The following is a 56551-nucleotide window of genomic DNA, read 5'->3' on the forward strand; positions in this document are numbered from 1 at the left end:
GCAGCTCAGCCACAACAGCCGCCAGGACGAAGTGGGCGAGCTGGTCCGCGCTTTCGGCCGGATGAGCGAAGCGATTGCCCGGCATGACCGCGAAGTGCGGCACATGGCCTACACCGACGCCCTGACCGGGCTGACCAACCGGCTGGCGTTCCGCGAGGCGCTGGACCACCGGCTGATGGCCGCGCGTGCCTCCGGGCACCGCCTCGGCCTGCTGTTCGCGGACATGGACGACTTCAAGCGGGTCAACGACACGTTGGGCCACGAGGCCGGCGACGAAGCGCTGCTGCAGTTCGCGCAGCGGATCAGTGCTGCGGTGGCGCAGGCCGGGGGCGATGAAGCGCTGCTGGCGCGGTTCGGTGGCGACGAGTTCGTGATCCTGATCGGCGACGGCGACGTCGCCGCCGGGGCACGCCAGCTGGCCGAACTGCTGGTGCGCGAACTGAGCAAGCCGCTGGTGGTGCAGGGCAGGGAGCTGTTCCTGGGGACCTCGATCGGCGTGACCCTGTTCCCCGACGATGCCGCTGACGCCACCACCCTGCTGAAGAATGGCGACATCGCCATGTACCAGGCCAAGGTCGCCGGCAAGAACTGTTACCGCTACTACAGCCGGGCCATGGACCACGCGGTGGAGCGCCGCGTGCACATGGAGCAGGAGCTGCGCGGCGCGTGGGAGCGCGGCGAGCTGCGCCTGGTCTACCAGCCGATCTTCCGCACCCGCGACCGCCGCATGGTCGGGGTGGAAGTACTGCTGCGCTGGCAGCACCCGACCCTGGGCACCATTCCGCCGTCGGTGTTCATCGAAGTGGCCGAGCAGAGCGGGCTGATCGAAGTGATCGGGCCCAAGGTGCTGCGCGCAGCCTGCATGGAGGCGGTGCAGTGGCCGCATTCGGTCGACGGCGAAGGGATGTTCGTCTCGGTCAACGTGTCGCCGCGCCAGCTGCGCGGTGGCGAATTGCCCGCGCTGGTGGCCGACTGCCTGCGCGACACCGGCCTACCGGCCTCGCGGCTGCACCTGGAGCTGACCGAAACGGCGGTGATCGGCGATGAAATGCTGGCCGCAGCGCTGCTGGACAAGCTGCACCGCACCGGCGTGAAGGTCTGGCTGGACGACTTCGGCACCGGCTTCTCCGGCCTGAGCCACCTGCGCCAGGTGCCGGTGGACGGGGTCAAGATCGACAAGAGCTTCGTCGCCGACATGCAGCGCGACCCCGACGACCTGGCCCTGACCACGGCGATCATCGCCATGGCGCATGCATTGGGCATCACGGTCGTGGCCGAAGGCATCGAACAGGAAGTGCAGTTCGACCTGCTGAGCCAGCGCGGATGTGATTTGGCGCAGGGGTATTGGCTGAGCGTGCCGATCACCGCCACCGAGGTCGTGGAGATGATTGAATCCGGGCGGTAAACGCCCGTAATCGGTGTAACCGCCAACGGCGGTTACCTACGCAAACGCCCCGTCATACGGGGCGTTTGCTGGCATCCCCGGAAATCTCCCGCACCAATTTCGGCACCAGGTATCCCGACAACCGCACAGTCAATTGCGCATGCAGCGCCTTGGCGGTGTCATCGTCCACTTCGAAATGCGCCACGCCCTGTACCCGGTCCACCTGGTACAGGTAATACGGCAGCACGCCCGCCGCAAAACTGCGTTCGCTCAGGTCCTGCAGCGCCTGCAGCGAATCATTCACCCCGCGCAGCAGCACCGCTTGGTTGAGCAGGGTGGCGCCGGCACCGCGCAGGCGCGCCATCGCCGCGTCCACCGAACCATCAAATTCATTGGCGTGGTTGGCGTGGATCACGAACGCCACCGGCCACGGCAGCCCGGCGATCCACTGCGCCAGCTCGTCATCGACGCGCTCAGGCAGCACCACCGGCAGGCGGCTGTGGATGCGCAGCCGGCGCAGGTGCGGAATCTGCTTCAGCGCCTGGGTCAGCTCGACCAGCTTGTGGGTGGCCAGCGACAGCGGGTCGCCGCCGGACAGGATCACCTCGTCGATACCTGGGTCATGTGCGATGGCGTCCACCGCCTCGCGCCAGCCCTCGCGGGCCGCGTTCTCGGTGCCATAGTCGAAATGGCGGCGGAAGCAGTAGCGGCAGTTGATCGCGCAGCTGCCGGTGGTCACCAGCAGGGCCCGGCCGTGGTACTTCTGGATCACCCCGGTGGCCTTGCGCGCCAGCCCGTCGCCCACCGCGTCCAGGGTGAAGCCGGGCGCATGCTGCAGCTCGTCGGTCACCGGCAGCACCTGGCGCAGCAGCGGGTCATGGCGGTCGCCCTTGCGCATCCGGGAAATGAAGCCCTGCGGCACCCGCACCGCGAACTGTGCGGCAGCCTCGCCGGAGATCGGCAGCGCGTCCGGGTCCAGCCCCAACTGTTCCAGCAGGGCCCGCGGGTCGCGGACCGCCTCGCGCCACAGCTGCTGCCAGCGGACGGGGGTGGGCAGGGGCGTGGCGGAAAGCTGCATGGAATGGGGGCCTGCGGTTATCATAGGGAAAGCCTTTCCATTCTATCCGGCTCGCCGCGCCCGCGCGGCGTTTGCCCATTCAGGAGTTTCAGCATGGCCACTGTTGGCATGAACGACGTCAAGAACGGGATGAAGATCCTGGTCAACAATGAACCGGCGGTCATCACCGAGACCGAGTACGTCAAGCCGGGCAAGGGCCAAGCCTTCACCCGCATGAAGTACCGCTTCATCAAGTCGGGCCGCGTGGTCGAAATGACCATGAAGGCGACCGATGACGTGGAGAAGGCCGACGTTGTCGACACCAACATGAACTACATGTACACCGACGGCGAGTACTGGCACTTCATGGACCCGGAGTCCTTCGAGCAGGTCCAGGCCACCAAGGCCGGCATGGGCGGCGCCGACAAGTGGCTGAAGGGCGAAGAGTCCTGCATCGTCACCCTGTGGAACGGCGAGCCGATCTTCGTGCAGCCGCCGAACTTCGTGGAACTGAAGATCACCGAAACCGACCCGGGCGTCCGTGGCGACACCTCCGGCGGCGGCGGCAAGCCGGCCACCCTGGAAACCGGCGCCGTGGTCCGCGTGCCGCTGTTCGTCAACCAGGATGAAATCATCAAGGTCGACACCCGCTCGGGCGAATACTCCGCACGCGCTGCGAAGTAATTCGACCGACGGTCGAATTACGGGTAGCGCCGGCCGCTGGCCGGCCCACGGATCGCCTGGGCCGGCCAACGGCCGGCGCTACCCACCCCGAACAACCGCGGTGATTCGCATTGCCGGATCGCCGAGATCCCAAGCGAGCCCGCATGACCGACACCCCCCGCATTCCCGAACCCTGTGACCTGCTGATCGAAGCCGGCTACGTGGTCCCGATCGAACCGCATGCGGTGGTGCTGGAAGACCATGCCGTGGCCGTGCGCGGCAGCGAAATCGTCGCGATCCTGCCCCGTGCCGAGGCCCGTTCGCGCTTCGCCCCGAAGCAGACCGTCTCGCGCCCGGACGCGGCGCTGATGCCCGGCCTGGTCAACGCGCACACCCACAACCCGATGACCCTGCTGCGCGGCGTTGCCGACGACCTGCCGCTGATGGTGTGGCTGCAGCAGCATATCTGGCCGGTGGAAGCGGCGGTGATCGGCCCCGAATTCGTCGCCGACGGCACCACCCTGGCTATTGCCGAAATGCTGCGCGGTGGCACCACCTGCGCCAACGAAAACTACTTCTTCGCCGACGTCCAGGCCGCCGTGTACAAGCAGCACGGGTTCCGTGCGCTGGTCGGCGCGGTGATCATCGATTTCCCGACCGCCTGGGCCAAGAGCGACGACGAGTACTTCGCCAAGGCCGGCGAACTGCACGACCAGTGGCGCAACGACCCGCTGATCGGCACCTCGTTCGCCCCGCACGCGCCGTACACCGTCAACGACGCCAACTTCGAACGCGTGCGCATGCTGTCCGACCAGCTGGACATGCAGGTGCACCTGCACACGCATGAAACCGCGCAGGAGATCAGCGACTCGATCAAGCTGCACGGCCAGCGCCCGCTGGCGCGCCTGGACCGCCTGGGCCTGGTCAACGACCGCCTGATCGCGGTGCACATGACCCAGTTGACCGAAGCGGAAATCCACCTGTGCGCCGAGCGCGGCGTCAGCGTGGTGCATTGCCCCGAATCCAACCTGAAGCTGGCGTCGGGCTTCTGCCCGGCCTGCGCGTTGCAGCGCGCCGGGGTCAACCTGGCGATCGGCACCGACGGCTGCGCCAGCAACAACGACCTGGACATGTTCAGCGAGAACCGCACCGCGGCGATCCTGGCCAAGGCCGTGGCCAACGACGCCACCGCGCTGGACGCGGCGACCACGCTGCGCGCGGCCACCCTGGGTGGCGCCCGCGCGCTGGGCTTCGGCGACCGCATCGGCTCGATCGAAGTGGGCAAGCAGGCCGACCTGGTCTGCGTGGACCTCTCGGCGCTGGAAACCCAGCCGCTGCACCACGTGCTTTCGCAGCTGGTGTACGCCGCCGGCCGCCACCAGGTCAGCGACGTGTGGATCGCCGGGCAGCCCAAGCTGGTCCAGCGCGAGCTGGTCGGCATGGACACTGCCGCCCTCGTGGCCAACGCCCGCCAGTGGCGCGAGCGCATCCGCCACGTCCGCTAAACGTTTGAGGACCCCCATGAACGCTCCCCACGCTTCCACCAATTTCGACCAGGCCGAACTGGACAAGTTCGCCGCGCTCGCCAACCGCTGGTGGGACGCCGACGGCCCGCAGAAGCCGCTGCATGCGCTCAACCCGGTGCGCCTGAAGTACGTGGCCGACCGCGCACCGCTGCGCGGCGCGCGCGTGCTCGACATCGGCTGCGGTGGCGGCCTGCTCAGCGAGGCGCTGGCCCAGGCTGGTGCCGACGTGACCGCCATCGACCTGGCTCCCGAGCTGGTCAAGGTGGCGCGCCTGCACGGGCTGGAGTCGGGCGTGAGCGTGGACTACCGCGTGCAGGCTGCGGAAGACCTGGCCGCCGAACAGCCCGGCAGTTTCGACGTGGTCACCTGCATGGAAATGCTGGAGCACGTGCCGGACCCGGGCGCGATCATCGCCGCCTGCCACCGCCTGCTCAAGCCCGGCGGCCAGCTGTTCCTGTCCACCATCAACCGCACCCCGGCCGCGTTCGCGGTGGCCATCGTCGGCGCGGAGTACGTGGCGCGCCTGCTGCCCAAGGGCACGCACCATTACCAGGACTTCATCAAGCCGGCCGAGCTGGGCAGGTGGCTGCGCGAGGCCGACTTCAATCTGCGCGATGTCAGCGGCATGGCCTACGAGCCGTGGCGCAACCGCGCGCGCTTGAGCTCGCGGACCGACATCAACTACCTGGCCCATGCGGTCAAGCCGGAAGACCGCGCCGGTGTCTGAGATTGACCCGACCGCTGCGGCATTTCCTGCCGCCGTCCTGTTCGACCTCGACGGCACGCTGCTCGACAGTGCGCCGGACATGCTGGCCACCGCCAACGCCATGCTGGACGCGCGCGGTCGCGCGCCGATCACGCTGGACGCACTGCGCCCGGTGGTGTCCAAAGGCGCCCGGGCCATGGTCTCGGTCGCATTCCCCGAGCTGGAGCAGGCACCACGCGATGCGCTGATTCCCGAATTCCTGCAGCGCTATGAAGCATTGATCGGCCAGCACGCGGTGCTGTTCGAAGGCGTGGCCGGCATGCTGGACGCGCTGGAAGCCGCTGGCTGCGTGTGGGGCATCGTCACCAACAAGCCCGAATACCTGGCACGGCTGATCCTGCCGCAGCTGGGCTGGGAAACGCGCTGCGCGGTGCTGATCGGCGGCGACACCCTGGCCCAGCGCAAGCCGCACCCGCTGCCGCTGCTGGCCGCCGCCGAGCGCATGCAGATCGACCCGGCCACCTGCATCTACGTCGGCGACGACGAGCGCGACATCGTCGCCGCCAACGCCGCCGGCATGGCCTCGGTAGCCGCGCTGTGGGGCTACCGCCTCGACGAAGACAATCCGCTGGCCTGGGGCGCCGAGGTCATGGTCGAACAGCCTGCCGAGCTGCAGCACGCGCGCGCCTGGCCGGCGGCAAGGAACCCGCAATGACCACCTCCACCGCCCTCGACAGCTTCCTCGACAAATGGCGCACCCGCTGGCCGGAATGGCAGGTCGCCGAACCGTTCGTGCCCGAAGCCCAGCGCACGCTGGTGGTGGCCTGGTTCTCGCTGCTGCAGGAATTCGACGACATCCTCAACACCAGCGGCGACCCGATGCCGGCCGACGCCAAGCTGGCGTGGTGGGGCGAGGAACTGCGCAGCTGGTCCGCGCAGCGCTCGCGGCATCCGCTGGGGCGGATGCTCGAGCCGGTACGCGCACCGTGGGCGGAACTGGCGCAGGCATTGCCGGACCTGATCGAAGCCCGTGCGGTGCCGGTCGACCCGGCCCAGGCGCAACGCGCGCTGCAGGCCTATGGCGCGGCGGTGGCGGCGGTGGAAGCAGTGATGTTCGACACCCCCGCGCGTGGCGATGTCGCCACCCCGGTGGTGCTGCAGACCCTGGCCCAGCGCCTGCACGAAGCCGGCGTGGCCGCCGTGCCGCGTTCGCTGCTGGCCGACGACGACGGCAATGCCACCCATCGCTGGGGCCAGCAGCTGCTGCGGAACTGGCCGGCCCGCGTCGCCGGCCCGCGTCCGCGCCGCCTGTACGCCTCGCTCGCGCGCACCCGCCAGCAGGCGTGGTCGCAGGGGCAGGAGCTCAAAGCGACGCCCGTGAGGACGCTGCTGCGCACTTGGTGGGCAGCACGGGGGTAACGCGACATCCGTTCATGCGTGCAATCGCACGCATCGCCGGTAGGGTCGCATCCCGATCGACCGCCGATGCCTGTGCATCGTTCTGTTGGGGCATGACCTCTGATCGGAACGCGCCCTTCGGTTTGGGTCATGCGTTCGTCGCACCGATCACCGTTATCGGCGGCCGTTTGGGAACCGGCCCTACCGGCGACCCGTCGACGACGTATCGGATGGGGCGCGGCGTCACCGGTTGCGCTCCAGCACCAACAGCGGATCAATCCGCGTGTCGAACCAGTTCATGCCCCAATGCAGGTGCGGGCCGGTGGCACGGCCGGTGGCGCCGACGGCGGCGATCACCTGGCCCTGTTCGACCCGGTCGCCCACCTTCACGTCGATCCGCGACAGGTGCAGGAAGTTCGAGCTGATCCCGAACCCGTGGTCGAGCAGCAAGGTGCCGCCGGTCAGGTAAAGATCCGGGCCGGCAAACGTCACCACACCGGCAGCCGGCGCCTTCACCGGCGTACCGGTCGGCACCGCGATATCCATGCCCGAATGCCCCGAACCGGGCTGGCCGTTGTACACCCGCGCATTGCCGAAGCGACCGCTGATCCGTCCCTGCACCGGCCAGATGAAGGCCTGCGCGAAATCGGTGCGGTTGTCGTCGCGCGCACGCGCGGCGGTGACCTGTGCCTGTTCGCGCTTGATCCGTTCGGCAATGGCCGGCGGCGGGTTCACGGTCTTGGGCGGCACGCCGTTGACGCGCTCCACTGGCCAGTCGCGCGGGGTCACCGCGATGCTCACCGTTTCGCTGCCGCCATCGGGGCGCTGCACCTGCACCTGCAGCGGTCCCTGCGCGTCGCGGCCGATCCCGAACACCACGCTGCCATAGCCGCTCACCCGCAGCGTGCGCCCGTCATAGCGGACCACGCTGCCGGCCGGCACCTTGCCGATCACCATCGCACCCTGCGAAGCGCTGGCCGGGAACACCACGCGCGCATCGGCCTGGGCCTCGGCGGGCGAGGGCAGCAGGCCGAGCGTTGCGATCGGGGCCAGGGCCAGCAGGCCCAGGCCCAGTACGCGTGCCCGCATCAGCGGTCGTAGCTCATGCGCTGGCCGTTCGGCGCGCCCACCAGCTGGGTGCCGTCCCAGGCCAGCTGGCCGTTGACCCAGGTCGAGGCGATCCGCGAGCGGAAGGTCATGCCCTCGAACGGGGACCAGCCGCACTTGGAGAGCACGTCTTCGCGCTTCACGGTGAACGGCACGTCTTCCACCAGCACCAGGTCGGCCCAGTAGCCTTCGCGCAGGTAGCCGCGCTGGCTCACGTCGAACAGCTGGGCCGGGGCGTGCGCGAACTTCTGCACCACCTGGGTGATCTCCAGCTTGCCCTCATGCACCAGTTCCAGTGCCGCCACCAGCGCGTACTGCACCAGCGGCAGGCCCGACGGCGCCTGCGGGTACGGCTTCTGCTTCTCTTCCCAGGTGTGCGGGGCGTGGTCGGTGGCGAGCACGTCGATCACGTCCTCGGCCACCGCGCGGGTCAGCGCCTCGCGGTCGCTGGCTTCCTTGATCGCCGGGTTGCACTTGATCAGGTTGCCCAGCCGCGCGTAGTCGCTGCGGTCGAAGCGCAGGAAGTGGATGCAGGTTTCGGCGGTGATCTGCTTGCGGCTGCCGTCGGCGCGCACCAGCGGGCCCTTCTCGAACAGCGACAGCTCGTCGGCGGTGGAAATGTGCAGCACGTGCAGGCGGGTGCCGTGCTTCTTCGCCAGCGAAACGGCCAGCACCGACGACTTCAGGCAGGCCTCGCGCGAACGGATGTCCGGGTGCTGCTCCGCGCTCAGCGCATCGCCGTACTTCTCGGCGTACACCTTGGCGTTGGCGTCGATCATCGGCGTGTCTTCGCAGTGCGTGATGATCGGGGTCGGCGCGAACTTGAAGATCGCGTCCAGCGTCTCCGGGTTGTCGACCAGCATGTTGCCGGTGGAGGCGCCCATGAACACCTTGACGCCCGGCGTGGTCAGCGGGTCGATCAGTTTGACGTCTTCCAGGTTGTCGTTGCTGGCGCCCATGTAGAAGCCGTAGTTGGCGCGCGCACGGCCAGCCGCGGAGTCGTACTTGGCCTGCAGGGCCGCCGCGTTGAGGGTCGGCGGGTTGGTGTTGGGCATGTCCATGAAGCTGGTCAGGCCCCCGGCCACGGCCGCGGCCGACTCGGTGGCGATGTCGCCCTTGTGGGTCAGGCCCGGTTCGCGGAAGTGGACCTGGTCGTCGATCATCCCGGGCAGCAGCCAGCGCCCGGCCGCGTCGACCACCTGGTCGCCGCCCTGCGGCTGCAGGCCGGTGCCGATCTGCGCGATGCGGCCGTTTTCGATGCGCAGGTCGCCGTTGAAGACGCGGCCTTCGTTGACCATGCGGGCGTTGACGATGAGCGTGGAGGGCATTTCAGTGTTTTCCTGTGCAGCGGCAATCGGCGTGCGCGGTGCGCGGCGGCACCTCGTCCACGCCACCGGGATGGAAGGGATGGCAGCGCCCCAGCCGGCGCGCGGCCAGCCAGCTGCCGCGCGCGGGACCATGCGTGGCGATGGCCTGCATGGCGTATTCAGAACAACTGGGCACGAACCGGCAGCGCGGCCCGAGCAGGGGGCTGATGAAGCGCTTGTAGAAGCGCAACAGGGCGATGAGCAGGTGGGAGATCACCCCCCAATCTTAGAGCAGTTGGCATGAAGGCCGCATTTGTCGCAGGATGGGGTGTTGGACCCGTCCGCGCGCAGGCGCGGCGGGCCGCCCCGGCGCCATCGCCGGGTCAGGTTCCGAACTGCGCAGCTCGGGAACCCGCGCCATGCTCCAGGCCTGAACGGAGCGGGTGAAGAGGTTGCTGCTGCTGGTCGGGTAGGCTATAAAGGCCCGCTTTCCCGGGCCCCGGGGAAACCAAGGAAGAGCGTTTCGTGGCTGCTAAAAAAATTGCAAAGAAGGCCGTCAAGGCCGCCAAGAAAACCGCCAAGCCCGTTGTAAAGAAGTTGGCGGCCAAGCCTGTTGCCAAAAAACCGGCGGCCAAGCCGGCATCTGCGAAAAAGTCGGCCGCCAAGGCGCCGGCCAAGGCGGTGAAGAAGGCCGTTGCCAAGAAGCCGGTCGCCAAGGCGCCGGTCAAGAAGGCAGCGCCGAAGCCTGTTGCCAAGCCGGCAGCAAAAAAGGCCGTCGCCAAGACCACGGCAGCCAAAAAGCCGGTCGCAAAGACCCCGGTGAAAAAGGCCGCCGCACCCGCCAGCAAGACCACGGCCAAGAAAACGACCCCACCGGCGGCCAAGTCCGCGCCGGTGAAAAAGGCGGCTGCCAAGCCTGCACCGGCCAAGCCGGCCAGCAAGCCTGCCGCCACCAAGCCGGCTGCCAAGCCGGTTGCAGCACCCGTAGTGAAGTCCGCACCGAAGCCGGCATCGCCGGCCCCGGCCAAGTCTGTCCCGGCCAAGGCCGCGGCCAAGCCTGCTCCTGCCCCGGCCGCCGCGCCGAAGCCAGTAGCGGCCGCCCCCGCCCCGAAGGCCCCGCAAAACAAGAATCCCGTGCCCGTTTCGAAATCGCCTGCAAAAACTCCCGTGAAAACCGAATCCGCTCCCAAGCCCGTGTCGCGTCCGGTTGGCAAGGTCGCCGTGGCCGTCGCCGCCCGTTCGGCCGCACCGGCCCCGCGCACCAAGGTGAAAGTGGTGGAATACAAGACCGACGAGGCCACTGGCCGTCCGATCCTGCCGGCCGGCTACAAGCCGAGCGCGGAAGAGGAGTACATGAGCGCGCTGCAGCTGGAGTATTTCCGCCAGCGCCTGCAGAACTGGCGCAATGAACTGGTCGAGGAATCCAAGCAGACCATCGCCAACCTGCAGGAAGAAGTGCGTGACATCGGCGACGAAGCCGAGCGCGCCACCCGCGAGACCGAAAACTCGCTGGAACTGCGCACCCGCGACCGTTACCGCAAACTGATCGGCAAGATCAACAGCACGCTCAAGCGCCTGGAAGACGGCGACTACGGTTTCTGTGTCGACACCGGCGAAGAAATCGGCCTGGACCGCCTCGAAGCGCGTTTGACCGCCGAACGCACCATCGACGCCCAGGAACGTTGGGAACACCTGCAGAAGCAGCAGGGCGACTGATAGTTGCGCTGAGCTGATGCATACAGGAAACCCGGCCTTGGCCGGGTTTTTTGTTGTTCGCCAAGAGCAGCGTCTCAGTGCTACGTGCAGGGGCGGCCGCCGGGCAGCCCCGCTCCGGGACACGCCGTGAATACGTCCATGTAGGCTGCTAGAAAACATCCATGTTTTCTAGCGTCCCTCCGGGGGCTACCCGGCGGCCGCCCCCGTACATGGTCGCGAGGCGGTGAGAAAGAGCAGCCGGGCAGAGCCCGGCGCTACGCGTCTCCCTTGGCCTCCTACGCACTATCGCGGGGCCGGCGGGTGGGGGGTACGGGACCGTGAAGGCACATGGATGTGCCGCCCGAGCCTAACGGGAGATTTAAGGCGTGTCCCGTACCCCCCGCCCGCCGGCCCCACACCAGGGAACGTCTCAGCCGAGGGCTGTTCGCCTGAATCCAACAGCAGCCGGGCAGGGCCCGGCTCTACCGCGGATCGTTTGCAACCCGGTGCAAATGGGGCTCCAGCTGGCGTTACTGCAGGTCGCGCAGGTTCAACCGCCGCAGGGTCGGGTTCTTCCAGGCGGTAATGCCGGCCACGCTCAACACCGCGAAACCGCCCAGCACCACCGCCGGGACCAGGCCGAGAAGCTTGGCCATCGTGCCCGCGTAGAACGCGCCCAGTTCGTTCGACGAACTGATGAAGATGCCGTTGATCGACGACACCCGCCCGCGCATTTCTTCCGGCGTGGCCAGCTGCAGGATCGTCGAGCGGATCACCACCGACACCCCGTCGAACGCCCCGTAGAACAGCAGGATCACCGCCGACAGCCAGAAGCTGTGCGACAGCCCGAACCCGATCACGCACAGGCCGAACCCCGCCACCGCGAACAACAGCACACGCCCCGCATGGCGCTGCAGCGGCCGGCGCGCCAGCCACAGGCCCACGCACACCGAACCCAGCGCCGGCGCCGCGCGCAGGATGCCCAGCCCTTCCGGACCGTGGTGCAGGATCTCGTGCAGGAACGCCGGCAGCATCGCCACCACCCCGCCCAGCAGCACCGAAAACATGTCCAGCGCCATCGCCCCGACCATGATCCGGTTGCCCAGCACGAAGCGGCCGCCCTCCGCAATGCTCTTGAAGATCGGCGCCGCCGGCCCCGTGTGCACCGGCTCGGACACCCGCAGCGTCGCCAGGCAGCCCAGCGCCGCCAGCGCCGCCACCACCGCCACCCCGTACGACAGGCTCTTGCCGCCCCAGGCCACCAGCAGCCCGCCCAATGCCGGGCCCACCACCATGCCCGCCTGGAACACCACCGACCCCAGCCCTGCACCGCGCGCGAACTGGTGCCGTTCCAGCACCCGCGCAAACAACGCGTTGTAGATTGGCGACAGGAACGCCCGGACCATGCCCGTCATCGCCACCGCCGCATAGATCGGCCACACCCCGTTGAACGGCAGCCAGCCCTCCGCCACCGCCGTCAGCACCACCGCCGTCAGCACCAGCCCGCTGCACGCCACCATGCCCAGCTTCCGTCGCGGCAGGTGGTCCACCAGGTAGCCCGCGAACGGCGCCACGCAGAAGAACGGCAGCACCTCGGCCAGCCCGACCAGGCCCAGCGAGAATGGATTGCGGGTGACTTCGTAGATATGCCAGCCGACCGTCACCGCCACGATCTGGTACGACAGCATCGCCAGGATCCGGTACGCCAGCAGCAGCGAGAAACCTGGGCGGCGCAACAGGCCCAGCGCGCTCTCGGCGGGCTCGGACGGGGCAGGGGCACTCACGACGCCGACTGCGCCACTGCGGTCTCACGGATGAAGGCCAGCATCGCCGCCACCCCGTTGCTGCGGGTCGGCGACAGGTGTCGCGACAGCCCGATGTCCTGGATGTAGGTCGGCTCCGTGGCCAGGATCTCCGCCGCCGAACGCCCCGAGTACACCCGAAGCGCCAGGTAGATCAGGCCCGACACGATGGCCGAATCGCTGATCGCGTGGAACCGCAGCGCATCGGCGTTGCCCTCCGGCACGATCCACACCATCGACTGGCAGCCGAGCAGCCGGTGCTCCTCCGTCTTCCATTCGTCCGGGAAGGCGGGCAGCTTGCGGCCCAGGTCGATCAGGTACTGGTAACGCTCCGACCAGTCGCCGAAGAACGCGAATTCCTCGGCAATGGCGGCCTGCGCCTCGGCAGCAGTGGGTTCAATCGGGAACGGGGAGTCGATCACAGCAATCTCAACAAGATGGGGTGGCTTTCAACGTTTACGCGACCAGCGCACGCCCTGCGCGGTGTCTTCCAGCACGATGCCTTCCTCGTCCAGCTGCCGGCGCAGCGCGTCGGCCCGGGCGAAATCGCGCGCCGCCTTGGCCGCAGTGCGCTCGTCGATCAGCGCCTGGATGCGGGCGTCATCGTCGGCGTTGCCGCCACTGGTGCCGAACCACGCGGCCGGGTCCTGCTGCAGCAGCCCCAGCGCCTGCCCGGCGCCCAGCAGGGCCGACTTCAACGCGGCCTTGTCGGCGCCCTCGGCGCGGCGCGCCTCACCCGCCAGCCGGGCCAGTTCGGCCAGCGCCTGCGGCGTGTTCAGATCGTCGTCCAGCGCCGCCTCGACCTCGGCCGGAATGGCCGGGGTCGCGGCCACGTCGGCCAGGTCGCGCAGCGTGCCGTACAGCCGGTCGAGGGTGCGCACCGACTGCTCGATCAGCGCGTCCGACCAGTCCAGCGGCTGCCGATAATGCGCCGACAGCAGCGCATAGCGCAGCGCTTCCGGCGCATGCTGGCGGACCAGATCGTGGACCCGTTCGATATTGCCGATCGACTTGCTCATCTTGGCGCCGCCGAAGTTGAGCATGCCGTTGTGCAGCCAGAACCGGGCGAAGGTCTGCCCGCCGTGCGCGCACTCGCTCTGCGCGATCTCGTTCTCATGGTGCGGGAACTGCAGGTCCACCCCGCCGGCATGGATGTCGATGGTCGGGCCCAGGTGGGCCGCGGCCATCGCCGAGCACTCGATGTGCCAGCCCGGGCGGCCCCGGCCCCAGGGCGACTCCCAGCCCGGCAGGTCGTCGCTGGAGGGCTTCCACAGCACGAAATCGCCCGGGTCGCGCTTGTACGGCGCCACGTCCACCCGGGCCCCGGCCAGCATTTCCTCCGGGTCGCGGTTGGAGAGCTTGCCGTAGCCTTCGAACGAGGCCACCGCGAACAGCACGTGGCCCTCGGCCGCGTAGGCGTGGTCGGCCGCGATCAGCTGCTCGATCATCGCGATGATCTGCGGAATGTGCGCGGTGGCTTCCGGCTCGATGTCCGGCGGCACCACGCCCAGCGCGGCCATGTCTTCCCGGTAGGCGGCGGCAAAGCGGTCGGTGATCGTCGAGATCGGCACCGCCTGCTCGCGCGCGGCCGTGTTGATCTTGTCGTCCACGTCGGTGATGTTGCGGGCGTAGCGCAGCCCGCCGAAGCGGCGCCGCAGCAGGTCGGCCAGCACCCCGAACACCACCGGCCCGCGCGCGTTGCCGATGTGCACGTAGTTGTAGACCGTGGGGCCGCACACATACAGGGTCGGACAGGTCGGATCGAGCGGGGTGAACGGTTCGAGCTGGCGTGTCAGGGTGTTGTGCAGGCGCAGGGTCATGGGGGCGTAGGGCCGGGGGGAGTAGGGGGGCAAGCCTTCGATTTTAGATCACATCGACCGCCTGCGGCGCTCCAGCACCCGGCCCGGGTCGGAATCGGTCCCTCCGGGATGGGCAGATGCGTCGCGGACGGGTAATGTTCAGCCCCTTGTGCCTGTCACTGCCTACACTATCCCCCTTGTCCCCAATCCTGTTGCCAATGAAATCCGCTTCGTTGCTGACCCTGACCTGCCTGTTGGGTAGCGCCGCCTCCGTGGCGTGCGCCCAGGAAGCCGAGGTCCGTAACCGGGTGGTGATCGTGGAGAACGTCAAGTTCGACTACGCACAGGTGCTCAACGTGGAACCGGTGTTCCAGACCCTGCGGGCCACCCGCACTGAAGAACACTGCGAGCCGGTCTCGACCCGGACCCTGGCCCCGGTCAACGTCACCGGCGAAGAGCCGCAGGAAGAGAAGGGCCGCTTCGGCCGCTTCATGGACTCGGTCCGCTCGATCTTCAAGCGTGAAGACGGCAGCGTCGAGGAAGAGATGGCCCCCGTGGCCGAGGCCCCGGCCAGCAACAACGGCCCGCTGCTGACCCGCGACTGCCGGATCATCCCGGTCGGGCGCGAGTTCCGCCGGCCGATCGCCTATGACGTCGATTACGTCTACAAGGGCACCAAGTACCGCTCGCGGCTGCCCGAAGACCCGGGTAACCGGCTCAAGATCCGGGTCTCCATCACCCCCTGGGTCGGTCCCGAGCAGGCCAGCGCCGCCAATCCGTGACCCCGGGTCTTGCACCCACCCCCCACGCATGCAAAGATGGGCGGCCATGAAACTCACCGACTTCCAGCACGACACCAGCGCCGCCCGTATGGCTACGGGCATGACGTCGCGTGCCCGCCGACCGGAACCCCACATTTTCGCTGGGTAACCGGAGCTTCGTGCTGTCTGTTCGGAAAACCCAGCCTCCCGGCTGGGTTTTTTCGTTTCTACGTTCTGAAAAGTTTCATCTGTACGTTTCTTCCATCCCTTTCCTCTAAACGCCCGCCTCAAAGGATCACCCGATGTCCCTGAAGCACTTCCTGAACACCCAGGACTGGAGCCGCCCCGAACTCGATGCCCTGCTGACCCAGGCCGCATTGTTCAAGCGCAACAAGCTGGGCGATCAGCTCAAGGGCAAGTCCATTGCCCTGGTGTTCTTCAACCCGTCCATGCGCACCCGCACCAGCTTCGAGCTGGGCGCGTTCCAGCTGGGCGCACATGCGGTGGTGCTGCAGCCGGGCAAGGACGCGTGGCCGATCGAGTTCAACCTGGGCACCGTGATGGACGGCGACACCGAAGAGCACATCGCCGAAGTGGCCAAGGTGCTGGGCCGCTACTGCGACATCATCGCCGTGCGCGCGTTCCCCAAGTTCGTGGACTGGGCCTACGACCGCCAGGACATCGTGCTCAACAGCTTCGCGAAGTACTCGCCGGTGCCGGTGATCAACATGGAAACCATCACCCACCCGTGCCAGGAACTGGCCCACGTGATGGCGCTGCAGGAACACTTCGGTACCCAGGACCTGCGCGGCAAGAAGTACGTGCTGACCTGGACCTACCACCCCAAGCCGCTGAACACCGCCGTGGCCAACTCGGCGCTCACCATCGCCACCCGCATGGGCATGGACGTGACCCTGCTGTGCCCGACCGCCGACTACATCCTCGACGACCGCTACATGGGCTGGGCCGAGCAGAACGTCGCCGAGAACGGCGGTTCGCTGAAGATCAGCCATGACATCGCCAGCGCCTACAGCGGTGCCGACGTGGTCTACGCCAAGAGCTGGGGCGCGCTGCCGTTCTTCGGCAACTGGGAACCGGAAAAGCCCATCCGCGACCAGTACAAGCACTTCATCGTCGACGAAGAAAAGATGGCGCTGACCAACAACGGCGTGTTCAGCCACTGCCTGCCGCTGCGCCGCAACGTCAAGGCCACCGACGCGGTGATGGACTCGCCGCAGTGCATCGCGATCAACGAAGCCGAAAACCGCCTGCACGTCCAAAAGGCCATCATGGCCGCCGTAGCAGGCCGCTGATTTTTTACGGTTGCCGGGCAGAGCCCGGCACTACCGGTAGCGCCGGGCTCTGCCCGGCCCACGCAATCCCACATTCCATCCATTAGAGCCACACCCCCATGACCAACAAAGACATCGTCCTCGCCTTCTCCGGTGGCCTCGACACCAGCTTCTGCGTGCCCTACCTGCAGGAACGCGGCTACAACGTGCACACCGTGTTCGCCGACACCGGCGGCGTGGATGACGAAGAACGCGACTTCATCGAAAAGCGCGCCGCCGAACTGGGCGTGTCCAGCCACGTCACCGTCAACGGTGGCCCGGCCATCTGGGCCGGCTTCGTCAAGCCGTTCGTGTGGGCCGGCGAAGGCTACCAGGGCCAGTACCCGCTGCTGGTGTCCGACCGTTACCTGATCGTCGACGCCGCGCTGAAGCGCGCCGCCGAACTGGGCACCAACATCATTGCCCACGGCTGCACCGGCATGGGCAACGACCAGGTCCGCTTCGACCTCGCCGTGAAGGCGCTGGGCGACTACCAGATCGTCGCGCCGATCCGTGAAATCCAGAAGGAACATACCCAGACCCGCGCCTACGAGCAGAAGTACCTGGAAGAGCGCGGCTTCGGCGTGCGCGCCAAGCAGCAGGCCTACACCATCAACGAAAACCTGCTCGGCCTGACCATGTCCGGCGGCGAGATCGACCGTTGGGAAGCCCCGGGCGAAGGCGCGCGTGGCTGGTGCGCACCGCGCAGCGAGTGGCCGGAAGCGGCGCTGAACGTCACCCTGAAGTTCGTTGAAGGCGAAGCGGTTGAACTGAACGGCCAGGCGCTGCCGGGCGAGCAGATCCTGGCCCAGCTCAACAAGCTGTTCGCGCCGTACGGCGTGGGCCGTGGCGTGTACACCGGCGACACCGTGATCGGCCTGAAGGGCCGCATCGTGTTCGAAGCGCCGGGCCTGGTCTCGCTGCTGACCGCGCATCGCGCGCTGGAAGACGCGGTGCTGACCAAGCAGCAGAACCGCTTCAAGCCGGACGTGGCGCGCAAGTGGGTGGAGCTGGTGTACGAAGGCTTCTACCACGACCCGCTGAAGACCGACATCGAAGCGTTCCTGAAGTCCTCGCAGGCCAAAGTCAACGGCGAAGTGGTGCTGGAAACCCGTGGCGGTCGCGTCGACGCGGTGGCGGTGAAGTCGCCGCACCTGCTGAATACCAAGGGTGCCACCTACGCGCAGTCGGCCGACTGGGGCGTGGAAGAAGCCGAAGGCTTCATCAAGCTCTTTGGCATGAGCTCCACCCTTTACGCCCAGGTAAATCGTTGACGTAGTGCCGGCCGCTGGCCGGCTCCTCGTGCTGCCGGGTTTCGCCTGGAGCCGGCCGGCGGCCGGCACTACCACCTGATTCGTTTGGAACTTCTGACACATGCTTGAACAAACGCTCACCCACCTGCAGGCGCTGGTGTCCTTCGACACCCGCAACCCGCCGCGTGCGATCACCACCGGTGGCATCTTCGATTACCTGCGCGCGAACCTGCCCGGGTTCAACGTGGAGGTGATCGACCATGGCGATGGCGCGGTCAGCCTGTATGCGGTGCGCGGTATGCCCAGGTACCTGTTCAACGTGCACCTGGACACCGTGCCCGATTCCCCGCACTGGAGCGCCGACCCGCATGTCATGCGGCGCACCGATGACCGGGTGATCGGGTTGGGCGTGTGCGACATCAAGGGCGCGGCCGCTGCACTGGTGGCCGCGGCCAATGCCAGCGATGGCGATGCCGCGTTCCTGTTCTCCAGCGACGAAGAAGCCAACGACCCGCGCTGCATCGCCGCCTTCCTCGCCCGGGGCATCCCGTACGAGGCAGTGCTGGTGGCCGAACCGACCATGAGCGAAGCGGTACTCGCGCACCGGGGCATCAGCTCGGTGCTGATGCACTTCGCCGGGAGGGCAGGGCACGCGTCGGGCAGGCAGGACGCGGCCGCCAGCGCGTTGCACCAGGCCATGCGCTGGGGCAACCGCGCGCTGGACCATGTGGAATCGCTGGCCCATGCGCGCTTCGGCGGGCTGACCGGGCTGCGCTTCAACATCGGCCGGGTCGAAGGCGGCATCAAGGCCAACATGATCGCCCCGGCCGCCGAGCTGCGCTTCGGGTTCCGCCCGCTGCCGTCGATGGACATCGACGCGCTGCTGGCAACCTTTGCCGGGTTTGCCGAGCCGGCCGCAGCCAGCTTCACCGAAACCTTCCGTGGCCCCAGCCTGCCGGCCGGGGACATCGCCGAAGCCGAGAACCGCCGCCTCGCCGCGCGCGACGTGGCCGACGCGCTGGACCTGCCGATCGGCAATGCGGTGGACTTCTGGACCGAAGCCTCGCTGTTCTCGGCCGGCGGCTACACCACCCTGGTGTACGGCCCGGGCGACATCGCCCAGGCCCACACCGCCGACGAGTTCGTGACGCTGGAGCAGCTGCAGCGCTACACCGACGCCGTGCACCGCATCATCAGCGCCGGCGCCTGACCGAATGACGCCGTCGTGGCCCCCACTGACGGACCTTCCATCGCGGCTGCGGCCGCCTGTGACGAAACCGAAATGCCTTCTTCCCTCCAGCCCCACCGCCAGACCCGCCAGACCATCGTGCGCCTGCTTTCCAGCATGGCCAGCGCGAAGGAGATCAGCCAGTACCTCAAGCGCTTTTCGCAGGTGGACGCCAAGCGCTTCGCCGTGGTCAAGGTCGGCGGCGCCGTGCTGCGCGACGATCTCGAGGCACTGACCTCGTCGCTGTCGTTCCTGCAGGAAGTCGGGCTCACCCCGATCGTGCTGCACGGTGCGGGCCCGCAGCTGGACGCCGAGCTGTCGGCGGCAGGCATCGTCAAGCAGACCGTCAACGGCCTGCGCGTGACCTCGCCGGAAGGCCTGGCGATCGTGCGCCGGGTGTTCCAGGCCTCCAACCTGCAGCTGGTCGAAGCGCTGCAACAGAACGGTGCGCGCGCGACCTCGATCACCGGTGGCGTGTTCGAAGCCGAATACCTGGACCAGGCCACCTACGGGCTGGTCGGCGAAGTGAAGAAGGTCAACCTGGCCCCGATCGAAGCCAGCCTGCGCGCCGGTTCCATTCCGGTCATCACCAGCCTGGGCGAAACCCGTTGCGGGCAGATCCTCAACGTCAACGCAGACTTCGCCGCCAACGAACTGGTGCAGGAACTGCAGCCGTACAAGATCATCTTCCTCACCGGCACCGGCGGCCTGCTCGACGAAGAGGGCACGGTGATCGACTCGATCAACCTGTCCACCGAGTACGACCAGCTGATGCAGCAGCCGTGGATCCACGGCGGCATGCGGGTCAAGATCGAACAGATCAAGGACCTGCTGGACCGGCTGCCGCTGGAGTCGTCGGTGTCGATCACGCGCCCGGCCGACCTGGCCAAGGAACTGTTCACCCACAAGGGCTCGGGCACACTGGTGCGCAAGGGCGAGAAGGTGCTGCGCGCCACTGCGTGGAGCGAACTGGACCTGCCGCGCCTGAAGGGCCTGATCGAATCCAGCTTCGGCCGTGTCCTGGTGCCGGACTACTTCGACAAGACCAAGCTGCTGCGCGCCTACGTCAGCGAGAACTACCGCGCCGCGGTGCTCCTCACCGATGAGGCCGAAGGCGTGTACCTGGACAAGTTCGCCGTGCTCGACGATGCACAGGGCGAAGGCCTTGGCCGTGCCGTGTGGAACGTGATGCTGGAGGAAACCCCGCAGCTGTTCTGGCGCTCGCGCCACGGCAACCCGATCAACCATTTCTACTACGCCGAGTCCGACGGCTGCTACAAGCAGGACCACTGGAAGGTGTTCTGGTTCGGCGCCGACGGCTTCGAGCGCATCCGCAGCTACGTGGACCACTGCGCCGCGCGTAAACCGAGCCTGGAGGGCTGAGCGCATGAGCACCAAGACCTTCACTGTCGGCATCGTCGGCGCCCGTGGCCATACCGGCGCCGAGCTGGTCAAGCTGATCGCCGCGCACCCACGGCTGCAGCTGGGCTTCGTGTCCTCGCGTGAGCTGGCCGGGCAGCCGGTTGCCGCGCATTACCCTGAGATCACTGGCGACCTGCTGTTCGAAAACCTCGATGCGGACGCCGTTGCCGCCAAGGGCATGGACGCGGTGATCCTCGCGCTGCCCAACGACCTGTCCGCGCCGTTCGTCACTGCGCTGGACGCCGCGCGCCCGGACACGGTGATCGTCGACCTCTCGGCTGACCATCGTTTCGAAGGCAGCTGGTACTACGGCCTGCCCGAACTGACCCGGGGCGACTACACCGGCCAGAAGCACATCAGCAACCCGGGCTGCTACGCCACCGCCATGCAGCTGGCGATCAGCCCGCTGCTCGACCAGCTGGCCGGCCCGCCGCAGTGCTTCGGCGTGTCCGGCTACTCCGGCGCCGGCACCACCCCGTCGGACAAGAACAACCCCGAGCTGCTGCGCGACAACCTGATGCCGTATGCGCTCACCAACCACGTGCACGAGCGCGAAGTGAGCGCACACCTGCGCGTGCCGGTGGAGTTCATGCCGCACGTGGCGCCGCATTTCCGTGGCATCACCATGACCGTCAACCTGTGGCTGCAGCAGCAGATGACCCGCGAGCAGATCGTGGACGCCTACCGCCGCTTCTACGCCGACGAAGCGCTGGTCGAAGTGATCGACGAAGCGCCATGGGTCAGCCGCATTGCCGGCCGCCATGGCGTGCAGATCGGTGGCTTCACCGTGGCCCCGGGCGGCAAGCGCGTAGTGGTGGTGGCGACCCTGGACAACCTGCTCAAGGGCGCGGCCACCCAGGCCATGCAGAACCTCAACCTGGCCCTGGGCCTGGACGAACTGACCTCGATTCCGCATTGATTGGAGCACCCCATGGCTGACCTTCTGTGGCAGAAGCCCGGCGTCGCGGTAGACGCAAAGATCCAGACCTTCCTGGCCGGCGATGACGTCATCCTCGACCGCGAGTTCTTCCTGTACGACGTGCAGGCCAGCAAGGCGCATGCGCAGGGCCTGGAGAACATCGGCATCCTCGACGGCGCCGAGCGCGAAGCGCTGCAGCGCGAACTGGACGTGCTCGCCGAGGATTTCCGCAGCGGCGCGTTCGTGCTGGATGAGCGCTTCGAAGACTGCCATTCGGCGATCGAAGCGCGGCTCACCGAGCGCCTCGGCGACGCCGGCCGCAAGATCCACACCGGCCGCAGCCGCAACGACCAGATCCTGGTCGCCACCCGCCTGTGGCTGAAGGACAATCTGCTGCAGGTGTCCGCGCTGAGCCGCGAAGTGGCCAAGGTCGCGCTGGACCGTGCCGAGGCCGAACAGCACCTGCCGGTGCCGGGCTACACCCATATCCAGCGCGCCGTGGTGTCCTCCGCGGGCATGTGGTGGGCCGGCTGGGCCGAGGCCTTCATCGACAACGCGGTGCGTGCGCACGACACCTTCGCGCTGGTCGACGCCAACCCGCTCGGCACCGCCGCCGGTTATGGCGTGAACCTGCCGCTGGACCGCGCCCACACCACCCAGGCGCTGGGCTTTGCGCGCATGCAGATCTCGCCGATCTACGCGCAGCTCTCGCGCGGCAAGTTCGAACTGGCCGCACTGGAAGCACTGGGCGGGGCCACCCTCGACCTGCGCCGGCTGGCCTGGGACCTGTCGCTGTTCACCAGCGGCGAGTACAGCTTCGTCGCGTTGCCGGCGCAGTACACCACCGGCAGCTCGATCATGCCGAACAAGCGCAACCCGGACGTGATCGAGCTGATGCGCGCCACCCACGCCAGCGTGGCCGCCGCGCGTACCGAGATCGAGCAGCTGCTGTCGCTGCCGTCGGGCTACCACCGCGACCTGCAGGGCAGCAAGGGCGCCATCTTCCACGGCTTCGGTCGCGGCCTGGCCGCGCTGGAACTGCTGCCGGCGCTGCTGGCCAACCTGGAGTGGCGCGAAGACAAGCTGCGCGCCGCCATCGACTCGGGTATGTACGCCACCGACGTCGCGGTGGAAGCGGCCGTGGCCGGCGTGCCGTTCCGCGAGGCCTACAAGGCCGCAGCGGCGGCATCGGACACTGCCGGGCAGGGGCGCACCCCCGAAGGCAGCCTGTCCGCGCGCGTCTCGCCCGGCGCGGCCGCCGACCTGCGGCTGGACGAACTGCGCGCCCGCTGGGCGGCATTGGTGTAAACGGGAACGGCGGCCAATGGCCGCCGTTTTCGCATGTGTCGATCTCCCTGCACACGGACTCCCCATGAAGATCTGCTATCTCGTACTGGTCACCCGCACTCCCGGATTCACCGACCACGCGGCCACGGAACACGTGCGCTTCCTTGATGAGGTGCGCGTGCGTGACCAGCTGCTGATCACCGGTAGCTTCACCGACAAGACCGGCGGCGCCTACGTGCTGCACAACGTGGCCGACCGCACCGCGGCGCAGGCCATCGTCGATGCTGATCCGCTGCTGGTGCTGGGCAGCGCGACCGCCACCGTCCACGAATGGTCCACCCGCTGAGGCGAACCCCCCGATGACCCCCGCCCGCGTGCAGTCCGCGTTCCCCGAACAACCTGTACCGGCGTGGAAACGCGCCGTGCTCAAGGTCGGCAGCAGCCTGCTGGCGGCCGACGGCGGCGGGCTGTCGCCGCGCCACGCGCTCGGCCTCGCCCAGTTCGTCTCAGCGAATGTGCTGGCCGGGCGCGAGGTGGTGATCGTGTCCTCCGGTGCCGTCGCCGCCGGCCGCGCCATCGTGCCGCGCGCGATTGAAGCCGGCGCGGCAATGGCCGCACGCCAGGCGCTGGCCGCGCTCGGGCAGGCGCAGCTGATCGGCCTGTGGCAGCGGTTCTTCGAGCGCCCGGTGGCGCAGGTACTGCTGACCCACGACGACCTGCGCAACCGGCGCCGTTACCTCAACGCACGGGCCACGCTCAACGAGCTGCTGCGGCTGGGCGCGTTGCCGGTGGTGAACGAGAACGACACCGTGTCCGTGGATGAGCTCAAGCTTGGCGACAACGACAACCTGGCCGCCACCGTGGCCGCGCTGATCGACGCGGACATCCTGTTCATCGCCACCGATATCGACGGCCTGTACAGCGCCGATCCGCGCCGCGACCCGCAGGCCCGTCCGATCCACAACGTGCCCGAGCTCAGCCTCGAGGTGCTGGCCATGGCCGGGGGGGCCGGCAGTGGCGCCGGCACCGGCGGCATGCACACCAAGCTCGAAGCAGCGGCCAAGGCCGGGCGCGTGGGCATCGACACCTGCCTGTTCAACGGCCGCGATGGCGATGTGGTGCGCGCGCTCGCACAGGGCCGTCTGTTCGGCACCCGCATCCACGCCGGGCAGACCCGCGATGCGGCGCGCAAGTATTGGCTGCGGCATGCACCGCTGGAGGCGGGTGCGATCCTGGTGGACGACGGGGCGGCCGCTGCATTGCGCGACAAGGGCGCCTCGTTGCTGCCCGGTGGCGTCACCGGTGCCGAAGGCGAGTTCCGTCGCGGCGACATGGTGCAGGTGCGCGTGCGCGGTGCCAACGGCGAGGTCACGTTGGCGCGCGGCGTCAGCCAGTATTCCGCCAGCGACATCCGCCGCGTCGCCGGTCGTCATTCGCGCGACATCGAAAGCGTGCTGGGGTACAACTACGGTGGCAACGTGATCCACCGGGATGATCTGGTGCTGGTGTGATGTGTTCGGTTTCGTTCGGGCGGTGCGTGGGACACGCATGGCGTGTCGCTACCCCATGATCCACCGGACCCTGCATACCCGCGTAGCGACACGCCACGCGTGTCCCACGGATCGCTGATCGCCACGTAACACCCCTCAGGCAAGGAACCCAAACATGGACATCCGCGAACACGCCCAACACTGCCGCGCCGCCGCGCAGGTCCTCGCCCAACTTTCCCCCAAGGCCAAAACCGCGCTCCTGCTCGGCATGGCTGATGGCTTGGACGCAGACGCGGAACCCATCCTCGCCGCCAACGCCCGCGATCTTGCCGCCGCGCAGGAAAAAGGCACCGGCACCGCCATGCTCGACCGCCTCGCGCTCAACCCGGCCCGCCTGGCCGCGGTCAGCGCCGCGCTTCGCGAGGTCGCCACGCTTCCCGACCCGGTCGGCACCGTCACCCGCGACGACATCCGCCCCAACGGCATCCGCGTGCAGAAGGTCCGCGTGCCGCTCGGCGTGATCGCGATGATCTACGAAGCGCGCCCGAACGTGACTGCCGACGCCGCCGCACTCTGCATCAAGGCCGGCAACGCGGTGATCCTGCGCGGCGGGTCCGAAGCCTTCCACTCCAATACCGCCATCGCCCATGCGCTCAAGCGCGCGCTGCGCGATGCCGGCGTGCCCGATGCCGCGTTGACACTGGTCGAAGACCTGCGCCGCGAGACCATGCTGGCGCTGCTGCAGCTCAGCGACCTGGTCGACCTCGCCATTCCACGCGGTGGGGAAGGGCTGATCCGCTTCGTCGCCGAACACGCGCGAGTACCGGTCATCAAGCACTACAAAGGCGTGTGCCACCTGTACGTGGATCGCGCCGCCGATCTCAAGAAGGCTGTCGCCCTGCTGGTGGACGGCAAGACCAGCCGGCCCGCCGCCTGCAATTCGCTGGAAACGCTGCTGGTCCACGCCGACATCGCGGCCACGTTCCTGCCGCAGGCGGCAGCGGCGCTGCGCGAACGCGTGGTCGAACTACGCGCCGACGACCGCGCACGCCAGTGGCTGCCTGACGCCACTGCGGCAACAGACGACGACTACGCCGCCGAGTACCTGGACCTGATCCTCGCCGTGCGCGTGGTTGACGACCTGGAGCAGGCGCTGGCCCACATCCAGCAGTACAGTTCCGACCACACCGAAGTGATCGTCACCGAAGATGCCGGCGCCGCCGAACGCTTCGTGCAGGCGCTGCGCTCCGCAGTAGTGATGGTCAACGCCTCCTCGCGGTTCTCGGATGGTGGGGAGCTTGGCCTGGGTGCGGAAATCGGCATTTCCACCACGCGCCTGCACGCCTACGGCCCGATGGGGCTGGAAGCGCTGACGGTGGAACGATTCGTGGTGCGGGGGCAGGGGCAGGTGCGGCGCTGAGCCGCCACACCTGCCTGCCCGTTCAGTACACCGTGTAGACGGTCCGACGGTTGGCGGCGCGGCCTGCTTCGGTGCTGTTGTCGGCGACTGGATTGCTTTCGCCGTGTCCGGTGGCCTTGAGCTGCCCCGCCGACACTCCGTTGGCCACCAGCGCCGCCACCACCGCCTTGGCGCGGCGTTCGCTGAGTGCCAGGTTTGCGGCGTCCGGGCCGTTGCTGTCGGTGTACCCGCCAACATCGATCTTCATGCCCGACGGCGCAGCCTTGATCGCCTTGGCGGCCCCCGCAACAACCGCCAGGCTGCTGGTGGAGATGGCGTCCGAATTGTTGGTGAAGGTGATCGACGTCTGGTTCAGCGCCTTGGTCAGGTCATTTGCCCCAAAGCCAGGCTGGAGTTCACCCAACGCCTCCAGGCCGGGTTGATACAGACCCGCGATTTCCACGTTGCTGAAGCGATTCTGGAACAGCTCACTGACCTGGGTGCGCACGTCGGTTGGCAGTTTGGAGGTATCCAGATCGAGCTTGTCGCCGTTGAACTTGAACGCGAGGCCATCGGCTTTCACTGCCGGCGCGGAGACGACCGCCTTGAGTGAGTCCATCCACGTCGCTGGCGCGAGATCGGGATTGACGGCGACATTGGCGGTGACGTTCTTCTGCCCGAACACCCCGGCGAGGGCGCCGATGGCACCGGCCTTTTCCGCAGTGGTGCTCACCGCACCACTCAGATCGACCTTGCCGCCGGTGTTCTTGAACGACAGCGAGGGCACGGTCACGGCGGGTGCCAGGCTCGCAGTGGGCGTCGCCACCGGCGGTGGCGTGAGCATGTTGCGCTTCTGCCAGCCGCAATACGCGAGGGCGAGAAGGGCGAGCAGCGGCAGCAGCCAGCGCCATAGGTGGAACGACTTCTTCCGGCGTGGGGCCGCGTTGATCAAGCCGGCGAAGCTGGCCGGCATGGTCGCGGGCATGGCGCCGCCGGAGGTGAGGGAGCGTACCAGCAGCGGCAGCGCGGATGCTGCATAAGTGGCCACCAGTCCCTGTTTGACCCCGGACTTCTGTCCCATCTCCTCCAGTGCCTCGTTGCCGATGACACTGCGGATCTGGCTGGCATCAATCGATCGCAGGGTGCCGTTGCCCGCCGTCCAGGATTTGGCGATGTCCCCCAACCCCGCGTTGTCGAACTTCTGCAGCAACCCTGAAACGCCGCCGGACTGTTTGAAGATGTAACCGGCCAGTACCTTGATGAACTGCTGCGCCCCCTCACCAAGGCCAGTGGCTTTGGCGATCTGCTGGACCACCGTATCGAACGTCGACATGTCGTATCCCCTCACAAATGAATGTGCGGGATGTCTCCGAAGCGGAGCGTACGCCTCGGCGGGGTCAGCGATGTGAAGGGTATTTCACATCACCCCAGCCGCTGTTCCGTCAACCCGATCGGGCGTGCGTGATCGTCCATGTGCAGGGTTACCGACTTGCCGGCAGACAACTGCTGCGCCAGCGCCGGGGTCGCACCCAGGTTGTGCGCGATCTTTTCCAGCGACACGTCCTGGCGCGGGTTGCGCCGGTCCTTGCCGGCAAAGCGCATGCGGTTGTACTCGGCCCAGGTGATCAGCAGCAGCGAGCAGCACACCAGCATCACCGGCAGCGCGATGACGATGAAGGGATCGACCTTCTGCTTGTACTCATACAGCTGCAGGAACGCCAACCGACCGCCCAGCAACCACGACAGTGCGGTGATCAGTGGCGCCCACAGGTAGAAGTAGAAACCCCAGAAGGCAATGGTGACGAACCCCCACGCCGTGCGCTGCAACCTGGGCTGCTGGCGCGTCTTGCGGATCAGGCGGGAGTCGTAGCGGCGGTTCGGCTTGGCGGCGTTCATCGGATACCCCGGTCAGGACTGACCCAGATCGCCCGCTTGCCGCGACGCTTCAACAGCGTCTTGGGCAGGGCCACCAGGGTCGTGAACAGGCTGATGAGCCAGTACGCCATCGGGTACCAGATCACCCAGAAGTAGTTACGGCCAATATGCGTTTCATAACGACGGTCGATGATCAGGCTGCTGGCGAACTGCAGCAGGCAGACCAGCGCCAGGATCACGCCATGCCACTGCGGCAGCAGCGTGTCGATGTACAGCTCCTGCGGCAACGGCATGAACTTGCCGAGCGCCCACAGCACGATGATGGTCAGCATGGTGTAGGCCCACAGCACGCTGAACACATACTCCAGCAACACCCCCCACATCCGCCGCTTGCGCCAGTCGAACAGCGAGCGACCATGCCGCAGCAGCACTTCCACGCCGCCCTGGGCCCAGCGCAGGCGCTGCCGCCACAGCCCCTTGAGCGTTTCCGGCATCAGGATGAAGCACAGTGCATTGGGTTCGTAGCGGATGTCCCAATGGTCCAGCTGCAGCCGCCAGCTGATGTCGATGTCTTCGGTGATCATGTCATCGGACCAGTAGCCGATGCGGTGCAGCGCGGTGCGGCGGAAGCCGGCGATCACCCCGGAAATGGTGAAGATGCGGCCGTACACGCGCTGCGCGCGCTTGATCATGCCGATGATCGAGGAGAACTCGGCCACCTGCAGCCGACCCAGCAGGGTGGAGCGGTTGCGGATGCGCGGGTTGCCGGTCACCGCGCCCACGCGCGGGCCCGAGGTCAGGTGCCAGACCATCCAGTGCGTGGCGTGCTCTTCCAGCATCGCGTCGCCGTCGATGCAGATCAGGTACTCCGAACGGGCGGCGAGGGCGCCCATGCGCAGTGCATTGGCCTTGCCGAGGTTGCGGTCCAGGTGCACCACGCGCAGGCGCGGGTGCTGCGCGGCCATCGCGTCCAGCCGGGCGCCGGTGTCGTCGCGGCTGCCATCGTTGATGGCGATCACTTCGAAGTCCGGGTAGTTCTGCGCCAGCGCCGCGCCCAGCGTGTCGGCCAGGTTGTCCGCTTCGTTGTGGCACGGAATCAGGATCGAGGCGAACGGGTACTCCTGCATCGGCGGCGGGTCGTCGCGCAGGCGCGCCTTGCGCTCGCGCCGGAAGAAGTAATACAGCCCGCCGGACATCCAGAAGAACGCCATCACCATCGGGTAGAAGAAGGCGAACTGGAACAGTGCGTAAAGGAACGGATGCATGGCGGCCTCACTTTTCCTCGTACGGGAATGTGCGCGCCGACATCGCGGCGCGCGCGTCCTGGGTGGAAGGCCGGCCGGCAATGAAGTCGTCCGGGTACCAGGCGAAATGGCGCACGCCCTGCGCCTGCAGGCGACGGATCTGCGCACGCAGGCGGTCGCCGGGAATCGGCTTCTGCGTGCGCCAGTCCACCGTCTGCAGCTCGAACATCGTCTGCGACAGCTGCGGGTCGTGCGCGCGCACGGCCACCACCAGCCGGTCCAGCCACTTCTCCGGGTTGCGGCTGCCTTCCATCCACGGCATCGCCATCAGCGCGGTGTGGTCATAGGCCTTGTTGAACAGGTCCAGGCGCTGCGCGAACCAGCTCGCGCTCTGCGGCTGCAGCACCGGCTGCGCGTAGAGGTTGCGCACCGTGGCCAGCTTCGGGCGCCAGCGCTGCGCGGCGTTGCGCAGCTCCAGGGTGAAGTCGATCAGCGCCTGGGTGCGCGCGCCGTCGCTGCCTTCCTGCGGCAGGTTGGCCAGCTCGGTGTCGCGCAGGTAGGCGTCGTCGTGGAACAGCAGGCCCTCGAAGTACGAGTTGATCGCCAGGTCTTCGTAGATGTCGTCGATGATGTGACGCACCTTGGGGTTGGTGAAGTCCAGGCGGAAGATGCCGTCGCTTTCGGGGCTCTCGATCGCCAGCGCGCTGCGGATCTTCGGGTCCTTGAGCTCGAAGCCGAGCACCGGCAGCCAGGCAAACACCTTTACCCCGGCGCGGGTCTTGAGCTGCCAGGCCACGCGGTTGAACAGGTCCGCGCGCATCGGCAGGTGCCGGTTCGGGAAGTACAGCGCGTCGGCCGAGCCATTGCCGTCCGGGTCGGCGAAGGCCTGCAGGAACACATGGGTGGGGCCGATCTTCTTGACCCGGTCGATCAGCGCGTCCAGGTTTTTGGCCTGCTGTACTGGATCGGTGTCATACACCGCGTCCAGGTCGATCTGCAACGCGCGCATGCCGTCGCGTTCCACGTCGCGGCGCAGCTCATAGGCCAGCTGGGTCACCGCCGGGTTGCCGGTCACCAGCAGGCGGGCGAGCCCGTGCAGGTCGCGCGTCACCGGGGTGCTGCGGCCTTCCAGGTCGAACGACACCGGCATGCCCAGGTCTTCGGCAATGCGGTTGCTCATCGCGTTGTAGGCCGCGTACGGCCATACGATCGCCTTCGGGCTAACGCCGACGTTGTCCTGGATGCGCTTCACGCTCAGCGCCAGGTCCGCACGCAGGCGCGCCTGGTACTGCGCCTCGGTTTCGTACTGCTGCGTGGCCGGATCGTAGGCACGGGTGATCACCGCCGGGGTCGAATTGCCCTGCGGGTTGGACTGCACGCCGTGGTGCAGGTTGTCGGTGTGGCTGGCCAGTTCGACCAGCCCGCTGCGCTGCATTTCGCGGATCTGGTCCCAGGTCAGGAAGTCGTCGTGGGTGAACGGACGGTAGCCGTAGTCCACCTTGCGCTCGGCCGGCAGGTCCACGTAGTCGGTGATCACCGCCACCAGCGCCGGGTAGTTGTAGGCGCGCAGCAGCGGGAACACCTTGCTGTACACGCTGCGCAGGCCGTCATCGAAGGTCAGCAGCACCGGCTTGGGCGGCAGCGGCGCGCCGCCCTGCGAGGCGGCGATCAGCTGCGACAGCGACACCGGGTGGTAGCCGTGCGCCGAGAGCCAGTCCAGGTGCGCGGCAAAGTTCTGCGTGCTCACCGCATATGCATCCGGGTCGCCCTTGGTGGCCACGTCGTCGCGGATGTCGTGGTAGCTCAGCACCAGCAGGCCGTTGTCGGCCGCGTCCGGTTCCGGCGGTGCGACCGCCACGGCATTGCCGCACACGGCGAGCAGGGCCAGCAGCAGCCAGGTGGTGAAGCGCTTCAAATCCATGTGTCGCATCTCATTGTCCCCAGCGCAGGCCGGCATCAAGGCCGATATGGCGTTCGCGGTTGCCGTCGTAGACCGGTCGCGACCAGCTGATTCCGTATTCGAAGATCCGGCCATCGGCCAGCTGCCACTCGTGGCGGTATTCGGCCGAAGGCACCAGCGCACTGCCGAAGCCCTGCTGCCAGTAGTTGCCGAGCGACACCGTCAGGCGGTGGCGGAAGTGGCGTTCGTAGTGGCGCCACAGTTGCTGGTCCACGCGCAGGCCGATCTCCGCCGAACGGTCTTCGCTCGGGTTGAAGTAGGGCACGTCGTCGCGGCTGCCACGGCTGGCGTACAGGGTGCCCAGGCCGTCCAGCAGCAGGGTGGGGCGGGTCAGCAGGCGCTGCTCGATACCGGTGGTGAAGGTGTCGCGGCGGTTGCCGTCGTCGTAGCGGAACTGGCTGAGCCCGGCGCTCCAGTGGGTCAGCTCGTTGCGCCGGTAGTCCACCGCCAGCGCCACGCTGTCGGCGGTGATCCCCGACACGCGCGCCTGCAGCGAGGCATCGGCTGCATTGCGCGCGGCGGTGACCCCGGCATGCCAGGTGTCGCTGAACTGCCAGCCGAAGCCCGCGCTCAGCCCGGTCTCGCCGACATCGTCATTGGCGCGGTAAACGAACGCTTCGGCATCGGCACGGCCGAAGCGGTAGCGGGTACCCAGGCCCACCCACAGCGGGCGGATGGTCTGCTCCTGGAAGTCCACGCTGCGGCGGTCGGCAAAGCCGACCACGCGCCAGCGGTCGTCGATCACCGGCGACTGCACTTCCACGCCATAGCGGCCGTCGTCGTTGCCCAGCGGCGAGGTACCGCCGCCGCCTTCGCTGCGGCCGCCCTCGGCATAGGCATGCAGCTGCCAGCCACGGTGCGCGTTCCAGCTGCGGTCCATGCGCTGCACCGACGGCTGGTTCGGGTAGCGTTCCAGCAGGGTGTCGTGGATCGGCCGGGCCAAGTCGTCGCGCTGCAGTTGCACATAGGCGTCGTACTGGCCCAGGCGCGCCGAGACGTCGCGCGGGTCCAGCGTGTTGGCCATGCTGTAGCGCTCCAGCGCCTTCCGCGGCCAGCCACGCATCATGTAGATGTTGCCCAGCGAGGACTGGGTGCCGCCGTTGGCCGGGGCGATCGCCACCATGTGTTCCAGCTCGCGCTGCGCGGTGGGCAGGTCGCCGCTGTAGGCGCGGATCATCGCCAGGTTGAGGTCGGCCTCGTAACGCGGCCAGTTCGCATACGGTGCGCGGGCTCCGTTGGCCCAGCGCCATGCCGGTTCCTGCTTCTGCCACTGGGTCAGCACGCCAATGGCCGTATCGGCCTCCTCGCTTTCCAGGTGCGCGTAGGCCAGCTCCGAATGCACTTCGGAACGGCCGGGGTCGGCCTTGAGCGCGGCTTCCAGGACCGGGATCGCTTCATCCGGATGCTGGCTGGCCATCAGCGAATCGCCGACCGGGGCCATCAGGTAGGCCGGCACCTCGTGGCCTTCGGCCAGCAGTTGCCGGTACTCGGAGCGCACCTGCTCGTGCCGGCCCAGGCGGTTGAGCAGGATCAGGCGGTCGTAGCGGATGCGCAGCGGCGCGGTCTGCACGGTCTGGCCGTCGCGCTGCAGGATGCGTTCCATCTCCGCCAAGGCGTTCTCGGCTTCGTCCAGGCGGGTGTCTTCGCTGGCGCCATAGGCCAGGCTCCAGCCGACCCGCTTGGCCAGGTTGTTGGCTTCGAAGCGCTGCTTCTGGGCGTCGTCGAACAGCTCCGGGCGCGCCTGGTACAGCTGCCACGCACGGTGCGCGTTGCCGATGTCCGACAGGGTCAGCACCTGCAGGCGGTACAGCAGGTCGTCATTGGGCACGTCCACCTGGGCGCGTTCGATCGCGGCCAGCGCGTCCAGCCAGCGGGCCTGGTCGCGGTAGGTGCTGATTTCAGCCAGATGGTCCGCTCGCGAGGTGGCGGCAAAAGCGGCCGGAACCGTCAAGCAAAGCGTGGCGCATGCCAGGCTGACGCAGAGCGCCAGCGGCCTGTGGTTGTACATGGAACCCCCGGGAGCATCCCTTCAAAAATGTCTGTTTGTGCGCAAAACGTGACGCACATCACATGCCAATGGTGCCCGAAGGGCGGTTTGTTGACAAATTGTTAAGACGCACGATGGCCTCCGCAGCTGTGGAAACAGGCGCGATCAATACTTCAACTTATTGATTTCAAAGACCATCCGGCCGCCGCCACGGCGATGTTCCGGGGGTCTGTACACCCTGAAACGGTTCATGGAACCCAGGCGCGGGATGCGAGCGGGAACCACTTCCAACGACCCGATCTGGTTACAGGTCATTTTCCGACACGCTACGTCACAAGATGCGCACGGTGTGTGACGCAGGTGCGAAATTTGGTGCGTGGGGGCCGGCGAAAAGCAGCCACGCAGGGCGTGGCTCTACCGGGGAAGGTTGGTCGCCCGATATGTCGCATTCGGCCAGCGGTTCGGCGGTAGAGCCACGCCCTGCGTGGCTACGCGGTGCCTGTTACCACACATCCTCAAGCTTCTGCGGCTTGCAGGCCACCCAGGATGCGCTGATCAACACCAGCGCGCACACCAGCAGGAATCCGAACGGCAGGTACCACGCACCGCTGATCGCATGCAGCCAACCAAACAGGAACGGCCCCAGGCAGCTGAAGGCATACCCGACCCCCTGCATGAACCCCGAAAGCGCCGCCGACCCGGCCGGCGTACGGGTGCGCAGGTTGATCAGCGTCAGCGCCAGCGGGAACGTGGAAGGCCCAATCCCCAGGAGCACCGCCCACAACCACGGCGCCTTCATCGGCGCGAACAACAGCCCGGCGAACGCAATCAAAAACGCGCTGAAACCGACAACCACCAGCGGGAACGGATTACGCAGGCGCACTGCCAGCGCCGGCATCGTCAACGACGGCACCAGCCCCAGCGCGGCGAAGATCGCCACCATCACCCCGCCGAATGCCGGCGTGGCCCCGGCTTCCACCACGATGCGCGGCAGCCAGGTGAACATCGAATAGGTCATCAGCGAGGTCATGCCGAACATCAGCGCCATGCCCCAGGCCAGCGGCGTGCGCCACACCTTGCCGTGCGGCTGCGCGGCCGGGTCGGCGGCGGTGTCCAGCGGGTCCGGGTGCGGGCGGCGTCGCGCCAGCGCGATCCAGGGCAGGGCGGCGGCCACCGCCAGGATCGCCCAGATCCCCAGCGACACGCGCCAGCCGGCCTGTTCGGCCAGCGGCACCGCCAGCAGCGCCGGCACCATCGTGCCCAGCTGCAGCACTGTTATATAAAGCGTGCTTACCGTGCCCACGCGGTTGGCGAAGTAGCGCTTCACCAGCGGCGGCACCACCACGTTGCCGATGCCCATGCCGGCCAGCGCCACCACCGAACCGAACAGCAGGCTGCCCACGCCGCCGGCCATCGAACGCAGCAGCAGGCCCACCGCCGCCAGCACCATGGCCAGCAGCGCGGTGCGCTCCAGCCCGAGGCGGCGCGCCACCATCGGCGTGGTCACCCCGAACAGCGCGAACGACGCAGTCGGCAGCATGCCCAGCACGCCGGTCATGGTGGTACCGAAGCCGAAGGTCTGGCCCAGCTGGTCCAGCAGCGGCGTGACCGAGGTCACCGCCGTCCGCAGGTTGAGCGCGGCCAGCAGGATGGCGGAGAACGCCAGTACGCGGCCGCGAAGCAGGGAGGTGGAATCGGCAGAGCTGGGAGACATGGGGGCCTCTGGAATGAAAATACAAAAAAGCCCGGAGGACATGTGTCTTCCAGGCTTCAATGTGACCACTTGTATGGTCGGGGAGACAGGATTCGAACCTGCGACCTCTACGTCCCGAACGTAGCGCTCTACCAGACTGAGCTACACCCCGTAAGGAGCCGCCTATTGTATCGATCCCACCCTTCGGCGGCAAGGGGGACCGTTGTTCACCTTCGGGGACAAAAAAGCCTGGAAATGAAGATTCCAGGCTTCAATGCGACCACCGGAGTGGTCGGGGAGACAGGATTCGAACCTGCGACCTCTACGTCCCGAACGTAGCGCTCTACCAGACTGAGCTACACCCCGAAGGAGCCGACAAGGATACGGTGTGAAGAGAGTATCGGCAACCTTTTTTTAGTGTCCGGCGTTACGGTCTGCGAGCGTCTGTTCGCGCGCCTCGAACCACATGCCGTTGAGGATGGCCGCGGCAGAAGCCAGGCCGGTGCCGAGAATCCAGGCGAAATACCACATGGTTGTCTCCTATCAATATGCGTTGGGGTTGTCGGCCATGTCTTCCGACGTGGTCTTGCCGCGCATCACCCGGTACACCCAGCTGGTGTAGGCCAGGATGATCGGCAGGAAGATCACCGTCGCCACCAGCATGATGAACAGCGTGAGCTGGCTGGACGAGGCGTCCCACACGGTCAGGCTGCCGCTGGGCTGGCTGGAAGAGGGCAGCAGGAACGGGAAGATCGCAAAGCCCACGGTGAGGATGATGCCGGCGATCGACGCGCCCGAGGCGAGGAATGCCGCCATGCCACGTCGTGCCCGCAGCAGTACGAAGCTGGCCAGTGCACCGGCCAGGCCGACCAGCGGGAACACCAGCGTCAGCGGCATGCTGCTGTAGTTGCGCAGCCAGCCACCGGCAGCAGCACCCACCGCAGCGGTCTTCAGCAGCGGATTGGTCGGGCCGTCGGTGACCACCTGCGAGGTGATCTCATAGCCCGGCAGGCCGAACGCCACCCACGCACCACCGGCAGCAAACAGCACGAAGCTCACCAGCGCGGCAATGCTGCCGTAACGCGCCGAGCGCTCGGCCACCGGGCCGTCGGTCTTCAACACCAGCATCGCAGCACCGTGCGACACCATCATCGCCACGCCGACCAGGCCGGCCAGCAGTGCGAACGGGGTGAGCAGGCCGAAGAACGAGCCGGTGTAGAAGATGCGCATGCTGTCGTCGAAGTGGTACGGCACGCCCAGCAGCACGTTGCCCACCGCCACGCTGGCAATCAACGCCGGCAGCAGCCCACCCACGAACAGCACCCAGTCCCACGTATTCCGCCAGCGCGCACTCGGCATCTTGCTGCGGTACTTGAAACCGACCGGGCGCAGGATCAGCCCGAACAGCATTGCGAAGATCGCCAGGTAGAAGCCGGAGAAGCTCACCGCATACAGCGGCGGCCACGCGGCGAAGATCGCACCGCCACCCAGCACCAGCCACACCTGGTTGCCTTCCCACACCGGGCCCACGGTGTTGATCACCAACCGGCGTTCGTCATCGGTCTTCGCCACGAACGGGAGCAGGGTGCCCACGCCCAGGTCGAAACCGTCCATCACCGCCCAGCCGACCAGCAGGATGCCCAGCAGCAGCCACCAGATCACGCGCAGGGTGGTGTAATCGAGTCCAAGAATGTCCATGTGGTTTCTCCTGCCTTATGCCTGACCGGGAGCCGGGGCGGCAGTGTGGGGAAGCGGCTTTCGCGAGGGCTGCAGCGACGGAAGGATGTCGGCCGGCCCGGTGCGGATCGCCTTGAGCATCAGCTTGACCTCGATGATCAGCAGCACCGTGTACAGCGCGGTGAACACCGCCAGCGTGGTCAGGATTTCATGCAGGGCCAGGCCCGAGGCTGCGTAGAAGGTGGGCAGCACGCCGTCCACCGCCCACGGCTGGCGGCCGTACTCCGCGACGAACCAGCCGCATTCGATCGCGATCCACGGCGCCGGCATCGACCACACCGCCAGGCGCAGGAACCAGCGCTTGTCCTGGAAGTTGTTGCGGCAGGAGAAGTAGAAGGCCACCGCGAAGAACGCGATCAGGTAGAAGCCCAGCCCGGCCATGATCCGGAAGGTCCAGAACAGCGGCGCCACGCGCGGCACGGTATCCATCGCCGCCTGGGAAATTTCCTCGGGCGTGGCATTGAGGATGTCGTCGCGGTAGCGCTTCAGCAGCAGGCCGTGGCCCAGGTCCTGCCAGTGGCGGTCGAACATCTCGCGTGCTTCCACGTCGTTCTTGTCCTTGCGCACGCGTTCCAGCGCACCGTAGGCCAGCTGCCCACCTTTGATGCGGTGCTCGGCGCGATCCACCAGTTCCAGGATGCCCGGGATCGGCTGGTTGAACGAACGCGTGGCGATCAGGCCCATCAGGTACGGAATCCGGATCGCGAAGTCGTTCTGCTGGGTCTGCTGGTTCGGAATGCCGAACGCGGTGAAGTCGGCCGGCGCGCGCTCGGTTTCCCACATCGCTTCAATGGCGGCGAGCTTCATCTTCTGGTGCTCGCTGGCGGCATAGCCGCTCTCATCGCCCAGCACCACCACCGACAGCGACGACAGCAGGCCGAACGCAGCCGCCACCGCGAACGAACGCCGCGCCATGTCCTGGTGCTTGTTGCGCAGCAGGTAGAACGCGCTGATGCCCATCACGAAGATCGCGCCGGTCACGTAGCCCGCGCTAACCGTGTGCACGAACTTGGCCTGCGCCACCGGGTTGAACAGCACCGCGGCGAAGTCCACCACCTCCATGCGCATGGTGTCCGGGTTGAACACCGCACCGGTGGGGTTCTGCATCCAGCCGTTGGCGATCAGGATCCACACCGCCGACAGATTGGTGCCCAGCGCCATGAACCAGGTCACCGCCAGGTGCTTGACCGGGCTCAGCCGCTTCCAGCCGAAGAAGAACAGGCCGATCAGGGTGGCTTCCAGGAAGAACGCCATCAGCCCTTCAATGGCCAGCGGTGCACCGAAGATGTCGCCCACGTAGTGGCTGTAGTACGACCAGTTCATGCCGAACTGGAATTCCATCACCAGGCCGGTGGCCACGCCGATGGCGAAATTGATCCCGAACAGCGTGCCCCAGAACAAGGTCATCTGCCGCCAGACCTGTTTGCGGGTCATCACGTACACGCTTTCCATGATGGCCACCAGGAACGAGAGGCCAAGCGTGAGGGGGACGAAAAGGAAGTGGTACATCGCGGTCAAAGCGAACTGCAGCCGCGACAGTTCTACGACTGTCGAATCGATCATGGCCTGGCTACCTCGTGGGGTTCTGCCGTTTCAGGTGGCGGGAAGGGGGGTCTACGGGATGAATTCTGTGACCTGCAACTTCAAACAGCCTTGATTCAGATCAATGTAGGTGGCGGTGATGGGAGGCATCGTACGACCTCCCCCTGCGACCGTGCGCCGCACCGGAAGGGTACGTCGGCAGCCATTACAATGTCAGGCATCTCTTCTGTGGCGCCAGTGAATCCTCTTGAGCCAGCCCCCGGACGTGCCTGCCGTTGAAACCCCCGACCTGCGTCGCCAGCGCCTGCGCTGGCTGGACCGCCTCGCCGTTGGCGCACGTGGTCGCCAGCGCCTGGCCGCGCTGTCCATCTGCACGTCGGGCGCCCTGCTGATCGGGCAGGCGGCCGCCATTGCCTGGCTCATCCAGACCGTGCTGGTGGCCCGCCGCCCGCTGGCCGAGGCCACCGGGGTGCTGCTGGCACTCATGCTAATACTGATCGTGCGCGCGTTGCTCAGTAGTTTTACCCAAGCCGCCGCAGGCGATGTGGCCGACACCGCGCGGCTGGCCCTGCGCGAACGGGTCTACCGCCGCCTGCTCGGGCGGGGCCCGTTGTGGCTGCGCCAGCAGCGCAGCGGCGAACTCGGCGAACTGATGCTGGCCCATGCCGATGCGGTGGAGAGTTATTACGCCGGCTACCAGCCGGTGCGCATCGAAGTAGTGGTGGTGCCGCTACTGATCCTGGTGGCGGTGGCCTGGGTGGACTGGGTAGTGGCGCTGATCCTCCTGTTCACCGCGCCGCTGGTGCCGTTCTTCATGATGCTGGTTGGCTGGGGCGCGGAAGCGGCCGGCCGCGCCCAGCTCGGCGAACTGGCGCGCATGAGCGGGCATTTCGCCGACCGCATCAAGGGCCTGGGCCTGCTGCGCCTGTACGGGCGGGGCGAGGCCGAGCTGGAAGGCGTCGCGGCTGCGGCCGAAGGCGTGCGCGAGCGGACGATGAAGGTGCTGCGCATCGCCTTCCTGTCGTCCACAGTGCTGGAGTTCTTCGCTTCGGTCAGCGTGGCCATGGTCGCCCTGTACCTGGGCCTGAGCTATCTGGGGCTGATGTCGCTGCATGCGGCGGTGCCCACGCTGGGCGCCGGCATGTTCTGCCTGCTGCTGGCGCCGGAGTTCTATGCGCCGCTGCGCCGCCTGGCGGCGCATTACCACGACCGCGCCAATGCGCTTGCGGCGGCGGCCGAGGTGGAGCGCCTGCTGGGCGAGCTGCCGGAGCAGGGGGACGCGGCCGATGTGTTTTCCCAACCGGTACGCGCGCCCGAGCTGCTGGAACAGCATGCGCCGCCAGTGGTGGTGCGGGATCTGGTCCTGCGCCCGCTGGGCGCCGATCACGACGTGGTGCAGCAGCTCTCATTCCAGATTGAAGCGGGCCAGCGCCTGGCCCTCGTTGGCCCCAGTGGCAGCGGCAAGAGCACGCTGCTGGAAGCATTGGCCGGCTGGTTGCCGCCGCGTTCGGGCAGCATCGTGCTGCGGCCCGGGCTGGAGGTCGGCTACGCCGGACAGCGCCCGTATCTGTTCCACGGCAGCATCGCCGACAACCTGCGCCTGGCCGATCCCGGCGTAAGCGATGCGCGCCTGCGTGCGGTGGCCGAAGCGGCGCAGGTGATGCGCTTTGCCGCGCACCTGCCACAGGGCCTGGACACGGTGATCGGCGAGCGCGGGTTCGGACTGTCCGGGGGCGAAGCACGCCGTATCGGCCTGGCCCGCCTGCTGCTGCGCGACCCGCAGCTGTTGCTGCTGGACGAGCCGACCGCCTTCCTTGATCCGGACACCGAGGCGGCGCTGCTGCAGACCTTGGCCGCGTTCGCGCGCGACCGCGCAGTGGTGATCGCCACCCACAGCGAGACCGCGATGCGCTGGGCCGACACGCGGCTAGTGCTGACCGCCGCCGGCCGCGCACAGGTCACCGAGGAGCCGGCATGAACGACGTGCGCCACGATTCCCTGAAACAGGTGTTCACCCGCCATCGTGGTCGCCTGCTGCTGACCGTGCTGCTGCTGTGGACCACCATGCTGGCGGGCACCGCGCTGCTGGGCCTGTCCGGCGGCTTCCTCACTGCCGCCGCACTGGCCGGTGCGGCCGGGCTGGGCAGCGGTTTCAATTTCTTCTCGCCCTCGGCCGGCATCCGCGGCCTGACCATGGCGCGCATCGTCTCGCGCTACTTTGAAAAGCTGGTCGGCCACGACGTCACCCTGCGCATCGCGCGCGACCTGCGCGTGTGGTTCTTCCGTCGCGCGCTGCCGCTGGCGCCGGCGCGGTTGGCGGGGGTGCGCACGGGTGAGCTGCTGGCCCGGTTGATGTCGGACATCGGCGAGGTGGATGGCCTGCTGGTGCGCGCCATCGGGCCGCTGCTGGCGCTAGGCGGGGTGTCGCTGGTGGCGGTGCTCTCGTCGTGGGTGATCTACCCGCCCGCCGCGCTGCTGCTGGCTGTGCTCGCATTGGTGATCGGCCTGGGTGTGCCGTGGCTCACGGTGCGGGGCGCCGGTGCCCATGAGCGCGACCGCGCGCTGCACCGCGCGCAGCTGCGGGCGCAGTCGTTCGAAGGGCTGGAAGGCGCGGCGGACCTGACCGCGCTGCACGCCCGTGAAGACTGGAACCTGCGCGTGCTGGTGGCCGCCAAGCAGCTGCGCTCGCGCGACCGTCGCCGCCGGTGGCGGCTGGTGGCTGGCAATGCGCTGCATGGCGTATGCGCCGGAGTCGGCCTGGTCGGCATGCTGTGGGTGGCGCTGCATGGATTCGAACGTGGCGCGATCGATGCGGCGCTGGCGGCGGCGCTGGTGTTCCTCACTGTCGCCCTGATCGAACTGTGGGCCGGCATCGGGTTGGCGTGGCAGTCCTGGTTGTCCGGGCGCGTCGCCGCCGCACGGCTGGAGGCCATTGTCGACCAGCCTGCGGGCGTGGCCGACGCCGAGGTGCCGGTGGCGGTTCCAGCGCAGCCGGCAACGTTGACGTTCGAACGCGTCAGCTTCCGCTGGCCGGGGCAGGCGCGCGCGCTGCTGGATGGCGTGGAGCTGCGGCTCGAACCGGGCGAACGCATGGCCATTCGCGGTGACAGCGGCAGCGGTAAGACCACGTTGTCGTCGCTGCTGCTGCGCCTGTGGGACCCGGACGCCGGGCGCGTGCTGTACGGCGGGCAGGACATCCGCAGCCTGGCGCAGGCCGACTGGCACCGGCAGATTGCATGGTTGCCGCAGAACGCGCCGGTGTTCGCAGGCAGCATTGCCGACAACCTGCGGCTGGGTGACGCGCAGGCCAGCGACGAACAGCTGTGGCAGGTGCTGGCGGACGTGCGTCTGCAGGCCTGGGCCGAACGGCTGGGCGGCCTGCAGGCCTGGCTGGGCGAGAACGGCGCCACCATGTCGGCCGGTCAGGCACGGCGGCTGGCACTGGCGCGCGCGTTGTTGCGCGGGTCACCGATCCTGTTGCTGGACGAACCCACCGAAGGGTTGGACGTGGATACAGCGCATGCGTTGCTGCGGGACATGGTGGCGGCGTTGGGGGGCCGCAGCCTGGTGATGATCACGCATGACGAGCTGCCGGAAGGGATCGTGCATCGGAGTTATCGGTTGCATGAGGGTGTGTTGCGCGGCGCGTGATGTGCCGATTGCGACGCACCATAGACCACGCCCATCAAAGCTTCCGAATCGAAAGAAACAATCAACTTCCACTCCCTGCCACAATTCTGCATGTTGTGTCCTGGAGCCTGAGAAACTCCTTGGTGATAAGCACGTTGGACGTTCCATGTCGGGAGGGTGGCGAAATACAACACCCTTGCGGAAATACGTCGCGCCGTACACCGAACGGTTTCTCAGTCTCCCGACTCCCTCACCATCCGGTGAGGGAGACTTCCATCGGAGGTCCAACATGCAAACCACATTGCCTGAAGTCGAATCCACTGAACCGCCGCGTCGCAAGTACTACATCCGCCAACCTGACACCCTCCGCGTGGAGCCCTTCGGCTACCCGGGCAGCCGGGAAGACCTCGGCGAAGACCCCATTCCCTGCGTCAAGGTACGCGGCATGTGGCTCTCCGCCGCAGGCCTGGACATAGGCGCGCGCCTGAAGGTCCACGTCAAACGCGGCTGCGTCATGCTCACCCTGCTGGAGCCGCCGAAGCCGGACGTTCCCAAGGTCCGCAAAATGGGCCGCCTGCAGCTCGCACGTCTCGAACGCGAGCGCCTGCAGGCCTCCTGAGGGCGAGATTGCGCCGCGCTTGGCCCGGCCAGCACGCAGCGTAGCGCCGGGCTCTGCCCGGCCGCTCTCCGCTCAGGCCAACTTCCTGTGGATGAACTCCACGAGGTTGCCCAGCCGGTAGGGTTTGGAGACGTACTCCACCGACGGCGGAATGGGCGGCAACTGCGAGCGCTGCAGGCCTGACAGCACCAGCACGCGGGCATGGGGCTGCAGGGCAGTCGCTTCAGCAGCGACCTGCAAGCCCGAGATATCCCCGGGCATGCTGACATCGGTCAACACCACCGCGTATCGGGTCGGCCCGCGCAGCTCGGCGAGCGCTTCGTGCCCGTCACTGGCAGTGGTGACTGCGAAACCGTGCAGCGACAACGCTTCGGCCATGATCGTGCGCAGGTCTTCTTCGTCATCCACGAACAGCAGATTGATCGCCATGTCATCCCCCGTGCACCGGGAAGCAGAGTGCGACCCGGGTGCCTTGCCCGGGCACGCTGCTCAACTGCGGAAACCCACCGGACTGCGTGGTGAACCCGAACACATGGCTCAGGCCCAGCCCGCTGCCGCGCCCCACCGCCTTGGTGGTGAAGAACGGCTCGAACACCCGCGCCTGGTCGGCCAGCGCAATGCCTTCGCCATCGTCCTCCACGCTCAGGCAGACATGCGGGACCGCTGCCTGGGAGTCGGACGCCGGGTCATGCGTCTTTCTGGCACTCGCGGTAATGGTGATGGTGCCGCCATTGGGCATCGCGTCGCGGCTGTTGCAGACCAGGTTGAGCACCGCTGCCTCCAGCTGCGCCTTGTCGACCGACACCTGCGGCAGGGTGTCCTGCAGCGCGAAGACGACCTTGATCCGGTCGCCCGCTGAGCGCTGCAGCAGTTCCTGGCACTCGCGCACCGCATCGGCAAGGTTCACTGGCTCCGGCGACAGTGTCTGCCCGCGTCCGAAGGTCAGCAGTTGCCGCGAGAGCAGCGCGCCGCGCTCGGCGGCCCGCATCGCGGTTTCAATAAGTTTGGCCACTGCGCCGTCCTTGACCCGGGAGCCAATCAGGTCCAGGCAGTTGACGATGATCGTCAACAGGTTGTTGAAGTCGTGCGCCAGCCCGAGCGTGAGCTTGCCAATCGCCTCCATCTTCTGTGCCTGCAGCAGGTTGGCCTGCAGTTTCTGGAAGCGTTCCTGCGCCTTGTGTCGCTCGGTGATGTCCCGGGTCACTTTCGCGAAGCCAATCAGCTCGCCGTCGTCCCAGATCGGGTCGATCACCACGCTGGCCAGGAAGCGCGAGCCGTCCTGGCGCAGCCGCCAGCCTTCCTCGATGCATCGCCCCTCGACCGCGGCGGTGTGCAGGTTGCGCTGCGGAACGCCGGCTGCGGCTTCTTCAGGCAGGTAGAAGCGGGAAAAGTTGGTGCCGATCACCTCGTCGGCCCGGTAGCCCTTGATGCGCTGACCACCGGGGTTCCAGGTGCGGATCATCCCACGCGTGTCCAGCATGTAGATGGCGTAGTCGGTGACGGAGTTGACCAGGAGTGCGAACTGCCGGGACTCGTCATTCAGGGCGGCTTTGGGGCACGACGGCTGGCTCACGCGAATCCTCCCTGGATTCGCGCTACCGTAATTCTACTGTTGTAAATACCATGTAAAAATGTTTTGCCGACGCCGCTTCTATTTTGTCGGGAGTTTCCATTGCGCGATGCCGGTACATAATGTAGACCGGGTTGCAGGGTCAGTCGCCATCCAGGGACAGCGCTGCATGCACCAGCGCAAGGTGGCTCAAGCCCTGTGGGGTGTTGCCCAGGCCTGAGTCGGAACGGGGATCCCACATTTCAGGCATCAACCCGACGTCGTTGCGCACCCGCACCAGTAGCCTGTCGAACAGGCGCGAGGCTTCTTCCCGCTCGCCCAGCAGACCGTAAGCCTCCACCATCCAGAACGCGCAGCTGATGAACGTGCCTTCGCACTGCTGCATGCCGCTGTAACGCCACAGCAGATCGCCGCTGGCATCGGCCAGCTCACGTCGGATGGCCTCGCGGGTGGCAATGAACCGTTCGCGCCGCGCTTCGGCGAGTCCGAAACGGGAGGCCAGCATCAGGCTGGCGTCCAACCGGTCGCTGCCGGGGTGCATCAGGTAGGTCTGGCGACCCTCGTCCCAACAATGCGCATCGATCCACGCCAGGATCCGGTCGCGCTCGCGTTGCCAACGCGGCAGGCGCGCGGTGGTCAGGTGGCCATGCTCGGCAAGCTCGCAGGCACGGCGCAGCGCCATCCAGCATTCCACCTTGGACATGGTGTAGTGCTGCAGCTCCTCCAGTTCCCAGAAGCCGTTGTCCTTGCGCATCCAGCTGTCCGCGCACTCGTCGGCAAGTTCGAACAACAGGCGGGCGGTGTTGGGATCGAGGATGTGCCCGGCTTCGATCATGCGGCTGGCCATTTCAAGTATGTCGCCGTAGGCGCAGGTCTGCAGCTGGTCGGTCGCGGTGTTCCCGACCCGCACCGGCTGGCTGTTGCGGTAGCCGGGCACGTCGATGCGGCGCTCTTCTTCCACCCTTTCGCCGTGCAGGGTGTAGCAGGGCGCAAGGCCGGGCCGGTGTTTGCCGATGGTGGTCATCAGCCAGCTGAAGCCGGCTTTGGCGTCGGGCAGGGCGCCCACGCGCAGGAAGGTCTTGATGACGTACGCGGCATCGCGTACCCAGGCGTAGCGGTAGTCCCAGTTTTTGTCCCCGCCGATGCGCTCCGGCAGCGACGCACTGACTGCCGCGGCAATCGCGCCGGTGGGGGCGAACCAGAGGAACTTGAGGGCCAGCGCCGAGCAGATCACCTCGCTGCGGCGGGTGGCGCCGCAGTCCAGGTCGTCCACCCACTGCTGCCACTCACGGTGTGAACGGTCGATGCGGGTGTCGATGTCGATCAAAGGCGGAACAGGCAGCACTTCATCCTGGGAGGCAAGCAGCGCGACCAGCTCACGGTCGCCCGCCTGTACGCGCAGCGTGCCGCGCACCTCGCGGTCGTCGCATACGGCGATGCGGGTGCGGTCCGGGTAGCGCAGCATCGTCATCATCGGCCCGACATGGTGCACGCAGCCATTGGGGGTGTCGCTCATCCACGGTGAGCAGGTGCCCGCGCGGGTGCCCGGCTGGTAGAGCACGTTGAACTCGACCTCACCCTCCAGTCCCTCCACGCGTCGCGCGAGCTCGGACCATGGAAGGCGACCGGCCGGACCGCTGTTCAACGACTCGGTGATGCGGGCGCGTCCAGCTGCCGTTGTCACTTCCGACTCCAGCACGTTGCTGTCGTGCAGGTAGCGACGCCTGATCGACGTCACGTCCCTCGCCTGCAGCACGAAACGCCCGCCATGCGGGGCATCCAGCAGCCGGTCGAACAGCGGGGGCGCGTCCATGCAGGGCGCGCACCACCAGTCGATGCTGCCGTCCGGCGCGATCAACGCGCTGGAGCGACCATCGCCGATGGCCGCATAGGAATGGATGGGCGCGTACCCCTCGGCATCGCGCCCGGAAGAGATCTGTTCAGCGGGCACAGGCATCAACACGCCCTACAGGGTGACCGCGCCGCCGGAAATCGTCAGCAGCGCACCCGAGGTGTAACTGGCGCCGTCGGCGGCAAGCATCACATAAGCCGAGGCCAGCTCGGCGGGCTGGCCCGGGCGGCCAAACGGGGTCTGGCTGCCGAATTTCGCGACTTCCTCGGCGGCCATGCCGGCGGGGATGAACGGGGTCCAGATCGGACCCGGCAGGACGGCGTTCACGCGGATGCCCTTCTCGGCCAGCAGGCCGGCCAGGCCGATGGTGAGATTGGCCAGCGCGCCCTTGGTGGCGGAGTAGGGCAGGATGTTCGGCGTTGGCTTCTTCGAATTCACCGATGCGGTGTTGATCACCGAACCGCCGTCTTCCAGGTGCGGCACGCTCAGCCGGGTGAGGTTGAACACCGCGTGGACATTGGTTTCGAACGTCTTGCGCCAGTCATCCAGGGTGATGTCATCGAACGACTCGTAGTAGCGCTGGTAGGCGGCGTTGTTGACCAGGATGTCCAGGCCGCCGAGTTCGGCGACCACCTTTTCGATCAGCGCCTTCGCCTGCGCGTCGTCGCTGATGTCGCAGGGGACGAGCACGGCCTTCTGGCCCGCCTTCTCGATCAGTGCACCGATGGAGGCCGCGTCCTTCTCTTCGCCCTTCAGGAAAGCGATGGCGACGTCCGCACCTTCGCGGGCGTAGGCGATGGCCACTGCTGCGCCGATGCCACTGTCGCCGCCGGTGATCAGTGCCTTCTTGCCCTTGAGCAGGCCGCGGCCTTCGTAGCTGTCTTCGCCGTGATCCGGGCGCGGATCCATCTTGTCGGTCTTGCCGGGGAAGGTCTGCTGTTGGGTCTTGAACGGCGGCTTGGGGTAATTGGGCACGGCCATCGGCGGGAACTCCGTTGCATCAGGGAGGTTCCACTGTGCCGAAGCATTGGTAAAGGTCGCGGCCCCGCCGTGTGCTCGTCATGTGCAGAGGGGGGCGGGAGTAGGCAGGAGGTTGGGCGCGGGCCACGGATCACGGCGCATCGACACCGGCACGCAGTGAAGCAGGCAATCATCGGTAGGGTCGGTTCCCAAACGACCGCCGATAGCGGTGCAACGTTCTGTAACGCATGACCTTCGTCAAAGAGAGCGCATTCCCCGCCGATGTTCATGCCACAACAGAACGCGGATCAGGTGTCGGTGGTCGATTGGGATGCGACCCTACCGCAGGATGCACACCCACCACAGTGCGGCGAGATTCATCGCTGTGACGATCCAGAACATCACCTGGAACGACACCTTTCGATTCTTGTGCCGAAGCCTCGCCTGTGCAACCAACGCGCCCGGCCAGCCGCCGAAGAGCGCCAGCATCTGCAGGATGTTCTCCGGCGTACGGTCCAGGCCGCGCTGCGCCGAGACTTTGTCGAGCGAGTACACCCAGTAGGTCAGGGCACTTAGCCCGGCATACACTGCGGCGAGCCAGGGTGGGCAATACCCGAACAGCGAAGCCATGCCCACGCCAGCCAGGAACAGCAGCGCAATGGCCGTGCGCGGCAGGCGATCCGGTCCGGCGGCATTGCGTTGGGTGGCGCGGGTGCCCGCACGCGCCCCATCGCGCTGCAGTGCGAAGCGCACGCCCACCGCATTGTTGCGGCCCTTCGCATCGCGCTGCACCTCATAGGTGATCACGTCACCCAGTGCGGGCCGCCGGTCGCGTGCCGTGAATGCATGGACGTGCACGAAACAGCGTTCACCACCGCCGTTCGGCTGGACGAAGCCGAAGCCGCGCGCATCATTCCACTCGCATAGCTTCCCCTGCTGGCGCATGGCTCAGAGCGCGTCCAGGAACGTGCGCACGGCGGGGCCGAAGCGCTCGAAATCGACCAGGAAGGCGTCGTGCCCCTGCGGCGAATCCAACCCGATGAACTGTGCGTCGGCACCGCCGGCACGCAGGCCGTCGGCGATCTGCTGTTGCTGCTGCACCGGGAACAGGATGTCGGTGTTGGCCCCGATGGCGAGTGCTTTCTCCACCTTGATGGTGGCGAGCCCGGCCATCACGTCGCCGTCAGCGTATTCGGCCAGGTCGAACCAGTCCATCGAACGGCTGAGGTACAGATAGCAGTTCGGGTCGAAGAAGCGCACGAAGCGGCGCGCATGGCCTTCCAGATAGCTTTCCACCTGGAACTCCAGCCCGAACGGATCGTCGTCGGTCTGGTCCGAATCCAGCCGCACGCGGCCAAAGCGGCCGTCCCATTCCAGCGCGGAGCGGTATGTGATGACGCCCAGTTTGCGCGCCATGCGCATGCCGGATTCCGGGTAATGCTCGTCGCTGTAGCGGCCGCCGTTCCAGTGCGGGTCCAGCCGGATCGCTTCGCGCTGCAGCGAGCGGATCGCGATGGAGAAGGGCAACGCCTGCGCGCTGCCGGAGATGTTGACGTGACTGCGGGCGATGCCCGGGTGCAGCAGCAGCACCGCCAGCGCGGTCATGCCGCCCATGGAGTTGCCGATCACGCAGGCCAGCTGGGTGATGCCCAATGCACGGACCACGTCCACGGCGGCGCGTGCGCCGTCTTCAATGGACAGCTCGGGGAACTGCAGACGATACAGCTCGCCGGTGGCCGGGTTGACCGTGGCCGGCCCGGTGGAGCCTTTGCAGCTGCCCAGCGAGTTCACGCACACCACGAACCAGCGGTCGGTGTCGATCGCCTTGCCCGGGCCGAGCATGCCTTCCCACCAGCCCGGGGCCGGGTTGGCATCATTGGCCGCCGCATGCGCGTCCGGCGAGAGGCCGGTGACGATCAGGAGCGCGTTGCTGGCGTCGGCGTTGAGCGTGCCCCAGGTTTCGAAGGCCACGTGGCCCCCGTGCAGTTCGCCGCCGCGCTTGAACGCGAAGGGCGAGGGCAGGGCGTGGTAACGGGTGCCGGGCGGGATGAATTCGGTCATGGGGGCATTCTACCCGGGGTGGGTGGGGGTGCCGTGCGGGCGGTTGGAATGGTGTGTGCAGGCGCGTAGCGACACGCCATGCGTGTCCCAAGGGGTATCCGGCACCACGTGGGACACGCATGGCGTGTCTCTACAGGGTTATCTCGACCCTGCCGTCATGCGGCAGCTTCACCCGCACCACTGGCGAATCGATATCGCCCTCCTGCCGGTTCGCCTGGCCGCTGGCGGAGATCCGGGCGAACACGTCGACCTCCTCCAGCGACGACAGCTTCGCCGTAGGCATCGGGCTGTCGCCATCGCCCAGGCTGATCTGCAGCGGCAGGTCGGCCAGCCGGTGCTTCTGCACCGCCACCGGCATCGGCGGGCCGTTGGGCAGGCGGGCAATGACGAACACCGTGGCGTCGGCCGGCAACGCGGCTTTGTCGATGCCTTTGCCCAGCGTCACTGAGATGTTCAACGCCTTGGCATCGGGTTCGGCCGGAGCCGGGGCCGGCGCTCCACCCGCCTTGCCACGCGCAACCGCAATCTGCTCACGCAACGCAGCCGCCGCAGCCGGCGCCAAGCGCGGCAGCAGCGCTTCCCACGTCGCTGCCGCTTCCGCATCCTGCCCGCGCTGGCGCTGCGCGATGCCGATCAACCAGCCGGCGCGCTCGCTGTTGGGGTCCACCTGCTGGGCGTGGCGCAGCCACTGCAGGGCGACGTCATCGAACCGCTTGGAGGGGTCGGCCTGGGCACGCGCCTGCGCGGCTTCGACCAGCAATGGCACTTCATCCGGCGCCAGGCCCACCGCACGCGCGAACGCCTGGTTGGCCTTTTCCGTGTTGCCCAGCGCCAGTTCCGAGCGACCCAGCAGGGCCCAGCCGTCGGCACGCTGCGGCTCGCGCGCCAGCGCGGCTTCCAGCTCGCGCACGCCCTGTTCCAGCGAGGCGGGGCCCGGTTCGGCCACGGCATCCATCGCCTTCGGCGTGCCCACCAGCATGTACAGCGCCACGCCGGCCACGCCGAGGGCGATCACGGCGGCCAGGAACGGCCCGCGCCGGCCACTGCGGCGCAACGGCCACAGCACCACCATGGCCACCACGGCGGCGCACAGCCCGGCAATCATCTGCATCCACGCGCTCACCAGCGTTCCTCGCTGTCGCCCATCGGTTGCACCTGGCGGCTGCGCCGCCGCACCACCCAGAACAGCACGCCGGCACCGGCCAGCACCAGCACAAGGGGCCCGAACCACAGCACGCCGTTGCGGGTGTCCATCAACGGGCGGTACAGCACGAATTCGCCGTATCGATCCACCAGGAACTGCTTGATCTCCGCGTCGCTCTTTCCCTGCTGCATGAGCGTCAGCACTTCACGGCGCAGGTCGTGCGCGATCTGCGCATTGGAGTCGGCCAGCGACTGGTTCTGGCATTGCACGCAGCGCAGCTCGGCGGCCAGCGCATGGAAGCGCGCTTCCTCGGCGGCGTCGCGGTACTGCAGCGGGGTCGGGTCGGACACGGCCTGCGCCAGCGCCAACAGAGGCACCATCAGGAAAAATGCGAGAGCCCACACCGGTAGCGCACGAGTATGAGTCGTGCGGCACGCAGCGTCGGAATCACTCCGCAGGCGGCGGCGTAGTACGCGGCTGAGCATGCGCTCGCTCCAGTTTGTCCAGTTCCGGCAACAACTGCGTATCGATCACGCGCTGGCTGAGCGCGCCGCTGTACTTCCACCGCACCACGCCGCTGGCGTCGACCAGGAAGGTTTCCGGCGCAGCGGTCACGCCCCAGTCGATCGCGGTGCGGCCTTCGATGTCGGCCAGCACCAGCACGAACGGGTTGCCCAGCTGTTCCAGCCAGCGCAGCGCGTCGGCCGGTTCGTCCTTCCAGTTGTAGCCGATCACGCGCACGCGCTTGGTTTCGGCGAAGCGGGTCAGGATCGGATGTTCTTCGCGGCAGGCCGCGCACCAGCTGCCCCACACGTTGAGCACGTACGGGGCACCGCGCAGTTCGTTGCTGCTGACCTTGATGTCGGGATCGTGCAACACCGGCAGTTCGAAGGCAGGGGCAGGCTTGCCGATCAACGCCGAAGGCAGGATGTCGCGGTCCGGTGCGCCGGACTTCATCACCCCGTACACCATCAACCCGAGCAGCCCGAAGAAAAACAGCACGCCGATGACGATGGCCACGGGCGGCAGCGGGCGGGAGGCGGGGCGGGGATCGGACACGGAACTACTCCTGGAAACGACGGAAACGGCGGTCGGCGGCGGTGACGAAGCCACCCAGTGCCATCAGCAGGGCACCGAACCAGACCCAGCGCACGAACGGTTTGACATGGACGCGGACAGCCCAGGCATTGTTGCCCAGTGGCTCGCCCAGCGCCACGTAGACGTCGCCGCGCACGCGCGCATGGATGCCGGCTTCGGTCATTACCTGGCCGCCGCTGGCATAGGCGCGTTTTTCCGGGTGCAGCAGGGCCAGCTCGCGGCCCCCGTGCAGCACGCGCACATGGCCACGGTCGGCCACGTAGTTGGGGCCCTGCTGGTGGTCCACGCCCTCGAAGCGCAGGGTGTAGCCACTCACTTCCAGGGTCTGGCCGGGCGCCAGCGCGACTTCGCGCTGCACGTTCAATGCTTCCACCAGCAACGCGCCGACCAGGAACACCGCCACGCCGCTGTGCGCGAGCAGCATGCCGACCATTTCCGCGTTGAAGCGGCCGTTGCCGCGCAGACGCGTCCACACAAAGCGTGCAGTGCCGAATGCAACCCAGGCCGCCGCCGCAACACCTGCAGCGGCTTTCAGCTTGCCCTGCGGGGCCATGAACCAGGCCAGCACGCCGAGCAGCAGGGCAAACACGGCCCACGGCGCGAGCAGCGCCAGTCGTTTCGAGGCCTGGTCGCGCTGCCAGTTGACCAGCGGCCCGAACGGCAGCAGCGCCACCAGCGGCGCCATCAATACGATGAACAGCGTGCCGAAGTAGGGCGGTCCCACTGAGACTTTGCCCAGTCCCAGCGCGTCGGCCAGCAGCGGGTACAGGGTGCCCAGCAGCACCATCGCGCAGGCCCCGGCCAGCAGCAGGTTGTTGGCCAGCAGCAGGGTTTCGCGCGAGGTGGGCATGAAGCCCCTGCGCGGATCGTCGCTGCCCAGTGCACCGGCGCGCAACGCGTACAGCAGCAGCGCCGCGCCGACCACCAGGGCAAGGAACACCAGGATGAAGGCGCCGCGCGAGGGATCGGCCGCAAACGAATGCACGCTGGTCAGCACGCCCGAGCGCACCAGGAACGCGCCGAGCAGCGACAGCGCGAACGCGGCGATGGCCAGCAGCAGGGTCCAGCTGGCGAAGCTGCCGCGCTTTTCGGTCACGGCCTGCGAATGGATCAATGCCGCACCGGCCAGCCACGGCATGAAGCTCGCATTTTCAACCGGGTCCCAGAACCACCAGCCGCCCCAGCCCAGTTCGTAATACGCCCACCAGCTGCCCAGTGCGATGCCGAGGGTGAGAAAGCCCCAGGCCACGTTGGTCCACGGCCGGGTCCAGCGCAGCCAGCGTGCATCCACGCGGCCGTCGAGCAGGGCGGCGATAGCGAACGCGAACGGCACCGCAAAGCCTACGTAACCCACGTACAGCATCGGCGGGTGGATGATCAGCCCGGGGTCCTGCAGCAGCGGGTTGAGGTCACGCCCTTCCAGCGGTGCCGGCAGCAGGCGCGCGAACGGGTTGGAGGTGAAGAACAGGAAGGCGATGAAGCCCAGGCTGATGACGCCCATCACCCCGAGCACGCGCGCACGCACGGTGTCGGGCAGGCGCTTGGACCATAGCGCGACCGCGCCACCCCACAGCGCCAGCACCAGCACCCATAGCAGCAGCGAGCCCTCGTGCGCGCCCCACACCGCCGAATAGCGGTACGCCAGCGGCAGCAGGCTGTTGGAATTCTCGGCCACATAGGCCACCGAGAAATCCTGCTGCACGAAGGCGACGGTGAGGAGGGCGAACGCGCCGGCGATCAGCACCAGCTGAGCGAAGGCGGCCGGGCGGGCCACCGCCATCCACGCGGCCTGCCCGCGCTGCGCGCCCCACAGCGGCAGTACCGCCTGCAGCAGGGCGGCCAGCAGTGCGCACAGCAGCAATACCTGCCCCAGTTCCGGCAGCACTCAGCGGGTCTCCACGGCGGGCATCGGCACGTCGTGCTTGGTGTGCGCCTTGCCCATCTTGTCGGCCACTTCCTTGGGAATGTAGTTCTCGTCGTGCTTGGCCAGCACTTCGTCAGCGACGAACACGCCATCCTGCAGGCGACCCATGGCCACCACGGCAGAATCTTCGCGGAACATGTCCGGCAGGATCCGCGAGGTGCTCACCGGCAGGGTGGCGTCGCCGTCGGTGACCACGAAGTGCGCGTCCAGCGAGCCTTCCGCGCGCTGGAACGAGCCTTTGACCACCATCCCGCCGAGGCGGAAATTCGACTGCGTGCCGTGTTCGCCGCGCAGCACCTCCGAGGGCGTGTACAGGTAGGCGATGTTGCGCTGGAGCGCGAAGGCCACCAGCGTGGTGGCCAGCCCGGAGGCGAGCAGCACCAGCAGCACCCACACCAGCCGGCGCCGTTGCACCGGGGTCATCGGCTCAGCTCCGTGCCCAACGGGGCGGTCGTACCGCGACTGTCGCGCGCCTGCTGCCGCTGCTGGCGTTGCAGGGCCTGCTTGCGCGCCGCGCGCAGGCGCAGCCGCGAACCCAGAAGGTCGGCGGCCAGGACCAGCACGAACACCGCGTAAGCGGCGATCAGGAAGGGCACATGGGTCATCGGGACGGCTCCTGCAGTGCGGTGCCTTCGGCAGTGCCGAGGCGTTCGGCTACCCAGGCCTTGCCGGCCTCGCGTGCGAGATTGTCGCCGCGGGCCTTGCCCAGCAGCGAGCCGACGAACCACAGTTTGGTAGCCACCACCATCCACCACAGGGGCGCGATCAGTTCCGAACGCACTGCGTTGTTGCCGAACACATTGATCGACTGGCGCTGGTGCAGGCCGCCCCACCAGTCCACCGAATAGCGGATGATCGGCAGCAGGCCCACGCCGACGATGGCCAGCAGGCCCGCCGCGCGCGCGGCGCTGCGGCGGTCTTCAATGGCGTGGTACAGGCCGATCACGCCCAGGTACAGGAACAGCAGGATCAGCTCGCTGGTCATGCGCGGGTCCCAGTCCCACCAGGTGCCCCAGGTGCCCTTGCCCCAGATGCTGCCGGTGAGCAGGGTGATCAGGGTGAAGCCGGCGCCCATCGGCGCGCAGGCCATCGCCAGGATCTCGCAGATCTTGATCCGCCAGACCAGTGCGATGGCCGAATACAGCGCCATCAGCGCGAACACGAACAGGCTCATCCACGCGCTGGGCACATGGATGTAGATGATGCGGAAGGCGTCGTTCTGGTTCTGCTCGGCCGGTACCACCCACAGCCCCTGCCACATGCCGATCAGCAGCACCGGGATCGCAGCGAGGTAGAACACCCGCGACCAGCGCGAGGCGAAGCGGTCGAAAGTAGGCGGTGAACCGAGTTGATGGAACCAGCGAACGAGGGCATTCATGCGGCGATGGCTATCCAGCGGAGGGCTATGAACCGGCAAACACAACTCAACTCAACGAAATCCGTATCGCAGCGGCGGTGGCCAAGGGTGCCAGAACCAGCGCGACCACCAGCCCGGCACCGAGCAGCAGCAGCGCGCCGACCGGATCCTGTCCGCGCGCGGCGGCGGCCACGCTGCCTGCACCAAACACCAGCACCGGTACGAACAGCGGCAATGCAAGCAGCGCAACGAGAATACCAGAGCGCCGAATGCTCACCGTCAGCCCCGCAACCACGCCGCCGATCAGGCTGAGCAGCGGCGTGCCGAGCAGCAACGATGCCAGCAGTATCGGCAATTGGTCATGTGGCAGATGCAGCATTTCGGCAAGAAGCGGGCTCACCACGATCATCGGCAGGGCGGTGGTGGCCCAGTGCACCAGCACCCGTACCAGCACCAGCCAGGCCAGCGGCACCGGCGCCAGCAGCCATTGTTCGAGCGAGCCGTCTTCGGCATCGCTGCGGAACAGGCTGTCCAGCGCCAGCTGCCCGGCCAGCAGCACGGCCAGCCACAGCACGGCGGCGGCCACCCTGGCCATCAGCGGCGGGTCGCGGCCCAGCGCGAGTGCGAACAGCACCACCACCAGCAGCGCGAACAGCAATGGCTGCAGCGCATCGCCACGGCGACGCCACAGCAGGCGCAGGTCGCGCACGGCCAAGGCGCGCGCGGTCTGCCACAGGCCCGGCTGGGTACCCGGCGCGATCATGCTTCCTCCCGCTGCGCCGGGCTCTGCCCGGCCGTGTCATCGCCCGCAAGCTGCCCGGCCGCTCCCAGCTGGATCAAGCGCGTCCGCACCGGCGGCGCCGCATACGCCCCATGGGTGGTCACCAATGCCGCGCCACCACCGCGCAGGTGCGCGGAAATCATCCGGTTCACCAGGTTGATCCCATCCAGGTCGAGATTGGCGTACGGCTCGTCCAGCAGCCACAGCGGGGCCGGGGACAGCCAGATCCGGGCCAGCGCCAGCCGTCGCTTCTGGCCTGCCGAGAGCTGCCGCACCAGAGTGTTCTCGTACCCGGCCAAGCCCACGATGGCCAGCGCGTTGCCGGGCATCTGCCGCGCGCGGCGACCGTGCAGGCCGCACAGGAAGTTCAGGTTCTCCAGCGTGTCCAGGTCCGGCTTCAGGCCGGGCAGGTGGCTCAGGTAGGCCACGAACCGGGCCCGCTCGGCACGCCCGGCCGGGCGCCCGTCGATCTGGATCTGCCCGCTGCCGGGCCGCAGCAGCCCGGCCAGCACCCGCAGCAGGGTGGTCTTGCCGGCGCCGTTGTCGCCCTGCACCAGCAGCGCCTCGCCTGCATCGACCTGCAGGTCGAGCGGTCCGAACACCGGTTCATCGTTGCGGCTGAAGGCGAGGCCGGAGGCAACCAGCAACGGCGGGGTATTCGGGGAATTGAGCATGCCCGCCAGTGTACGGTTTAGACTGTCCGAATGACCATCCAGACCAAGCTGCCCAAGGTGGGCACCACCATTTTCACCGTGATGTCCCAGCTGGCCGCCGAGCACGGCGCCGTGAACCTGGGCCAGGGCTTCCCGGACTTCTCCGCGCCGCAGCGGCTCATCGATGAAACCATCAAGGCCATGCAGGGCGGGCTGAACCAGTACCCGCCGATGACCGGGGTGGCGCCGCTGCGCCAGGCCATCGCGCAGAAGTCGCTGGACCTGTACGGCGCGCAGGTCGATCCGGACACCGAAATCACCGTCACCAGCGGCGCCACCGAGGCGATCTTCAACGCCATCCACGCGGTGGTGCGCCCGGGCGAGGAAGTGATCGTGCTGGACCCGGCCTACGACTGCTACGAGCCGGCCATCGACCTGGCCGGCGCGCGTGCCGTGCACGTGCCGCTGGACCCGCAGAGCTTCCGCGTCGACTGGGACCGCGTGCGCGCGGCGATCACCCCGAAGACCCGCCTGCTGATGGTCAACACCCCGCACAACCCGTCCGGCGCGATGCTCGACGCCGACGACATGCAGGCCATCATCGACCTGCTGCGCGGCACCGGCATCTACCTGATCTCCGATGAAGTGTACGAACACATCATCTACGACGGCCGCCGCCACGAGTCGGCGCTGCGCTACCCGGAACTGCGCGAGCGCACCTTCGTCATCTCCAGCTTCGGCAAGACCTACCACTGCACCGGCTGGAAGATCGGCTACGCGGTGGCGCCGCCGGCGCTGAGCGCCGAGTTCCGCAAGGTGCACCAGTACAACACCTTCACCAGCTTTGGCCCGGCCCAGTACGGGTTCGCCGCGATGATCCGCGACGAACCGGAACACCACCTGGAACTGGGCGCGTTCTACCAGGCCAAGCGCGACCGCTTCCGCGAGCAGCTGCTGGGCACCCGCCTGAAGCCGTTGCCGGTGCCGGGCGGATACTTCCAGCTGGTCGACTATTCGGACGTCAGCGACCTGCCGGACCATGAGTTCGTGAAGTGGCTGACCATCGAAAAGGGCGTGGCCGCGATTCCGCTGTCGCCGTTCTATGAAACGCCGCCGCAGGGCCAGCGCATCGTGCGACTGTGCTTTGCCAAGAACGATGCCACCATGGACGCGGCGATCGAACGCCTGAAGGTGCTCTGATGACCGCCGAGCTCCGCCCCGACCTGCGCATCACCCTGGTCCAGGGCAACACGCGCTGGCACGACCCGGAAGGCAACCGCGAACACTACGCCGCGCTGCTGGCGCCGCTGGCAGGCCAGACCGATGTGGT

General features: G+C 67.4%; 53 protein-coding genes and 2 tRNA genes (2 of these 55 running past the window's edge). 22 read left to right on the plus strand and 33 right to left on the minus strand.

The window, feature by feature from the left end:
* A protein-coding gene (locus C2U58_RS03770; protein ID WP_070209425.1) for an EAL domain-containing protein crosses the window boundary here: on the plus strand, positions 1 to 1405 show its 3' portion. 722 nt of this gene lie to the left of the window's left edge; 1405 of the gene's 2127 nt are visible here — the last part of the coding sequence; the start codon falls outside the window, past its left edge; the stop codon is at positions 1403 to 1405.
* A 52-nt stretch (positions 1406 to 1457) separates the two neighbouring features.
* Here C2U58_RS03770 and epmB read toward each other — a convergent pair whose 3' ends face one another.
* Entirely contained in the window at positions 1458 to 2462 is a 1005-nt protein-coding gene (gene epmB, locus C2U58_RS03775) for an EF-P beta-lysylation protein EpmB (protein WP_102944602.1), read from the minus strand.
* 93 nt (positions 2463 to 2555) lie between these two features.
* On the opposite strand from epmB, the gene efp reads away from it, so the two are divergent.
* From efp to C2U58_RS03800, 5 genes are all read left to right on the plus strand, one after another.
* Positions 2556 to 3125 carry an elongation factor P gene (gene efp, locus C2U58_RS03780; protein WP_070209427.1) on the plus strand — a complete coding sequence of 190 codons (570 nt, stop codon included), beginning with the start codon at positions 2556 to 2558 and terminating at the stop codon, positions 3123 to 3125.
* 143 nt (positions 3126 to 3268) lie between these two features.
* Positions 3269 to 4609 (plus strand): TRZ/ATZ family hydrolase, encoded by a 1341-nt coding sequence (locus C2U58_RS03785; RefSeq protein WP_102944603.1) that lies wholly within the window; start codon positions 3269 to 3271, stop codon positions 4607 to 4609.
* Positions 4610 to 4625: 16 nt separating this feature from the next.
* Positions 4626 to 5357, plus strand: a complete 732-nt coding sequence (gene ubiG, locus C2U58_RS03790; protein WP_102944604.1) for a bifunctional 2-polyprenyl-6-hydroxyphenol methylase/3-demethylubiquinol 3-O-methyltransferase UbiG — start codon at positions 4626 to 4628, stop codon at positions 5355 to 5357.
* Position 5358: 1 nt separating this feature from the next.
* Positions 5359 to 6051 (plus strand): phosphoglycolate phosphatase, encoded by a 693-nt coding sequence (locus C2U58_RS03795; protein WP_253256666.1) that lies wholly within the window; start codon positions 5359 to 5361, stop codon positions 6049 to 6051.
* Positions 6048 to 6755 (plus strand): squalene/phytoene synthase family protein, encoded by a 708-nt coding sequence (locus C2U58_RS03800; protein ID WP_102944606.1) that lies wholly within the window; start codon positions 6048 to 6050, stop codon positions 6753 to 6755. The genes C2U58_RS03795 and C2U58_RS03800 overlap by 4 nt, the downstream gene beginning before the upstream one ends.
* A 222-nt stretch (positions 6756 to 6977) precedes the next feature.
* Here the strand turns inward: C2U58_RS03800 and C2U58_RS03805 are convergent, their stop codons facing one another.
* The 3 genes from C2U58_RS03805 to yidD are packed head-to-tail and all read right to left on the minus strand — an operon-like array spanning position 6978 to position 9425.
* Entirely contained in the window at positions 6978 to 7823 is an 846-nt protein-coding gene (locus C2U58_RS03805) for a M23 family metallopeptidase (RefSeq protein WP_172448065.1), read from the minus strand.
* Positions 7823 to 9169 (minus strand): dihydroorotase, encoded by a 1347-nt coding sequence (locus C2U58_RS03810; RefSeq protein ID WP_102944607.1) that lies wholly within the window; start codon positions 9167 to 9169, stop codon positions 7823 to 7825. Before C2U58_RS03810 ends, C2U58_RS03805 begins: the two co-directional genes overlap by 1 nt.
* A gap of 1 nt (position 9170) precedes the next feature.
* Positions 9171 to 9425, minus strand: a complete 255-nt coding sequence (gene yidD / locus C2U58_RS03815; protein WP_070209637.1) for a membrane protein insertion efficiency factor YidD — start codon at positions 9423 to 9425, stop codon at positions 9171 to 9173.
* Between the two features lie 248 nt (positions 9426 to 9673).
* Here yidD and dksA point away from each other — a divergent pair, with 248 nt between their 5' ends.
* A complete protein-coding gene (gene dksA / locus C2U58_RS03820) occupies positions 9674 to 10864 on the plus strand; it encodes an RNA polymerase-binding protein DksA (RefSeq protein WP_102944608.1) in 1191 nt (396 codons plus the stop codon).
* A gap of 509 nt (positions 10865 to 11373) precedes the next feature.
* On the opposite strand, the gene C2U58_RS03825 is transcribed toward dksA, so the two are convergent.
* From C2U58_RS03825 to cysS, 3 genes are read right to left on the minus strand one after another with little or no spacing between them, the layout of a single operon-like run.
* Complete coding sequence (locus C2U58_RS03825; RefSeq protein WP_102944609.1) at positions 11374 to 12627, minus strand: MFS transporter; 1254 nt, start codon at positions 12625 to 12627, stop codon at positions 11374 to 11376.
* Positions 12624 to 13067 (minus strand): SufE family protein, encoded by a 444-nt coding sequence (locus C2U58_RS03830; protein ID WP_102944610.1) that lies wholly within the window; start codon positions 13065 to 13067, stop codon positions 12624 to 12626. Before C2U58_RS03830 ends, C2U58_RS03825 begins: the two co-directional genes overlap by 4 nt.
* Before the next feature lie 27 nt (positions 13068 to 13094).
* On the minus strand, positions 13095 to 14465 hold the full coding sequence (cysS, locus tag C2U58_RS03835; protein WP_102944611.1) for a cysteine--tRNA ligase: 1371 nt from the start codon (positions 14463 to 14465) through the stop codon (positions 13095 to 13097).
* A gap of 197 nt (positions 14466 to 14662) precedes the next feature.
* Here cysS and C2U58_RS03840 point away from each other — a divergent pair, with 197 nt between their 5' ends.
* The 10 genes from C2U58_RS03840 to C2U58_RS03885 all read left to right on the plus strand — a co-directional run bounded on the left by C2U58_RS03840 (position 14663) and on the right by C2U58_RS03885 (position 25555).
* Positions 14663 to 15226, plus strand: coding sequence for a hypothetical protein (locus tag C2U58_RS03840; RefSeq protein ID WP_102944612.1), 564 nt, complete (start codon positions 14663 to 14665; stop codon positions 15224 to 15226).
* A 281-nt stretch (positions 15227 to 15507) separates the two neighbouring features.
* On the plus strand, positions 15508 to 16518 hold the full coding sequence (locus tag C2U58_RS03845; protein ID WP_070209249.1) for an N-acetylornithine carbamoyltransferase: 1011 nt from the start codon (positions 15508 to 15510) through the stop codon (positions 16516 to 16518).
* A 98-nt stretch (positions 16519 to 16616) separates the two neighbouring features.
* A complete protein-coding gene (locus C2U58_RS03850; RefSeq protein WP_102944613.1) occupies positions 16617 to 17810 on the plus strand; it encodes an argininosuccinate synthase in 1194 nt (397 codons plus the stop codon).
* A gap of 100 nt (positions 17811 to 17910) precedes the next feature.
* Positions 17911 to 18999, plus strand: coding sequence for an acetylornithine deacetylase (locus tag C2U58_RS03855; protein ID WP_102944614.1), 1089 nt, complete (start codon positions 17911 to 17913; stop codon positions 18997 to 18999).
* Between the two features lie 72 nt (positions 19000 to 19071).
* Positions 19072 to 20400: an acetylglutamate kinase gene (locus tag C2U58_RS03860; RefSeq protein ID WP_102944615.1), complete on the plus strand. Its 1329-nt coding sequence runs from the start codon at positions 19072 to 19074 to the stop codon at positions 20398 to 20400.
* 4 nt (positions 20401 to 20404) lie between these two features.
* On the plus strand, positions 20405 to 21358 hold the full coding sequence (argC, locus tag C2U58_RS03865; RefSeq protein WP_102944616.1) for an N-acetyl-gamma-glutamyl-phosphate reductase: 954 nt from the start codon (positions 20405 to 20407) through the stop codon (positions 21356 to 21358).
* A 12-nt stretch (positions 21359 to 21370) separates the two neighbouring features.
* Positions 21371 to 22666, plus strand: a complete 1296-nt coding sequence (gene argH / locus C2U58_RS03870) for an argininosuccinate lyase (protein WP_102944617.1) — start codon at positions 21371 to 21373, stop codon at positions 22664 to 22666.
* 64 nt (positions 22667 to 22730) lie between these two features.
* Complete coding sequence (locus tag C2U58_RS03875) at positions 22731 to 22991, plus strand: YciI family protein (protein ID WP_102944618.1); 261 nt, start codon at positions 22731 to 22733, stop codon at positions 22989 to 22991.
* A gap of 13 nt (positions 22992 to 23004) precedes the next feature.
* A complete protein-coding gene (gene proB / locus C2U58_RS03880) occupies positions 23005 to 24156 on the plus strand; it encodes a glutamate 5-kinase (protein WP_102944619.1) in 1152 nt (383 codons plus the stop codon).
* A 154-nt stretch (positions 24157 to 24310) separates the two neighbouring features.
* Positions 24311 to 25555 (plus strand): glutamate-5-semialdehyde dehydrogenase, encoded by a 1245-nt coding sequence (locus C2U58_RS03885; protein ID WP_102944620.1) that lies wholly within the window; start codon positions 24311 to 24313, stop codon positions 25553 to 25555.
* 22 nt (positions 25556 to 25577) lie between these two features.
* On the opposite strand, the gene C2U58_RS03890 is transcribed toward C2U58_RS03885, so the two are convergent.
* From C2U58_RS03890 to C2U58_RS03940, 11 genes are all read right to left on the minus strand, one after another.
* On the minus strand, positions 25578 to 26867 hold the full coding sequence (locus tag C2U58_RS03890) for an OmpA family protein (RefSeq protein ID WP_102944621.1): 1290 nt from the start codon (positions 26865 to 26867) through the stop codon (positions 25578 to 25580).
* Positions 26868 to 26956: 89 nt separating this feature from the next.
* Positions 26957 to 27430 carry a poly-beta-1,6-N-acetyl-D-glucosamine biosynthesis protein PgaD gene (pgaD, locus tag C2U58_RS03895; RefSeq protein ID WP_102944622.1) on the minus strand — a complete coding sequence of 158 codons (474 nt, stop codon included), beginning with the start codon at positions 27428 to 27430 and terminating at the stop codon, positions 26957 to 26959.
* Positions 27427 to 28674, minus strand: a complete 1248-nt coding sequence (pgaC, locus tag C2U58_RS03900; protein ID WP_102944623.1) for a poly-beta-1,6-N-acetyl-D-glucosamine synthase — start codon at positions 28672 to 28674, stop codon at positions 27427 to 27429. Before pgaC ends, pgaD begins: the two co-directional genes overlap by 4 nt.
* Before the next feature lie 7 nt (positions 28675 to 28681).
* The gene (pgaB, locus tag C2U58_RS03905; protein ID WP_102945008.1) at positions 28682 to 30574 is read right to left on the minus strand and encodes a poly-beta-1,6-N-acetyl-D-glucosamine N-deacetylase PgaB; all 1893 of its coding nucleotides are present in this window, start codon (positions 30572 to 30574) and stop codon (positions 28682 to 28684) included.
* Between the two features lie 10 nt (positions 30575 to 30584).
* A complete protein-coding gene (pgaA, locus tag C2U58_RS03910; RefSeq protein WP_102944624.1) occupies positions 30585 to 32621 on the minus strand; it encodes a poly-beta-1,6 N-acetyl-D-glucosamine export porin PgaA in 2037 nt (678 codons plus the stop codon).
* A gap of 481 nt (positions 32622 to 33102) precedes the next feature.
* Complete coding sequence (locus C2U58_RS03915) at positions 33103 to 34314, minus strand: MFS transporter (protein WP_172448066.1); 1212 nt, start codon at positions 34312 to 34314, stop codon at positions 33103 to 33105.
* A 74-nt stretch (positions 34315 to 34388) separates the two neighbouring features.
* Positions 34389 to 34465 (minus strand) — tRNA-Pro (locus C2U58_RS03920).
* A 117-nt stretch (positions 34466 to 34582) separates the two neighbouring features.
* A tRNA-Pro gene (locus C2U58_RS03925) sits at positions 34583 to 34659 on the minus strand.
* Between the two features lie 48 nt (positions 34660 to 34707).
* On the minus strand, positions 34708 to 34824 hold the full coding sequence (cydX, locus tag C2U58_RS03930; RefSeq protein ID WP_102944626.1) for a cytochrome bd-I oxidase subunit CydX: 117 nt from the start codon (positions 34822 to 34824) through the stop codon (positions 34708 to 34710).
* A 12-nt stretch (positions 34825 to 34836) separates the two neighbouring features.
* A complete protein-coding gene (gene cydB / locus C2U58_RS03935) occupies positions 34837 to 35991 on the minus strand; it encodes a cytochrome d ubiquinol oxidase subunit II (protein ID WP_102944627.1) in 1155 nt (384 codons plus the stop codon).
* A gap of 15 nt (positions 35992 to 36006) precedes the next feature.
* Positions 36007 to 37593: a cytochrome ubiquinol oxidase subunit I gene (locus tag C2U58_RS03940; protein ID WP_102944628.1), complete on the minus strand. Its 1587-nt coding sequence runs from the start codon at positions 37591 to 37593 to the stop codon at positions 36007 to 36009.
* 226 nt (positions 37594 to 37819) lie between these two features.
* Here C2U58_RS03940 and cydD point away from each other — a divergent pair, with 226 nt between their 5' ends.
* The 3 genes from cydD (at position 37820) to C2U58_RS20015 (ending at position 41821) form a co-directional block, all read left to right on the plus strand.
* A complete protein-coding gene (cydD, locus tag C2U58_RS03945; RefSeq protein WP_102944629.1) occupies positions 37820 to 39550 on the plus strand; it encodes a thiol reductant ABC exporter subunit CydD in 1731 nt (576 codons plus the stop codon).
* Positions 39547 to 41223, plus strand: a complete 1677-nt coding sequence (gene cydC / locus C2U58_RS03950; RefSeq protein ID WP_102944630.1) for a thiol reductant ABC exporter subunit CydC — start codon at positions 39547 to 39549, stop codon at positions 41221 to 41223. The genes cydD and cydC overlap by 4 nt, the downstream gene beginning before the upstream one ends.
* Before the next feature lie 268 nt (positions 41224 to 41491).
* On the plus strand, positions 41492 to 41821 hold the full coding sequence (locus tag C2U58_RS20015; RefSeq protein ID WP_172448067.1) for a SymE family type I addiction module toxin: 330 nt from the start codon (positions 41492 to 41494) through the stop codon (positions 41819 to 41821).
* A 72-nt stretch (positions 41822 to 41893) separates the two neighbouring features.
* On the opposite strand, the gene C2U58_RS03960 is transcribed toward C2U58_RS20015, so the two are convergent.
* The 15 genes from C2U58_RS03960 to ccmA form a co-directional block, all read right to left on the minus strand.
* Complete coding sequence (locus C2U58_RS03960; protein ID WP_102944632.1) at positions 41894 to 42250, minus strand: response regulator; 357 nt, start codon at positions 42248 to 42250, stop codon at positions 41894 to 41896.
* A 1-nt stretch (position 42251) separates the two neighbouring features.
* The gene (locus tag C2U58_RS03965) at positions 42252 to 43394 is read right to left on the minus strand and encodes a PAS domain-containing sensor histidine kinase (protein ID WP_102944633.1); all 1143 of its coding nucleotides are present in this window, start codon (positions 43392 to 43394) and stop codon (positions 42252 to 42254) included.
* Between the two features lie 139 nt (positions 43395 to 43533).
* Positions 43534 to 45348 carry a glycoside hydrolase family 15 protein gene (locus C2U58_RS03970; RefSeq protein WP_102944634.1) on the minus strand — a complete coding sequence of 605 codons (1815 nt, stop codon included), beginning with the start codon at positions 45346 to 45348 and terminating at the stop codon, positions 43534 to 43536.
* Between the two features lie 9 nt (positions 45349 to 45357).
* Complete coding sequence (locus tag C2U58_RS03975; RefSeq protein ID WP_102944635.1) at positions 45358 to 46224, minus strand: SDR family oxidoreductase; 867 nt, start codon at positions 46222 to 46224, stop codon at positions 45358 to 45360.
* 318 nt (positions 46225 to 46542) lie between these two features.
* Positions 46543 to 47148, minus strand: a complete 606-nt coding sequence (locus C2U58_RS20185; RefSeq protein ID WP_102944636.1) for a DUF1294 domain-containing protein — start codon at positions 47146 to 47148, stop codon at positions 46543 to 46545.
* Positions 47149 to 47151: 3 nt separating this feature from the next.
* Positions 47152 to 48264 (minus strand): homoserine O-acetyltransferase, encoded by a 1113-nt coding sequence (locus tag C2U58_RS03985; RefSeq protein WP_102944637.1) that lies wholly within the window; start codon positions 48262 to 48264, stop codon positions 47152 to 47154.
* 130 nt (positions 48265 to 48394) lie between these two features.
* Positions 48395 to 49390, minus strand: a complete 996-nt coding sequence (locus C2U58_RS03990; protein WP_102945009.1) for a cytochrome C biogenesis protein — start codon at positions 49388 to 49390, stop codon at positions 48395 to 48397.
* The gene (locus C2U58_RS03995) at positions 49384 to 49788 is read right to left on the minus strand and encodes a cytochrome c-type biogenesis protein (protein WP_102944638.1); all 405 of its coding nucleotides are present in this window, start codon (positions 49786 to 49788) and stop codon (positions 49384 to 49386) included. The genes C2U58_RS03990 and C2U58_RS03995 overlap by 7 nt, the downstream gene beginning before the upstream one ends.
* A gap of 67 nt (positions 49789 to 49855) precedes the next feature.
* A complete protein-coding gene (locus C2U58_RS04000; RefSeq protein ID WP_102944639.1) occupies positions 49856 to 50467 on the minus strand; it encodes a DsbE family thiol:disulfide interchange protein in 612 nt (203 codons plus the stop codon).
* Positions 50468 to 50471: 4 nt separating this feature from the next.
* Entirely contained in the window at positions 50472 to 52391 is a 1920-nt protein-coding gene (locus C2U58_RS04005; protein ID WP_102944640.1) for a heme lyase CcmF/NrfE family subunit, read from the minus strand.
* On the minus strand, positions 52392 to 52853 hold the full coding sequence (gene ccmE, locus C2U58_RS04010; RefSeq protein ID WP_070208419.1) for a cytochrome c maturation protein CcmE: 462 nt from the start codon (positions 52851 to 52853) through the stop codon (positions 52392 to 52394).
* Positions 52850 to 53035 carry a heme exporter protein CcmD gene (ccmD, locus tag C2U58_RS04015; RefSeq protein ID WP_102944641.1) on the minus strand — a complete coding sequence of 62 codons (186 nt, stop codon included), beginning with the start codon at positions 53033 to 53035 and terminating at the stop codon, positions 52850 to 52852. The genes ccmE and ccmD overlap by 4 nt, the downstream gene beginning before the upstream one ends.
* Positions 53032 to 53808 (minus strand): heme ABC transporter permease CcmC, encoded by a 777-nt coding sequence (gene ccmC / locus C2U58_RS04020; RefSeq protein ID WP_102944642.1) that lies wholly within the window; start codon positions 53806 to 53808, stop codon positions 53032 to 53034. Before ccmC ends, ccmD begins: the two co-directional genes overlap by 4 nt.
* 46 nt (positions 53809 to 53854) lie before the next feature.
* Positions 53855 to 54550, minus strand: coding sequence for a heme exporter protein CcmB (gene ccmB / locus C2U58_RS04025; RefSeq protein ID WP_102944643.1), 696 nt, complete (start codon positions 54548 to 54550; stop codon positions 53855 to 53857).
* Positions 54547 to 55242, minus strand: a complete 696-nt coding sequence (ccmA, locus tag C2U58_RS04030; protein ID WP_102944644.1) for a heme ABC exporter ATP-binding protein CcmA — start codon at positions 55240 to 55242, stop codon at positions 54547 to 54549. The genes ccmB and ccmA overlap by 4 nt, the downstream gene beginning before the upstream one ends.
* 30 nt (positions 55243 to 55272) lie before the next feature.
* Here ccmA and C2U58_RS04035 point away from each other — a divergent pair, with 30 nt between their 5' ends.
* Together C2U58_RS04035 and C2U58_RS04040 are read left to right on the plus strand one after the other, a co-directional pair.
* The gene (locus C2U58_RS04035) at positions 55273 to 56421 is read left to right on the plus strand and encodes a pyridoxal phosphate-dependent aminotransferase (RefSeq protein ID WP_102944645.1); all 1149 of its coding nucleotides are present in this window, start codon (positions 55273 to 55275) and stop codon (positions 56419 to 56421) included.
* Positions 56421 to 56551, plus strand: the beginning of a protein-coding gene (locus tag C2U58_RS04040; protein WP_102944646.1) for an amidohydrolase. The gene runs 700 nt beyond the window's last position; only the first 131 of its 831 coding nucleotides appear in the window; the start codon lies at positions 56421 to 56423; its stop codon lies beyond the right edge, outside the window. The genes C2U58_RS04035 and C2U58_RS04040 overlap by 1 nt, the downstream gene beginning before the upstream one ends.

This window comes from Stenotrophomonas sp. VV52, assembly GCF_002893095.1.
GTDB lineage: Bacteria > Pseudomonadota > Gammaproteobacteria > Xanthomonadales > Xanthomonadaceae > Stenotrophomonas > Stenotrophomonas aracearum.

Bases quoted from the DNA above. Each gene is read 5' to 3' on its own strand.
- epmB (WP_102944602.1), bottom strand. From the start codon at position 2,462: ATGCAGCTTTCCGCCACGCCCCTGCCCACCCCCGTCCGCTGGCAGCAG.
- efp (WP_070209427.1), top strand. From the start codon at position 2,556: ATGGCCACTGTTGGCATGAACGACGTCAAGAACGGGATGAAGATCCTG.
- C2U58_RS03785 (WP_102944603.1), top strand. From the start codon at position 3,269: ATGACCGACACCCCCCGCATTCCCGAACCCTGTGACCTGCTGATCGAA.
- ubiG (WP_102944604.1), top strand. From the start codon at position 4,626: ATGAACGCTCCCCACGCTTCCACCAATTTCGACCAGGCCGAACTGGAC.
- C2U58_RS03800 (WP_102944606.1), top strand. From the start codon at position 6,048: ATGACCACCTCCACCGCCCTCGACAGCTTCCTCGACAAATGGCGCACC.
- C2U58_RS03805 (WP_172448065.1), bottom strand. From the start codon at position 7,823: ATGCGGGCACGCGTACTGGGCCTGGGCCTGCTGGCCCTGGCCCCGATC.
- C2U58_RS03810 (WP_102944607.1), bottom strand. From the start codon at position 9,169: ATGCCCTCCACGCTCATCGTCAACGCCCGCATGGTCAACGAAGGCCGC.
- cysS (WP_102944611.1), bottom strand. From the start codon at position 14,465: ATGACCCTGCGCCTGCACAACACCCTGACACGCCAGCTCGAACCGTTC.
- C2U58_RS03840 (WP_102944612.1), top strand. From the start codon at position 14,663: ATGAAATCCGCTTCGTTGCTGACCCTGACCTGCCTGTTGGGTAGCGCC.
- C2U58_RS03845 (WP_070209249.1), top strand. From the start codon at position 15,508: ATGTCCCTGAAGCACTTCCTGAACACCCAGGACTGGAGCCGCCCCGAA.
- C2U58_RS03850 (WP_102944613.1), top strand. From the start codon at position 16,617: ATGACCAACAAAGACATCGTCCTCGCCTTCTCCGGTGGCCTCGACACC.
- C2U58_RS03855 (WP_102944614.1), top strand. From the start codon at position 17,911: ATGCTTGAACAAACGCTCACCCACCTGCAGGCGCTGGTGTCCTTCGAC.
- C2U58_RS03860 (WP_102944615.1), top strand. From the start codon at position 19,072: ATGCCTTCTTCCCTCCAGCCCCACCGCCAGACCCGCCAGACCATCGTG.
- argC (WP_102944616.1), top strand. From the start codon at position 20,405: ATGAGCACCAAGACCTTCACTGTCGGCATCGTCGGCGCCCGTGGCCAT.
- argH (WP_102944617.1), top strand. From the start codon at position 21,371: ATGGCTGACCTTCTGTGGCAGAAGCCCGGCGTCGCGGTAGACGCAAAG.
- C2U58_RS03875 (WP_102944618.1), top strand. From the start codon at position 22,731: ATGAAGATCTGCTATCTCGTACTGGTCACCCGCACTCCCGGATTCACC.
- proB (WP_102944619.1), top strand. From the start codon at position 23,005: ATGACCCCCGCCCGCGTGCAGTCCGCGTTCCCCGAACAACCTGTACCG.
- C2U58_RS03885 (WP_102944620.1), top strand. From the start codon at position 24,311: ATGGACATCCGCGAACACGCCCAACACTGCCGCGCCGCCGCGCAGGTC.
- C2U58_RS03890 (WP_102944621.1), bottom strand. From the start codon at position 26,867: ATGTCGACGTTCGATACGGTGGTCCAGCAGATCGCCAAAGCCACTGGC.
- pgaD (WP_102944622.1), bottom strand. From the start codon at position 27,430: ATGAACGCCGCCAAGCCGAACCGCCGCTACGACTCCCGCCTGATCCGC.
- pgaC (WP_102944623.1), bottom strand. From the start codon at position 28,674: ATGCATCCGTTCCTTTACGCACTGTTCCAGTTCGCCTTCTTCTACCCG.
- pgaB (WP_102945008.1), bottom strand. From the start codon at position 30,574: ATGGATTTGAAGCGCTTCACCACCTGGCTGCTGCTGGCCCTGCTCGCC.
- pgaA (WP_102944624.1), bottom strand. From the start codon at position 32,621: ATGTACAACCACAGGCCGCTGGCGCTCTGCGTCAGCCTGGCATGCGCC.
- C2U58_RS03915 (WP_172448066.1), bottom strand. From the start codon at position 34,314: ATGTCTCCCAGCTCTGCCGATTCCACCTCCCTGCTTCGCGGCCGCGTA.
- cydX (WP_102944626.1), bottom strand. From the start codon at position 34,824: ATGTGGTATTTCGCCTGGATTCTCGGCACCGGCCTGGCTTCTGCCGCG.
- cydB (WP_102944627.1), bottom strand. From the start codon at position 35,991: ATGGACATTCTTGGACTCGATTACACCACCCTGCGCGTGATCTGGTGG.
- C2U58_RS03940 (WP_102944628.1), bottom strand. From the start codon at position 37,593: ATGATCGATTCGACAGTCGTAGAACTGTCGCGGCTGCAGTTCGCTTTG.
- cydC (WP_102944630.1), top strand. From the start codon at position 39,547: ATGAACGACGTGCGCCACGATTCCCTGAAACAGGTGTTCACCCGCCAT.
- C2U58_RS20015 (WP_172448067.1), top strand. From the start codon at position 41,492: ATGCAAACCACATTGCCTGAAGTCGAATCCACTGAACCGCCGCGTCGC.
- C2U58_RS03960 (WP_102944632.1), bottom strand. From the start codon at position 42,250: ATGGCGATCAATCTGCTGTTCGTGGATGACGAAGAAGACCTGCGCACG.
- C2U58_RS03970 (WP_102944634.1), bottom strand. From the start codon at position 45,348: ATGCCTGTGCCCGCTGAACAGATCTCTTCCGGGCGCGATGCCGAGGGG.
- C2U58_RS03975 (WP_102944635.1), bottom strand. From the start codon at position 46,224: ATGGCCGTGCCCAATTACCCCAAGCCGCCGTTCAAGACCCAACAGCAG.
- C2U58_RS20185 (WP_102944636.1), bottom strand. From the start codon at position 47,148: ATGCGCCAGCAGGGGAAGCTATGCGAGTGGAATGATGCGCGCGGCTTC.
- C2U58_RS03985 (WP_102944637.1), bottom strand. From the start codon at position 48,264: ATGACCGAATTCATCCCGCCCGGCACCCGTTACCACGCCCTGCCCTCG.
- C2U58_RS03995 (WP_102944638.1), bottom strand. From the start codon at position 49,788: ATGGTGCCTCTGTTGGCGCTGGCGCAGGCCGTGTCCGACCCGACCCCG.
- ccmE (WP_070208419.1), bottom strand. From the start codon at position 52,853: ATGACCCCGGTGCAACGGCGCCGGCTGGTGTGGGTGCTGCTGGTGCTG.
- ccmD (WP_102944641.1), bottom strand. From the start codon at position 53,035: ATGACCCATGTGCCCTTCCTGATCGCCGCTTACGCGGTGTTCGTGCTG.
- ccmC (WP_102944642.1), bottom strand. From the start codon at position 53,808: ATGAATGCCCTCGTTCGCTGGTTCCATCAACTCGGTTCACCGCCTACT.
- ccmB (WP_102944643.1), bottom strand. From the start codon at position 54,550: ATGATCGCGCCGGGTACCCAGCCGGGCCTGTGGCAGACCGCGCGCGCC.
- ccmA (WP_102944644.1), bottom strand. From the start codon at position 55,242: ATGCTCAATTCCCCGAATACCCCGCCGTTGCTGGTTGCCTCCGGCCTC.
- C2U58_RS04035 (WP_102944645.1), top strand. From the start codon at position 55,273: ATGACCATCCAGACCAAGCTGCCCAAGGTGGGCACCACCATTTTCACC.